The sequence below is a fragment of the Streptomyces sp. PTL18 genome, assembly GCF_059510295.1.
The window spans coordinates 1-56,802 of the sequence record NZ_JCAJZO010000012.1 but is presented as its reverse complement, the minus strand read 5'-3'; the positions used below and the strand labels follow the sequence as shown (position 1 = coordinate 56,802).

Here is a 56,802-nt window from a genome sequence, read left to right as displayed (position 1 = left end):
TTCACCCGCCAGGCGCTGTACGCATGGGGCTGGCTGCCCGCCGCCACCGCCGACCAGCGGGCCGCGGCCGAGGACGTGCTGCTCGTCGTCTCCGAACTGGTCACCAACGCCTGCCTGCACGCCGAGGGCCCCGAAGAGCTGTGGATCGCCTGCGACAACAAGGTGCTGCGCATCGAGGTCTCCGACCGGGGCTCCGGTCAGCCCGCCCCCCGCACCCCGCACCGCGCCGGACGCCCCGGCGGCCACGGCATGTTCATCGTGCAGCGGCTCTGCCTGGACTGGGGCGTCGTCAGGAGTCCCGGCGTCGCCGGCAAGACGGTGTGGGCGGAGCTCGGCACACCCGCGTGACACGGCTCTGAGCCGGCGGGCGGCCGACCTCCGGTTACCCGCGGTTCGAACCCTTCTTCGCACGGCATGCCCCGCGCGCCGAATCGCCATGGATCCGGCGTGCACCGTGTCTTCCTTCTCCACGGCCCCCGGCGTACCTTGACGGCCGATCTGATGTGCCGTCAGGAATGAGGGGACCGTGTCGTACCACAAGCGAAGCGCCGCGCTCGCGTCCGCCGCTGCCCTGGCCGGCTCGGCGGTCCTGATGACCGCTCCCGTGGCCCGGGCCGACGTCGTCGACGTCAACTACCAGTGCAGGACGCCGATCGGTGACAAGAGCGCCGTCTCGCCCATCGACATCGAGGGCGTCAAGAGCGGCAGCGGCTACCGGATCACCATGTCCTGGCAGAAGGGCGTCTCCTCCAGCCCCGTCGAGCTGGGCAAGGGCGCCATGAACCCGAGTGCCACGATCGTGCTGGGCGGCGCCGACAGCGGCACCCTGACGGTCACGGGCCCGGCCAACCAGGCGGCGATCCCCGCCGACACCCCCATCAAGATCAGTGACTTGAGCGGCACGTACACGCCCGGGAAGACCGGCAAGGTGACTTTCACCGCGGGCGTGCTCACCATCAAGGCGCTCGGTACGACGACCACGTGCACGCCCGCCAACCACCCGGGACCGGCCCTGACCCTCGGCGTCACGGCCGCCGGCGGCGGCACCTCCGGCTCCGCCCCGAGCGGCTCCGCCCCGAGCGGCTCCGGCGCGGACGGAACGACCTCCCGCGGACAGCTGCCGCAGACCGGACCCGAGGACTCCGTGATCGCCCTCGGCACCCTCGGCGGCACCGTCCTGCTGGTCGGCGCGGCCGGCGTGCTGTGGCTGACACGCCGGAGCCAGGCGGTACGCCACTGAGCCGACCCCCCGTACCAGCAGGAGCCGCCATGCCGTACGTCCGCCCCGTCCTCGCCGCCCTCTGCGCGAGCCGGCTGGTCGACGCGCCCGCCGTCGCCGACGCCGGCTGGTCCCCGGGCGGCGCGGGCGGGCGGCCGTACGTGTACGCGGAGTGCGAGCCCGCATCGGTCCTCCGGGACGCGGTGCCGGCGCGCGACCCGGCCGAACGTCCGCGTACCGCGGCCGGGTCGACGGGAGCGGTGAGGTGAAGGGGCGCGTCGCCGCACTTCTGGCGGCACTCGTGCTCGTTCTGGCGCCGCTGGCGGCGCCCGCCCGGGGCGCCGGCGAACCGGCCGTCGAGCTGTCCGCGTCCCAGGCGGGGGCGGGCGGCCCGGTCACCGTGACCGGCAGCGGCTGGCGGCCGAGGACACTGCTGATGATCCTGATCTGCGGGCAGGCCACGCCGTCCCGTGGGGTGATCGGCGGCACCAACTCCTGTGCCAACGCGGACGGACGGGCCGTCACGACCGACGCGCGAGGCCACTTCACAAGGAAGCTGCCGGTGGCCGAGCCGCCCGCGCCGTGCCCCTGCGTGGTGCACGTCGCCACCGTCACCGGGGCGGCCGCGGACGCCGACGCGGCCCTCCAGGTCGCCGGGCACCCCGTGCGGCCGCTGCCCGCCGGGTCCGCGGCCGGGCGTCTGACGGTGCTGACGGACACCCGTCTCGACGGTTCCAGCGGGCTGCTGACCTGGTTCGGGGCCCCGCCGCGGCGCACGCTCGTGTTCACGGTGGGCAACGTCGGCTCGTCCGAGGTGAGGGACCCCGTCTTCCGGGTCGGCACCGCGCACGGCGTGTTCGCGCCGCAGTGGGACGAGCAGCAGTGGCGCGGCACGGTCGCGCCCGGCAGAAGGGCGGAGATCAGGCTTCCGGTGGAGCTCACGGCGGGCGCCCACGGCGACTACACGGTCTCCCTGGAATACGGCGGCAAGGTCCTCGCGGAGCAGCCGTGGGGTGTCGGCCGGCCCTGGGGCGTGAGCGTCTTCTGGGGCCTGGTCTGCCTGGTCGTACCGGCGGCGGTGTACCGCGCCGGCATGGCGGTCGTGGACCGGGCGCGGCCGCGCGGCGCGGTCGTACGGCACCGGGGGCTGCGGCTGCCCGGCCCCGCCCCGCGTCTGCCGAGGGCGCCCGCTCCCACCAGGACCGGCACAGGCACCACTTCGGCCCTGCCGTGGTTCACCCCGGACAGCGATCCGGGGACCGCGGCCGGCGGCCGGCTCTCCGCACCGCACGAGGACAGTCCGGCGGCCCCGACGAAGGGAAACACGTGAGAACGCAACGGAGAGGGTCCAGGGCGGCGCGCGGAGAGCGCGCGGCGGGGAGCCGTGGCAGAAGGGCGGGCGCGGCAGGAGCGGCACTGATGCTGGGCGGCGCGGGCATCCTGCTCGGCGTGGCCGCGGCGCCGGCCCAGGCGGCCGGGGTGTCGTACGCCACCGAGTGCGTCCCGCCTCCGATCTCCGGGCTGCCCCCGGTCGAGGGCACCACCGAGGTGGAGATCACGGCACCGGCCGAGGCCAAGGTCGGCGACGTGGTCACGGTCACCTGGAAGTTCCTGCGGGCCGCCTCCAGGAACCCGGACGTGCTCGACCTGGACAAGGACACGGTCAAGCCGACCGGGACGCTGAAGGCGGGCGGCGCGCAGACCGCCGGCATCGCCATGGAGGGGCCGCGGTCGAACCCGCCGATCCCGAAGAACAGCGACATGAAGCTGTCCGATATGACGGGCACCCTGAAGCTGACGGCGGCGGGCGAGGTGACGCTCACACCGGACGCGTACACCGTCAACGTCAGCAAGCCGCTCTCCACGGACACCAGGTGCACTCCGAAGGAGACGGTGCGACCGGCCGCGACCATCGAGGTGACGGACGGCGGCGGGGGTTCGGGCGCCACCGGCGGGCTGCCCACGGTCACCCCCACCCTGCCGACGAGCGTGCCGACGCACCTCCCCACCGGCTCCTCCTCGTCGTCCCCCACGGCGAGCGCGACGCAGACCGGGGGCTCCGGCACCGGGGGCGGTGACGGCGGCGGGCAGACGGACTTCACGGGCCGGGAGGTCGAGGTGCCGTACGCCTGCAAGACACCGATCGGCGACAAGAGCGCCACGTCGCCCGTGGAGATCGACGCGAGGAAGGACGGCGGGAACTTCGGTCTGACCGTGCGGTTCAAGAAGTCGGTGATGAACAGCCCGGCCGACATCCCGAAGGGGTCGGTGAAGCCGTCGATGGAGGTCGTGGTGGCGGGCGCGGACAAGGGCACGGTCCACGTCGAGGGCCCGACGAACGCCCAGGACATCAAGTCGGGGGAGCCGATCGCGATCCCTGACCTGACGGGCACCTACAAGCCGGGCGCGAGCGGGCGGTCGACGCTGTCGCCGGGCGTGCTGACCATCAAGGCCCTGGGCACCACGACGACGTGCACACCGACGAAGACGGCGGTGTCGCTGACGCTGGACACCGCGCAGCAGCCAGGCGGGACGTCGGGCGGTACGACGGGCGGCACGACGGGCGGTGGATCTGCAGGCGGTGGTTCGGCAGGCGGCGGCCTGGCCCGGACGGGCACGGACGATCACGGCACCCTGAAGGCCCTCGGCCTGGTGGCAGGCACCGCGATCCTGCTGGGCGGCGCGGTCTTCACGTTCCTGCCCCGTCGCGTTCGCTGAGCCCGGGAACAGCGGAGGGCCGCCGCACCCGCACAGGTGCGGCGGCCCTCCCGGGCCGGGGCCCGGGACAGACGTCAGTGCACGTCGCCCATGAGCTCCTCGACCTTGCTGCGGTACATCCACACCGCGAGACCGGCGAGCACGGCGAGCGCGGCCTCCAGGGCGACGATGCCGGTCTTGTTCAGGTCGACGCCCGCGATGGACAGCAGACCGGTCGTGGCGTCACCGGCGGTGACGGCCAGGAACCAGACACCCATCATCTGGGAGGCGTACTTCGCCGGCGCCATCTTCGTGGTGACCGACAGACCCACCGGGGACAGCGTCAGCTCACCGATGGTCTGCACGAAGTAGATCGCCACCAGCCACATCGCGGCCGCCTTGTGACCGCCGTCGGCGATCGCCAGGGGGGCGAGGAAGAGGAAGAAGGACGCGCCGATCAGGACCAGGCCCATCGCGAACTTCACCGCGGTGCTCGGCTCCTTGCCGCGCCGGGCCAGCGCCAGCCACGCCCAGGCGAAGACCGGGGCCAGCGCCATGATCATGACCGGGTTGACCGACTGGTACCAGGAGACCGGGAAGTTCCAGCCGAGGATCGTGTTCCGCGCCGAGGAGTCTGCGAACAGCGAGACCGTCGAGCCACCCTGGTCGTAGATCATCCAGAACACGGCCGCGGCGACGAAGAACCAGATGTACGCCGTCATCTTCGACTGGTCGGTCCGGTCCAGCTCCTTGTCCCGCTTGATGCGGGCGATGACCAGAACCGGGATGACCAGGCCCGCCACGGTGATCGGGACCAGCAGCCAGTTCAGCGTGTAGGCGCCGGAGAAGCCGACGATCGCGTAGAAGACGACCGCGACACCCGCCCACAGGGCGGCCTTCGTCAGGGTGGCCTTCTTCTGCTCGGCCGTCAGCGGGGTCGGGACGACATCGGAGTGCGAGCTGAGGTGACGGCGGCCGAGCAGGAACTGGCCGAGGCCGAGCGCCATGCCGAGCGCGGCGAGCGCGAAGCCCAGGTGCCAGTTGACGCTCTCACCGACGGTGCCGATGGCCAGCGGCGCGGCGAAGGCACCCAGGTTGATGCCGATGTAGAAGACGGTGAAGCCACCGTCACGCCGTGGGTCGTCCGGGCCTTCGTAGAGGTGCCCGACCATCGTCGAGATGTTCGCCTTCAGCAGGCCGGAGCCGATCGCGACGAGGCCCAGACCGGCGAAGAAGGTGCCGGAGGTGGGCAGGGCCAGCGTGAGGTGGCCCAGCATGATGACGAAGCCCGCCACGGCGACCGTCCGGCGGGGACCGAGGACGCGGTCGGCGAACCAGCCGCCCGGCAGGGCGAGCAGGTATACGAGCGACACGTACACCGAGTAGATCGCGGTCGCGGCGGCCGTGCTCAGGTGCAGGCCGCCCGGTGCCACCAGGTACAGCGGGAGAAGGGCCTTCATGCCGTAGTAGGAGAACCGCTCCCACATCTCCGTCATGAAGAGGGTGGCCAGTCCGCGGGGGTGGCCGAAGAAGGTCTTCTCGGATCCGGGGGTGCCCGGGCGGACCGAGTCCTTCGTCAGGCTGGACGCCATAGTGGTTCCTTGCTGGTCGGGACGCGCTGCGCGAGTGTCGCGCGCCCGTGGGGGGACGGCCGGCACCGGCGGGATCGGGCGTCCGCCCCACGCCCGGGGGGTGTACGCCCCGGATCGCGGAGCGATGGACGGCGACCACCGGGATCCACGCCTCTACGCGCGTTGAGCGCTCGAGGCCCGGCCACAGGTCATTCCTTCAGGGCTGGAGGGAGGCCAGCCCGCACGCAAAAGAGACCTTCAGCGTCGAGCTACCGCCAAAGGTCCCTGCTGGTGCTACAGGCGTTCTCTTCACCATACGGCACGACACTGCCGGATATGGAAGGAGTTGAGATGCGGATCACAGGTGGTTACGGAACCATGGTCGCTCATTCGAAGGTCTTCCCCCAAACGGCCCCCAACAGGTGCAGGTTCGACCACGCAGCGTGACCGACGGTAGCGCCGGCGCACCATCCCGTGTACAGGTAAGAGCCAGGTCCGCCGATCACACCCGCGATCACACCTTTGCTCTTGTCCTGGGCGGACTACCATCACCCCATGACCCGTGTACTGCTCGCCGAGGACGACGCGTCCATCTCGGAGCCGCTGGCTCGTGCCCTGCGCCGGGAGGGTTACGAGGTCGAGGTGCGCGAGGACGGACCCACCGCGCTCGACGCCGGAATGCAGGGCGGCGTCGACCTGGTCGTGCTCGACCTCGGACTGCCCGGCATGGACGGCTTGGAGGTGGCCCGCCGGCTGCGTGCCGACGGCCACACCGTCCCCATCCTGATCCTGACCGCGCGAGCCGACGAGGTGGACACCGTCGTCGGCCTCGACGCGGGCGCCGACGACTACGTCACCAAGCCGTTCCGGCTCGCCGAACTGCTCGCCCGGGTCCGCGCCCTGCTGCGGCGCGGCGCCACCGAGCCCGCGCAGCCGCCCGCCACGCACGGCGTGCGCATCGACGTGGAGTCGCACCGGGCGTGGATGGGCGACGAGGAGCTGCAGCTCACCGCCAAGGAGTTCGACCTGCTCCGGGTCCTGGTCCGGGACGCGGGCCGGGTCGTCACGCGAGACCAGCTGATGCGCGAGGTCTGGGACACCACGTGGTGGTCGTCCACCAAGACCCTGGACATGCACATCTCCTGGCTCCGCAAGAAGCTGGGCGACGACGCGGCGAATCCGCGGTACATCGCGACGGTACGGGGAGTGGGCTTCCGGTTCGAGAAGAACTAGTGCCGCAACAGGCAACATTCGCCCCGTCGCGACGCCCGGCACGCACTCTCGCCGCACCGGCCGACTGTTGCGGCCCCAGCCGGGCGCTGCCGCCGGGGCTCCGCCGGGATCCGGTGTGCCCGGGTGGCCCAGGGCGTCACGCCGCCGTGGCCGGTGTGCGTCCCGGCCACGGGTCCGCCGCGGCTGGTCGCGCAGCTCCCGCGCCCCCTCAGGGCGCGGCCCCACCCCATGGCCCAGACCTGTCCGGGGCACACTGGTCGTCGTAAAGCCACCGCCCGGAGGGCCCCGTGCGTCGTCGTCTCATCCAGTCCACCCTCGCCGTCGTCCTCGTGGTGATCGCGGTCTTCGGCGTCTCCCTCGTGATCGTCGAGACACGGACGATCAGCAACAGCGCCCAGGAGCGCGTCGACTCCGAGGCACTGCGCCTCGCCAGCATCGTCGACAGCCGCATCCTCGGCGACGAGAAGGTCAACGCCGCGGTCTTCAAGGACCAGGTCACCGGCGACAGGTACGCGGTGATCGACATCCCCGGCCAGCCCTCCATCCGGGTCGGCACCCAGCCCAGCGGTGATGCCATCCACTCCACGACCAAGGGCGAGGAGGGCGAGACGGTCCGGGTCGAGGAGCCCCGCTCCGCCGTCACGCGGGAGGTCGGCCGTACGCTGCTGATCATCGCCCTGGTCGCGCTTCTCGCCATCATCGCGGCGGTGCTGCTCGCGGTGCGCCAGGCCAACCGTCTCGCGTCCCCGCTCACCGACCTCGCCGAGACCGCCGAGCGCCTCGGCTCCGGGGACCCGCGGCCGCGCCACAAGCGGTACGGCGTCCCGGAGCTGGACCGGGTCGCCGATGTCCTCGACGCCTCCGCCGAGCGGATCGGCCGCATGCTGACCGCCGAGCGGCGCCTGGCCGCCGACGCCTCCCACCAGCTGCGGACACCCCTCACCGCCCTGTCCATGCGGCTGGAGGAGATCACGCTCACGGACGACCCGGACACGGTGAAGGAGGAGGCGACGATCGCGCTGACGCAGGTCGAGCGGCTCACGGACGTCGTGGAGCGGCTGCTGACCAACGCCCGCGATCCCCGCACCGGCTCCGCCGTCTCCTTCGACCTGGACGAGGTCATCCAGCAGCAGCTCGCCGAATGGCGGCCCGCCTACCGCAGCGCGGGGCGCGCGATCGTCAGCTCCGGCAAACGGCATCTGCGGGCCGTGGGGACGCCGGGGGCGGTCGCCCAGGTGCTGGCGGCGCTGATCGAGAACTCGCTCATGCACGGGGGCGGCACGGTCGCCCTGCGCACCCGGGTCACCGGCAATCAGGCGGTCGTGGAGGTCACGGACGAGGGGCCGGGGGTGCCGCCGGAGCTGGGCTCCCGCATCTTCGAGCGCACCATCAGCGGCCGTAACTCCACGGGCATCGGGCTCGCGGTGGCGCGTGACCTCGCGGAGGCCGACGGGGGCCGGCTGGAGATGCTCCAGGCCAAGCCGCCGGTCTTCGGCCTGTTCCTGTCCCGCACCCCGTTGAAGCTGCCCGCCGCACCGGAGGAACCGGAACGCACCGTGAGGTGAACCGGAGCGCCGGGGGCCCGGTGAGGCGGCGGGTCAGGACTTCCAGGCCGCACCACGCCGGGCGATGGTCTTCATCCACCGCGCCGCATCGGGCGACGGCCTTGGGATTCGTCGCGCCACGCCAGGCGATGGCCCTGCTCACGCGCGGGGGGAGGGGCTGCTCAGGTACTGAGGGAAGAGCTGCTCACGCGCCCCGCGGGGTGTCGCCGCCGGTCAGCGGTTCGCGTGCTCGTCGTGGCGGCGCTGCTGCTCCGCCTCCTGGAGTATCGACTCGGCGCCCGCCACCGCCGACACGGCCGGCATCGCCCGGAACACCCAGGTGCGGTACGACCAGAAGCGGAACAGCGTCCCGAGGCCGATGCCGAGGAACTTGAACACGTTGCTCTGCAGAGGGCTGTCCCAGCCGAACCCGTACGTCGCCACGTACAGCACGCCGTTCTCGATCACCAGTCCCGCCGCGCTGAACACCAGGAACAGGGTCATCTCGCGGGTGCGCCCGCTCCTTTCCCGGTCCCGGTAGGTGAAGTAGCGGAAGCCGAGGTAGTTGAAGCCGATCGCGACGACGGTGGCGATGATGCTCGCCCGGACCACCTGGAGCCCCGTGACGTTCCGCACCAGGTTGAACACCAGGAGGTTGACCAGCAGTCCCGCCCCGCCGACCGCGCCGAACTTGACGATCTCCCGCAGCAGCCGGTCGAACTTCCGGCGCACCGCGGCCCGGGGCCTGTCCTGCAGACTTGTGGAACCACTGCCCATCGTGTCGCCAGCCCCCGTCGGGTTCGGTCGTACTCGGTTGCATCCGTCGTGTCGTTCGTGTCACCCGGTCGTACCGGCGCCTCCTCGGAGAGCGCCGAACGCTTCCGCCGACCCGGCCATGCTAACGAGCGCCGGTGAACGATGTCCGGGGACCATACATGAGGACGGAAAGAAAGCCGCCGGGACCCCGTTCCCGCAGACCGTCATGAGGTCTCTCCGCGTACCCCTCGAAAGTCCCTCGGAGACGGCCCTTCAAACGTGCTCCAGGGGGACGGAAACCGGCCTCCCCGGCCGGACCGATACCCTGGGGGCGTGACGTTCCCGGTAGTCGGCATGGTCGGCGGTGGCCAGCTCGCTCGTATGACCCACGAGGCGGGCATCCCGCTCGGCATCAGGTTCAAGCTCCTCAGTGACACCCCGCAGGACTCCGCGGCACAGGTCGTCAACGACGTGGTCGTCGGCGACTACCGCGACCTGGAGACGCTGCGTGCCTTCGCGCGGGGCTGCGACGTGATCACCTTCGATCACGAGCACGTGCCCACCGAGCACCTGCGGGCCCTGGAGGCGGACGGCGTCCCCGTGCGTCCCGGCCCGGACGCGCTCGTGCACGCCCAGGACAAGGGCGTCATGCGCGCCAAGCTCGACGCGATCGGCGTGCCCTGCCCGCGGCACCGGATCGTCAGCGACCCGGAGGACGTCGCGGCGTTCGCGGCCGAGCTCGAAAGGGGCGGGCACGAAGCGCCCTCCGGCAAGGGCGGCGGTGAGGGACGGACGGGCGGCTTTCCCGTGGTCCTGAAGACCGTCCGCGGCGGCTACGACGGCAAGGGCGTGTGGGTGGTGGACTCCGCCGAGGAGGCCCAGGACCCCTTCCGCGCAGGCGTCCCCGTCCTCGCCGAGGAGAAGGTCGACTTCGTCCGGGAGCTGGCCGCCAACGTCGTACGGTCGCCGCACGGGCAGGCCGTCGCCTACCCGGTCGTGGAGTCCCGGCAGGTGAACGGCGTCTGCGACACCGTGATCGCCCCCGCCCCCGGCCTGGACGAGGCCCTGGCCCTTCAGGCCGAGCAGCTCGCGCTCACCGTCGCCGAGGAACTCGGCGTCGTCGGCCACCTCGCCGTGGAGCTGTTCCAGACCCGCGACGGCCGCATCCTCGTCAACGAGCTGGCGATGCGCCCGCACAACTCGGGCCACTGGTCGATGGACGGCGCGATCACCTCGCAGTTCGCCAACCACGTCCGGGCCGTCCTCGACCTCCCGCTCGGCGACCCGCGCCCGCGCGCCAAGTGGACGGTCATGGTCAACGTCCTCGGCGGTGACTACCCGGACATGTACTCGGCGTACCTGCACTGCATGGCGCGCGACCCGCAGCTCAAGATCCATATGTATGGCAAGGACGTGAAGCCCGGCCGCAAGGTGGGTCACGTCAACACCTACGGCGACGACCTCGACGAGGTGCTGGAGCGCGCCCGTCACGCAGCCGGCTACCTGAGAGGCACGATCACCGAATGAGCCCTGTTGTTGGCATCGTCATGGGGTCGGACTCCGACTGGCCCGTCATGGAGGCCGCGGCGAAGGCCCTCGACGAGTTCGAGATCGCGTACGAGGTCGACGTCGTCTCCGCGCACCGCATGCCGCGCGAGATGGTCGCCTACGGTGAGCAGGCCGCGGACCGCGGACTGAAGGTGATCATCGCGGGCGCGGGCGGCGCCGCCCACCTGCCCGGCATGCTCGCCTCCGTCACCCCGCTGCCCGTCATCGGCGTCCCGGTCCCGCTGAAGTACCTCGACGGGATGGATTCGCTACTGTCGATCGTGCAGATGCCGGCCGGTGTGCCGGTCGCGACCGTCTCCGTGGGCGGTGCCCGCAACGCCGGTCTGCTCGCCGCCCGCGTTCTCGCCGCGCACGACGAGGAACTCCTGCAGAGGATGCGGGAGTTCCAGCAGGATCTCAACGACCAGGCCACCGAGAAGGGCAAGCGCCTGCGCTCCAAGGTCGAGGGAGCGGCGGCGGGTTTCGGCTTCAACTCGGGGAAGTGACCCGGTGAGTTCTCTTGAGACAGCCCGGGAACTCCTGCGCGAGTTCCCGGTCGTCGACGGCCACAACGACCTGCCCTGGGCGCTGCGCAAGCAGACCCGCTACGACCTCGACACGCTGGACATCGCCCGGCACCAGAACGCCCGCCTGCACACCGATCTGCCCCGGCTGCGCGAGGGCGGGGTCGGCGCCCAGTACTGGTCGGTGTACGTGCCCTGCGACCTGCCCGACCCGGTGCCCGCGACGCTGGAGCAGATCGACTGCGTACGGCAGCTGCTCGCCCGCTACCCGGCGGACCTGGCCCCCGCCCTGACCGCCGCCGACATGGAGACGGCGCGTGAGGACGGCCGGATCGCCTCGCTCATGGGGGCGGAGGGCGGGCACTCCATCGCGGGCTCCCTCGGCACGCTGCGGGGCCTGTACGCGCTCGGTGTCCGGTACATGACCCTCACCCACAACGACAACGTGGCGTGGGCGGACTCCGCGACCGACGAACCGGGCGTCGGCGGCCTGTCGGACTTCGGCCGTGAGGTGGTCCGGGAGATGAACCGCCTCGGCATGCTCGTCGACCTCTCGCACGTGGCGGCGACCACGATGCGCGACGCGCTGGACACCGCCGAGGCACCGGTGATCTTCTCCCACTCCTCGGCCCGCGCGGTGTGCGACCACCCGCGCAACATCCCCGACGACGTCCTCGAACGCCTGCCCGCCAACGGGGGCGTGGCGATGGTGACGTTCGTGCCGAAGTTCGTCCTCCAGGCGGCCGTCGACTGGACGGCCGCGGCGGACGACAACATGCGCGCGCACGGCCTGCACCCCCTCGACACCACCCCCGAGGCGATGAAGGTCCACCGCGCCTTCGAGGAGCGCACCCCCCGCCCGGTCGCCACGGTCGCGACGGTCGCCGACCACCTCGACCACATGCGCGAGCTGGCGGGCGTCGACCACCTCGGCATCGGCGGCGACTACGACGGCACCGCCTTCACCCCGGACGGCCTGAACGACGTCTCCGGCTATCCGAACCTGATCGCGGAGCTGCTCGACCGAGGCTGGTCGAGAGCCGATCTGGCCAAGCTGACCTGGCAGAACGCGGTACGGGTGCTGGGCGCGGCCGAGGACGTGGCGCGCGACCTGCAGACCAGGCGCGCACCGTCGAACGCGACCATCGAGGAACTCGACGGCTGACCGGCCGAGCGGGGCGGCCGACCGTCCGAACCGCCGCCGCGCCCGGCCGGCGGCTCAGGTGTGCTCGATCCGGCACAGGCAGAAGGGATGCCCCGCCGGGTCGGCGTACACCATGAAGTCCTTCTCCTGCCGGTCCTCCGTGTCGAGCGGCTTCGCGCCCAGCTCCAGCACCTTCTCGTGCGCCGCGTCCACCTCCTCCCAGGTGGAACCCGCGTCGAAGTCGAGGTGGAACTGCTGCGAGTTGCGGTCCGCGCGCGGCCACTCCGGCGGGGTGTGGTCCTCCGCCCGCTGGAAGGCGAGCCGCGGCCCGTCGGGGATGCGCAGGACGACCCAGTCCTCGTCCTCGGCCTGGGGCGTGCCGCCGCCCACGCGCGCGTAGAACTCGGCGAGCGCGCGCGGGTCCGGGCAGTCGATCACCACATTGCGGAAACGTGCCACAGCGGGCATGAGGGGCCTCCTCGTCAGCAGGCGCAGAGACAGAACGGGTGCCCGGCCGGGTCCGCGTACACGCGGAAGCTGCGCGAGCGGTCCTCCGCGTCGAGCGGCTTCGCGCCCAGCTCCAGCACCCCCTTCTCCGCCGCGTCCAAGTCCTCCACCACCAGATCCAGATGGAACTGCTGCGAGTGGTCGGGCGCGGGCCACTTCGGCGGTACGAATCCGGGCGCCGCCTGGAAGGCCAGCGCCTGCCCGCCGGGCATCCGCAGGTCCACCCAGTCGCCCTCGCCCTCGACGCTGCCGCCGAGCACCTCGGCGTAGAAGGCGGCGAGCGCGCCCGGGGCGGGGCAGTCCAGGACGACGGGGCCGAGCTTGGCAAGAGCCATGACTTCCTCCAGATCGCGGTTACCCATGGAGCGCAGTTACCGGTAGACCTCAGTAACCAGTAACGGTTACTGCATGCTCTCGTTGATGCGGTAACCGCGCAAGAGGTACACGCCGACCGGTCTCGGTTACCCCATCAGCGCGCGCTGGGGGTAACGTCGCGGGCATGAGTGAGCGATCGCCCGCGCCCGGCGGCCTGGAACTCGTCCAGGCCCTGGTGAACACGCTGGACATCGAGTCGGGCACCGACGCGCTGGACACCGCGGAGGGCCGGGCCCGATTCGCTCTCAGGGCGGACGAACTGCCGCGCGCCCGAGAACTGCGCGAGTCGCTGCGCGCGGCGCTGCTCGCCCACGCGGGCCACCCGCCGCACCGCGGGGTGACCCCGCTGACCCGGCTGCTGGCGCACGCCCCGCTGTACGTGGTCGTCGACGAGAGGGACGGCTCGGCCCGGCTGGCCCCCGCCGGCGAAGGCTCCCTGCACGCGCGCGTGGCGGCCGCCGTCGCCGAGGCGCTGACAGCAGGCACCTGGGGCCGCCTGAAGGCCTGCGAGGCCGTGGACTGCCACTGGGCGTACTACGACCGCAGTCCGGCCGGACGCGGCCGCTGGTGCTCGATGTCGGTGTGCGGGGCGCGCGCGAAGATGCGGCGGTACCGGGCGAAGGAGGCGTGGGCGAAGGAGGCGTGATCCACAGGGAGTTCCGGCGGCCGGACACCGGCCCGGTGGTGCAGAATGCAACAGGACGCCGGTCCGGCCGACTGAGCCTCGGCCGGACCGGCGTCACCCGTACGTCTACGCGGTGGGGCGGCCCATCGCCCGGTACGTCCACCCGGCCCGGCGCCAGACCTCCGGGTCGAGCGCGTTGCGGCCGTCGAGGAGGATGCGGGAGGCCACCGCCTCGCCCAGCTCCGCCGGGTCCAGCTCACGGAACTCACGCCACTCGGTCAGGTGCAGGACCACGTCCGCGCCCCGGACCGCCTCCAGGGCCGAGTCGGCGTAGCCGAGCGTCGGGAAGAGCCGCCGGGCGTTGCCCATGCCCTTGGGGTCGTGGACCGTGACCTGGCCGCCCTGCAGATGGATCTGCCCGGCGACGTTCAGCGCGGGCGAGTCACGGACGTCGTCGGAGTCCGGCTTGAAGGTCGCGCCGAGCACCGCGACCCGCTTGCCGAGGAACGAACCGCCGCCCAGCGCCTCCCGCGCCATCTCCACCATCTGACCGCGGCGGCGCATGTTGATGGAGTCGATCTCGCGCAGGAAGGTCAGTGCCTGGTCGGCACCCAGCTCACCGGCGCGCGCCATGAAGGCCCGGATGTCCTTCGGCAGACAGCCGCCGCCGAAACCGATCCCCGCGCGCAGGAACTTCCTGCCGATCCGGTCGTCGTACCCGATGGCCTCCGCCAGCCTGGCCACGTCGCCGCCCGCGGCCTCGCACACCTCCGCCATCGCGTTGATGAAGGAGATCTTGGTGGCGAGGAAGGAGTTCGCGGCGGTCTTCACCAGCTCGGCGGTCGGGAAGTCGGTCACCACGAACGGCGAGCCCTCCGCGAGGGGCGTCGCGTACACCTCGCGCAACAGCTTCTCGGCGCGCTCGCTGCGCACGCCGACCACGATCCGGTCCGGATGCAGCGTGTCCTGCACGGCGAAGCCCTCGCGCAGGAACTCCGGGTTCCAGGCCAGCTCCGCGTCCTCGCCGGCGGGCGCGTGCTCGGCGAGACGGCGCGCGAGACGGTCCGCCGAGCCCACGGGCACGGTCGACTTGCCGACGACGAGGGCGGGGCCCTTCAGGTGCGGCGCGAGGGAGGCGATCGCGGCGTCGACGTACGACATGTCGCAGGCGTACTCGCCGTGCTTCTGCGGGGTGTTCACACACAGGAAGTGGACGTCACCGAACTCGGCCAGCTCGGCCCAGTCCATCGTGAAGCGCAGCCGCCCACTGGAGCCCTCGATGCCCGCGACGTGCCTGCGCAGCAACTCCTCGAGCCCGGGCTCGTACATCGGGACCTCGCCCCGCTGCAGCATCTCGATCTTCTCGGGTACGACGTCCAGACCCAGCACCTCGAACCCCAGCTCGGCCATGGCCGCGGCGTGCGTCGCGCCGAGATAGCCGGTGCCGATCACGGTGATCTTGAGGCTCATGGATGCTCCAGAACGGGTAGGGCGGTGAATCGGTGCCCGAGCATAGCCGGGCCCCTGGCTGGGCAATTTCCCAGCTGTCGCCAAGCTCACGTACCCCTCCCGCGGGCGGGCCCCTAAAATTCGAGTTACTTAACGGTAATTAGCGTCAGCGCACTGCGTCTTCCTGGAGCGTGAGAGACCTTGGCCGGATCGGCTGACTTCGACCTGTACCGCCCGTCCGAGGAGCACGACATGCTCCGCGACGCCATCCGCTCGCTGGCCGAGGCGAAGATCGCGCCGTACGCCGCGGCGGTGGACGAGGAGGCCCGCTTCCCGCAGGAGGCGCTGGAGGCCCTCGTCGCCAACGACCTGCACGCCGTGCACGTGCCGGAGGAGTACGGCGGCGCGGGCGCCGACGCGCTCGCCACCGTCATCGTGATCGAGGAGGTGGCCCGCGTCTGCGTGTCCTCCTCCCTCATCCCGGCCGTGAACAAGCTCGGTTCCCTGCCGGTGATCCTCTCCGGCTCCGAGGAGCTGAAGAAGAAGTACCTGGCACCGCTGGCCAAGGGTGACGCGATGTTCTCGTACTGCCTCTCCGAGCCCGAGGCGGGCTCCGACGCGGCCGGGATGAAGACGCGCGCGGTCCGCGACGGCGACCACTGGGTCCTCAACGGCGTCAAGCGCTGGATCACCAACGCGGGCGTCTCCGAGTACTACACCGTCATGGCGGTGACCGACCCCGAGAAGCGCTCCAAGGGCATATCCGCCTTCGTCGTCGAGAAGTCCGACCCCGGCGTCTCCTTTGGCGCACCGGAGAAGAAGCTCGGCATCAAGGGCTCGCCCACCCGTGAGGTCTACTTCGACAACGTCCGGATCCCCGCCGACCGCATGATCGGCGAGGAGGGCACCGGCTTCGCCACGGCCATGAAGACCCTCGACCACACCCGCATCACCATCGCCGCGCAGGCTCTGGGTGTCGCGCAGGGCGCCTTCGACTACGCCAAGAACTACGTCAAGGAACGCAAGCAGTTCGGCAAGCCGATCGCCGACTTCCAGGGCATCCAGTTCATGCTCGCCGACATGGCGATGAAGATCGAGGCCGCCCGCCAGCTGACCTACGCCGCGGCCGCCAAGTCCGAGCGCGGCGACTCGGACCTCACCTTCCAGGGCGCCGCCGCCAAGTGCTTCGCCTCGGACGTGGCCATGGAGGTCACCACGGACGCCGTCCAGCTGCTCGGCGGCTACGGCTACACCCGTGACTACCCGGTCGAGCGCATGATGCGGGACGCCAAGATCACCCAGATTTACGAGGGCACGAACCAGGTCCAGCGGATCGTGATGGCAAGGAACCTTCCCTAGCAGGGTTTTTGCAGGTCAGAAGCCGTTTCGAAGGTCTGGAGGGACACCCTCGGCTTTCTGTCCGTTGCGGCCCGATCAGGGCCGTTCCTGGGCGTCATGCTGGGGGATTCCTGGGCAGATGCCGGGCTGAAAAAAAGCCACTGACCGGTACAAGCAACACAGCCCCCGGCGTCGCGCCGGGGGCTGTTGTCGTACACGTATCAGGCGACCTCTGATGCCTCCGTCGGGTCGTCGGCGCCGGGTGTCAGCATCGTTGCGATGGCGGCCCGACCGGGTGTACTCGGACAGACGCTCACCGAGCCAGGCTGCCGCTTCCTTCGCCTCATCCCACGTGCCCCGTACCAGTGAATGGGGCTTGACGAGCCAGTACGCCGTTTCCAGCGGCGGGAGATCCGACGTCGGGAACTCTGCGGCCACCTCGCGGTAACGAAGGATCAGTTCTGGCCTGCTTCCGGCCGGGGGCGGCTCAGGATGTGGAGGTCGCCGCAGGGCCTCATTGTCGAATCGCTCCTTCAGGCCGGTCGCATCACTGCACCTTCCTGCTCAACTAATCGCGGCCATGACTGACCGCCGCCGCCCGTAGCGGGCGGGAGTCCAGGCCCCGTACACCACTTCTCAGGACGCAACCACCGGAACGGGACCGATGCACCACTCAGCTCGTGGACGCGCTCCAATGGCTCCAGCCGTCGGGTCATCCCGATGCGCGCCGGCCGGAGGCGCGGAGACGAGTACGGGTCCGCACCCCTCACAGGGATGCGGGCCCGATGTGCTCAGCCGGCGTTCACCACCGCGGTCACCCCGTGGGCCGGGGCCAGGGCGGCAGCGGACGCCGTTCGCGGTTCCACCGCTCGGCTTCGATCCTGCCACGCCACTGGGCCTCGGTGGGCCGTCTGTTGGCCGAGGTCATCGTCAGGGTGTCGAAGACGTACTTGCACGCCTCGGACTCGCTCAGGCCGACCTCGTCGAAGACATGGCCGCTTCCCCGTTCCCCGGTCCAGGCGAGCCACCACGTCCCGTCCGGAAGCGGCGCGGCGACCGAGTGGCCCTCCCCCGAGGGCTTCTCGTCGAGGCCCCCGAAGTACCACCGGTCGCGCCGCAGACCGCTCAGCACGTCACGCAGCTCGCGGGCGGTCATCGCGGGTTGCCCGGACGCCTCCCGCTCGGCCCACACCTGCCGCCAGTGACTTCGCGCACGGCCCAGTTCCGGCCGCTTCCGGGCCGCCTCTTCCTCGGCCTGTGTCCACCGCCGGTCGACCTCCGCCTTCCAGGCGGCCTTCTCCGCGGCGAACGGCGCACCCTCCGGGCGGGTCATCTCCCGGTGGAACCCCTCGCACGCCTCCTCCTCGGAGCCGAACGTGCGCAGGGTCCCGGAGGATCCGTGGGTGACCTCCCCGCCGCCGACGACCTCCCAGCAGCCGAGGACCTCCACCAGCCGCACGGCCTCGTCGTAGTCGGGGGACGGGCGGGGGCTCTCCCCCTCCAGCCGGTACGCGCAGTCGTCGACGCCGGCGGCGCGCAGCGCTGGACGCAGTTCAGAGAGGTTCATTCGTCGAGATCCTCGATGTAGTGGTTGTCCAACAGCCACTGGACGTTCATGGTCGCTTCCCCGTCCTTCCTCCAGTTTCCCGGAAGCTTGAACTGGGTCCCCATGCCCGGCTGCCCGAAGGCGGGCGAGACCTTGCTGGCCGTGATGCCACCGCTGGCCAGCTTGCCCCTCTTCACGTACTGGGCGGCTGTCTCCGGGGTCCAGTCCTTGATCTACTTGTAGCGGTGGTACCCCTGGTGGAGGTTCTGCGGGGGCAGGGACCGTTCGGCGTACGGGGTGCCCGTCGGGGCGAGCCACTGGCCCTTCGCGTCCCCGAACCGGTCCCATACCTCCCCGGCCTTCGGCCACACCGTCTCCTCGGTGCCGGGGACGGCGCCACTGGGGTCGTCCAGTGCCGCGCTCCAGTTCCAGGAGTCGTTGTCCTTGTCCCAGTACTTGGCGACGAACTCGGCCGGAGCGAGGTCGCCGTAGGGCTGGTAGCCGTGCAGCAGCGCCATCACGTCCGGCGACAGGCCACCGACGGAAGGCAGCAGCTTGCCCTCGGCGGCGAGCTGCTTGACGAGGCCGCCGTAGGAGTTCTGCGCCTCCACGATGGTGTTGAGGACGGCAGCGGTCTGCGCGGACAGGTCGACGGCCTTGACCGCCTTGTAGGCGTCTGCGACACCGGTTCCCGTGCGCAGCGCCAGGTCCAGCGCCTGGGGGGCGTGGAAGGCGTCGACGACCTTGGCCGGCGGGACGAGGACGGACGCGGCGAGGGGGCAGTGCGGGCGTCGTCGGTGGCACCGGTGGCCTGCCGCGCGTCCGCGTCCGCGGACTTGGCCGCGGCCTGGGCCGCCGCCGCGTCGCTGCCGGAGGTGTGGGACGCGGCCCAGGCGTCGGCGGCCTTCGCCTTGGAGGTGGCACCTGGGCGCGCTGCCCGGCGGCCCACGCCTGCTGCCGGTCGCCGGCGGCGGTGGCGTCGGCCGTCTTGGCGTCCTGCGCCTTCGCGGCCGCGGTGGCGGGGCCGGCCTTGTCCGTCGCCTGGACCGCGGCCGAGGTGGCCAGCGCGACCTGTGCGGCCTGCTGGGCGGCCAGGAGCCCGCGTCCTCGCGGCGCGCCCTCCTCGTCAGCGGTCTTGTACGCGGCCTGCTCCGCGGCCTGGACCCGGGCGGCGTCCGCCTGCGCGGCCTTGAGCTGCGTCCCGAGGTCGGTCAGCCGGTCCTTGGCGGCCGACCGGGCGGCGGCCAGGTGCGGGCCGACGGCGTCGAGGTCCTTCTTGCCGGGGTACGAGAGCGAGTCGGTGCCCGCTCCGGTCCCGGCGTTGTCCTCGTCGGCGTCCCAGTTCTGCGTCTTGGTGCCGTTGCAGGACCACATCTGGGCGGCCTGCCTCAGGTGGGTGGTGTGCACGTCCACGCAGAGGCCGGTGCCGACGTTGTGCAGCACGGTGCCGCCCTTGGCCAGGTACCGGCGCTGGTTGCCGGAGCCGTTGCAGCTCCAGAGCTGCACCCTGGTGCCGGCCTTCGGCGTGCCGTGCGTGCCGTCCACGTCCAGGCACAGGCTGCCGGCCCTGTTCTTCAGCGCCCCGGTGTCCTGCCCCGGCAGGGAGTCTCCACCTGCGCGGGCACCTCGGCCCCCGGCATCGCGCCGGGGGCCGTTCGCACGGGGCCGTGGGGGCGTGGGGAGTGGGAGGCGTACAGGTGGCCGGCGGGGACCGGACGGCTTCCGCGGGGAAGGAATGAGATGCCGGCGGAAAAGGGACGGCGCATCGGACCGACGGCCGTTCCCGGAGCGCCGGGCATCGGCCGGCTGAAGGGCGTGCCCCATGCCTGAGCTGCCAGACGTCGAGGCGTTCCGGAAGGTGCTCGAATCCTGCGCGAAGGGCAGGGTCGTTCGACGCGTCGACGTGCGCGACGCGGGCGTCCTGCGCGGGGTGAGCGTACGGCGGCTGCGCGCCGCGCTGGAGGGCCGTCGGTTCACCGAGCCGAAGCGGCACGGGAAGTGGCTGCTCGCCCGCACCGGGGACGGCCCGACCCTCCTGCTGCACTTCGGCATGACGGGCCGGCTGGTCTGCTCTCGTCCCGACGACGTGGTCGAGGCCCACGACCGCGTCCTGTTCACGGTGGGCGACGACCGGCAGCTCCGCTACCGCGACCAGCGCAAGCTTCAGGGGCTCTGGCTGGCCTGCGACGACCGCGACATCGCCCGGCTGCTCGGCCGCCTGGGGCCCGACGCCCTGACGGTGGACGGCGGGGAGTTCGAGGCCGCTCTCTCTTCCCGCCGCGGTCGTATCAAGAGCGTCCTCATGGACCAGTCCGTCCTGGCCGGACTGGGCAATCTGCTCGCCGACGAGATCCTTTGGTGCGCCGGGGTTCGTCCCACCCGCCGGGCAAGCGATCTCACCCCGGCCGAACTCCGCAGCCTGTACATCCACATGCGCCGCACCCTGCGCTCGGCGGTCACGGCCGGCTGCGTGCCCCCGCGGGACTCCTGGCTCACCGGCCACCGCGACGACCCCGTCCCGTCCTGCCCGCGCTGCGGCGACATCCTGCGCCGGTCCCGTGTCGCGGGTCGCGGCACGGTGTGGTGCCCGCGGTGCCAGCCGGACGGGTCGCCCCCGTGACGGCCCGGTGCCGGGAGGCTAGTTGCCGGAGACCGTCACCGCCTGGTCGTTCTTCAGCTCGTCGACCAGCGTCTTGACCTTGGCCTTGTCCCACAGCAGGTTGCCGCCGGTCGAACCGGAGATCGGCATGTTCATGGACTTGCCGTTGCCGCCGTTGACGCCCTTCATCGCCCAGAACATGGAGGCCAGGTCCCACAGGGACATGTCCTTGTCCACGGTCAGCGCGTCGAGGCCGGCGCCCATCGTCGGGTAGAGCTTGAAGGGGTTCAGGACCGTCGACGGGGTCGCGACCTGGTGGGCGAGCGCCGCCAGGAACTTCTGCTGGTTCTTGGTGCGCTGCAGGTCGCTCTGGGCGAAGGCGTGCCGGGTGCGGACGAAGGCGAGGGCCTGATCGCCGTTCAGCGTCTGCGTGCCGGCCTTGAAGTCGGCGCCCGAGTACTTGTCCTTGAAACCCTTGTCGATCGTGAGCGTGACGCCGCCGACCGCGTCCACGATGTTCGCGAAGCCGGCGAAGCCGATCTCCGCGTAGTGGTCGATGTGCAGACCGGTGTTGTACTCGACGGTGCGGACCAACAGCTCCGGGCCGTCCTCCGCGTACGCCGCGTTCAGCTTCGTGTGGCGGCCCCTGCCCTGGTAGATCTTGCCGGACGTGGAGCCCTTATATGTGGGTATCTCCACGTCCGAGTCGCGCGGCAGCGAGATCAGCGTGTCGCCGTTGTCGCCGACGTGCAGGATCATCATGGTGTCCGTGCGCTTGCCCTCGGCGGACCCGGTGTGCAGCTTCTGCTTGTCCGCGTCCGACAGACCCGCGCGGCTGTCGGAGCCGACGATCAGGTAGTTGGTGCCCTGGCCCGCCGCCGGCCGGTCGATGACCTTGGACAGGTCGACGTCGCGGTGGAGCTTGGAGTCGGCCCAGAAGTAGGTGGCGACCGAGGTCACCGCCAAGGCGGTGACCAGCGTGATCGCGGTCCACTTGATCCGGCGGCGCCAATTGGGGCGCGGCCGGTAGTGGTGGAGATCCGGGTCCGGATCGTTGTCGTTCGGTATGAAGCCGCCGCCGCGTCTGCCGCCGCCGTAGACCTGGCCGGTGTTGTAGGCACTGTCGTAGCCGTTGCCGTAGCCGCCGTACCCCTGGTCGTCGTACGTCTGCTGGTGCGGCACCCCGCCGTGCGGCGGCGCGGCCTGGGGGCCGCCCGGCGCGCCCGGCGTGCGCCGGACCTGCCGCATCACGCGCGCGCCCTCGGGCTGAGCGCTGGTGCTGCCGCGTCCGTAGCGGTCGCCGCGGCTGTCGTCGGACCATCCCTCGGGCCAATCGTTCATGCGCCCCAGTGTGCAGGGTCGGGCCGTGGGCCGTACAAGAGCCGAGGAAAAACAGGGTCAGGGCTGTTGCGAAGCCGACACAAAGTCTCCGGACCGTAGCGCGGCATAAGGTGGAGGCCATGACAGACCAGGCCCCCGCTCCGGAATCAGAAATTCCGGGCGTGACAGAGGCTGCACTTCCGGGGAAGCCCACCTCCGCGTCCCGGACCACGCTCAGCCACATCATGACCCACAACGACACCAACCTGCTGGGCACGGTGCACGGCGGCGTGATCATGAAACTCGTCGACGACGCGGCGGGCGCGGTGGCCGGCCGGCACAGTGGCGGACCCGCGGTGACGGCGTCGATGGACGAGATGGCGTTCCTGGAGCCCGTCCGGGTCGGCGACCTGGTCCATGTCAAGGCGCAGGTCAACTGGACGGGCCGCACGTCCATGGAGGTCGGCGTACGGGTCCTGGCCGAACGTTGGAACGAGTCCGCCCCGCCCACCCAGGTCGGCTCCGCCTATCTGGTCTTCGCCGCGGTCGACGCGGACGGCAAGCCCCGCCCGGTCCCGCCGGTGATCCCGGAGACGGACCGGGACAGGCGCCGGTACCAGGAAGCGCAGATCCGCCGCACCCACCGCCTGGCCCGCCGCCGAGCGATCAGGGAGTTGCGGGAGAAGAGGGCGGCGGAGGGATACGAGGACTGACAGTGAGGATGTGACGTAGTGCGGCCCCGGGGCGCCATGAACGTATGGCCTCGGCGCCCCCGGGACCCCACACGTGCGCTCCTACCCCGGGCACACCTCCTGGTCCCCGGTGGCCACTGCCGGCCGCGGCGTTGGCGGAGCCGTCGGTTCTGGCGTCCGCACCCGCACCGGTCGCACGTCCTTGAAGTCCGCCCCGACGATCACCCGCAGCGACGCCCCCTGCCCCGGCACCGCCCGCAGCTCGCTCCCCGGCAAGGCCGCCTGAAGGACCTTCGCCGCGCGGTCCCGGCGCGGGTCGTAGAGCACGACCGTGCGCCGCGCTCCGTGCTCCGCCGCGTTCACCGGGTGCCGCGTCGTGCGGAACCCGGTGGCCGCCAGCCCGTCGTCCGCGCGCCTGCCGAGTCCCTCCGTCCGCGTTCCGTTCTCCACCTGCACCTGGATCTGCTGCGGATCCATCTCCACCTCCGCCGCTCCGGGCCCCTGAGCGGCAGCCTTCGGCTTCGCCTGCTCCTTCGACGACCCCTTGGGCCGCGGCTCCCCGGGGGCGAGCGGCCGGTCCTGCCGCAGCGAGTCGAACAACGCCTTCGCCTTCGCGTCGTCCCACTTCACCGTCGACCCCAGCCCCTTGACCTCGTACTCCATGCGCCCGATCGGTACGGTCGTGAACTCCGACGACCGGGGCGAGAAGTTCCGCATCGCGCGTCCCAGGTCCAGCAGCTCTTCCGGCCGGAACCCCTGATCCGCGCGCACCGACCCGAGCGCCGCCCGCGCCACGTCCCGGAGCTTCACCGGGTTCAGCAGCACACCCGACGACGTCGCCCGGTCGATCAGCGCCGCCAGGAACCTCTGCTGGCGCTGCATCCGCCCCAGGTCGGACGCCCCGTCCACATGCCGGGACCGCACGTACTGCAACGCCTGGCCGCCCCCGAGCACATGCGTGCCCGCGGCCAGGTCGAGCCCGGTGTACGTGTCCTTCAGCGGCTGCGCCGTGCACACCCGTACCCCGCCGAGGACGTCCACCGTCTTCATGAAACTGACGAAGTCGACCTCCAGGTAGTGGTCGATCTTCAGATGGGTCATGTCCTCGACCGTCCGCACGGTCAGGTTCGGCCCGCCCTCCGCGTACGCCGCGTTCAGCCGGATCGGATGGGCGGCGAGGCGCTGTCCTGTCTTGTCGTCGGTGTGCTCCGGCACCTCCGCGTAGGAGTCGCGGGGCAGACTGACCACGGTCGCCCGCTCCCGGTCCGCCGAGATGTGCACGATCATGATCGTGTCGGTGCAGTGGCAGGGCTCACCGCCCAGGTGGTACGCCCGCCGCTCCCTCTCCGTGATCCTGTCGCGCCCGTCGGTGCCGACCAGCAGCACGTTCATGCCGTTCCCCGCCGCGGGGCGGTTCTTCATGTCCCGGAAGGGGTCGATGCGGGAGACCCCGTCGTCGAGGCCGGTGATCACCGCGTGCCCGATGCCCGCCGAGACCAGAACCCCCACGGACAGCGTGGTGACCATCCGCACGGACCAGCCGCGCTTCCGCGGCCGGACGGGCGGCCGCCCGGCGGGGGAGCGGCGGACCGGCTCGCGGCGCGCGGGCGAGCGGGTGGGCGTGGGCACGGGAGAGACCTCCGCGGAGGTGGGCATGGGTCCGCGAGCACCGTAGGCCCCTGGGATCTTCGGCTCCTGGCGGCGCCCGGGCGGCGCGCACCGGTGTCCCCCGTTCGCGGTAACGTGAGGGTCCTATGAACGCCAAGCCCGACGTGCAGTTGCCCGCCGTGTCCGTGATCATGCCGGTACTCAACGAGGAGCGGCATCTGCGCGGAGCCGTCCGAGCGATCCTCGCCCAGGAGTACGCAGGCGAGTTGGAGGTCGTGATCGCGCTCGGCCCGTCCACGGACCGCACGGACGAGATCGCGGCCGAGCTGGTCCGCGAGACCGCATCCGATCAACGCGTGCGTGTGCACACGGTCCCGAATCCGACCGGCCGCACGCCTGCCGCACTGAACGCCGCGATCAAGGCCTCCCGGCACCCGATCGTGGTGCGTGTCGACGGCCACGGCATGCTCTCGCCGAACTACGTCGCGACCGCCGTGCGCCTGCTGGAGGAGACCGGCGCGCAGAACGTCGGCGGCATCATGCACGCCGAGGGCGAGAACGACTGGGAGCGTGCGGTCGCCGCCGCCATGACCGCGAAGATCGGGGTCGGGAACGCCGCGTTCCACACCGGCGGGGAAGCCGGTCCCGCGGAGACGGTCTACCTCGGCGTCTTCCGCCGGGAGGCCCTCGAGCAGCAGGGCGGCTACAACGAGGAGTTCATCCGGGCCCAGGACTGGGAGCTGAACTTCCGCATCCGCGAGGCAGGCGGCCTGATCTGGTTCTCACCGGAGCTGAAGGTGTCGTACCGGCCCAGGCCGTCGGTGCGCGCGCTCGCCAGGCAGTACAAGGACTACGGCCGTTGGCGCCATGTCGTGGCCCGCTACCACGAGGGTTCCATCAACCTGCGCTACCTCGCCCCGCCGACCGCCTTGTGCGCGATCGCGGCGGGCATCGTGGTGGGCGCCGCGCTCACCCCGTGGGGCTTCGTGATCCCCGGCGGCTATCTCGCGGCGATCGTCCTGGGGTCCGTCCCGGCGGGCAGGGGCCTGACGCTCAAGGCCCGGCTGCAGATCCCCGTGGCGCTCGCCACCATGCACATGTCGTGGGGCTGGGGCTTTCTGACGAGCCCGAAGTCCCTGGCGAGGAAGGTCATCGCCTCGCGGCGGCCGGCGGTGGTCGGCTGAGGCCTGTCTCTCGGACCGGGTCGACTGTGAGCAACAGTGCTCCTTCGGCCCAGCCGAGCGGGCGCCGGCACGCACATCTGCGGCGTTGCCGTCACTCGCCGCCTCCCCCACGCTCGAACACGCTCGCGGGAGGCGGGGGCCCTTCGCGTCGACGTCCTCCTGCGCCCTGCAGCTGCACCGCGGTGCCGCACGCCGATGGTCGCCGGTGGTCTACGACAGGGGCACGACGTCGTTCGCCCGGGGAGCCGTCGGCACGGTGCCCGGACGGTTCATCACCCGGGCCGCCGCCTACTGTTCCACCCTCGCCCGCGGGGGCGGTCGCGCGGAGGCCCTGCCGCCTGAGCGGCAGGGCCCCTCCCGTCGTGCGTCACCCGGCCTGCCGGCCGCCTACCAGCGGTAGGGCCTGTAGACGTCCATGCACTGGCCGGTGTCCGAGCCGTTGATCGCGTCGGAGTTGCCGGGGATGTCCCCGGCCTTCGGCACGGACTTCTTCGGGTAGCTCGTGCCCGTACGCCAGTCGGCACCCACGATGACCGTGACGCCCGACACGTCGGTCGACTTCTTCACCGCACTCATGGGAATGCCCAGCGCCTTGGCGACGCTCCGGGCATCGCCCTCCATGTCCGCGCTCGGGTACCGCACGACCGTCTGGTCCTCGGACAGTGCCCCGGACCTGTCGGCGACCGCCCTGGCGAAGCCCTTCCCCGCGAGCACCTGGCTGATCTCGCGCGCCCGACCGGGCACCGGGGCCTGCGTGGACGTCCTGGTGGCGTTCTGCACCACCACGCCCAACCGGTCGGCCGCGACCGTGGCCGAGGGAGCCTCGGCCGCCTGGCTCGCGCCCGTCGTCTTCTGCGGCGCCGGCGTCGTGCCCTTGTCGTCGAAGGGCACGTCGTCGCGGATCATCTCCCAGATCTTGTCCGCGTTGGCACCGTCGGGGACCACGTGGTCGTCGTTCTGCGGGTCGGCGACGTTGGGCATCGTGGTCATCGTGATGCGGTTCGTCGGAACCGTCTTGAGCTGCATGGCCAGGTCGTACAGCTTCCTGACCGAGCCGATCTCCTCGGAGACCTGCAGGGACTTCGTGGCCGCCTCGGCCAGGTTCATCAGCCGGCCCGTGTCGGTGAAGACGTTCTGGCTCTTCAGCGTGCGGATCATCGAGTTCAGGTACATGTGCTGAGCCCTGGCCCGCAGCAGGTCACTTCCCCAGGCGTGCCGGGTGCGCAGCCACTGCAGGGCCTGCTTGCCCGTGACCTTGTGGGTGCCGGCCGTCATCTTCAGGCCGGAGCCGCCGGGCACCCCGGGCAGCGGACGGTCCCAGACGTTCTGCTTCACACAGACGTCGACGCCGCCGATGGCGTCCGCCATCTTCACCACGCCCGCGAAGTCGATCATCATCCAGTGATCGATGTAGACCTTGGTGAGGTTCTGCCAGGTGGCAAGGGTGCAGCCGGGGCCGCCACGGGCCAGCGACTCATTGATGATGGCGTTGGTCGGCGGGTACTCGTGGCCGGTCGCCGGATCCTTGCACGCGGGGATGTCGACCCGGGTGTCGCGCGGGATGCTCACCACGGCGGCGCTCTGGCGGTCGGCGGACAGGTGGATGAGCATCTCGACGTCGGCCAGCGGCGGGTTGCCACGGTTGTCCCTGCTGCCGCCCAGCGCCACGTCCTCGTCGGAGTTACGGCTGTCGGAGCCGATCAGCAGGATGTTCACCGGCGTCTGGCCGGCCGCGTTCGGCTGCGTCTTCTGCGCCTTGGAGTCGCCGCTGCTGCGCTCGCCCTTACGGATGTTGCCGTTGAGGTGCTGGTAGTAGAGGTATCCGGCGCCGGCCGTACCGAGTATCACGACCGACAGAACCGTCGCCGACCAGCGCAGCGCTCGTCTTCCACGACCTCTGCCGTTGCTGCTCCGTCTGTTGGCGCCCGCTCCTCCTGCGCCGTTCCGGCCGTGGCCGCCCGGCGCGCCCTGCGTCTGCGGTGTAAGGGACACCGCCTCCCCGACCGCCGGCTTCTCCCCGCGCAGACCACTTTGTGTCACTTCCCCGTCCTCCCCACCCTTTGCGCCATCGAACAGGCCTGTCATGCGTCCTGTTAGACGCGTGACAGGCTCGTAAGGTGGCGCCGTGTGCTCAACTCGCGCACTGAACCTTGTCCGCCGTGGACTTGTTGTCGACGTCCGGCGCCTTGGTCGGAGTGGTGAGCGGCGTGCCCGCGCCCTGGAAGTCCTGGCCGAGGGTCAGCACGATCGCGGGCAGCCCCTGGTCGTTCTTCTCGCTCTTGCCCGGCTTGAGCGCCGAAGCGGGCAACCCCATGATGTCCGCCAGCTTGCGCGCCTGATCGGCCTGGTCGGGAGCGTACTCGAGCGTCGTCTTGGCGAGTGTCCTGCCCGCGTTGCCGAGCTGGCTCGACTTGGTCACACCCTCGTTGTTCTGCAGCCAACTGAGAGTCGCCTGTGCGCTGCCGGCGGGGGCGCCGCCGTTGTAGATGTCGACGCGGACGTCGGAGGCGGCGGAGCGGGAGCCCTTGAGGGGGTTGTTCGCGGGGGCCTTCGCCGCCTGCTGCTTCTTCTTCACCGTGGTGAAGGACACATCGTTCTTGATCGCGTCGAAGACCTTGGGAGCCAGGTTCGGGTCGACGATGACCGTCTTGTGCACCGGGCCGTCCGCCGGATTGTCGAGCACCGGCACGGTCAGGAAGGTGATGTTCTTCGTCGGCACCTTCTTCAGTTCCAGGGCCACGTCCTTGAGCGTGCTCACGTTGTGCAGACCCGTGTCCACGGTCAGCGCCTTGGTGGCGGCCTCGGCGAGGTCGAGCAGCTTCGACGGGTTGGTCAGCGTGTCACTCGAGGACATCTTGCGCATCAGCGAGGCCATGAACTGCTGCTGCACCTTGATCCGGTCCAGGTCGCCCTTGTTGCCCCAGGAGTGCCGCGTGCGCACGAACGCGAGGGCCTGCTCGCCCTCGATCTTTGCCGGACCGGCGGGCAGCTTGAGGTGCGACTTCGGGTCGTTGACCGCGTGCTTGAGACAGACATCGACGCCGCCCACCGCCGTCGTCAGCGTCTTCACCGCGTTGAAGTCGAGCATCATGAAGTGGTCGGGCTCTATGCCTCCGGTGACCTCCCTCACCGTGCGCATGGTGCAGCCCGGGTCGCGGCCGTCCTGCCCGAGGCTGGTGTTGAAGCGGACGTCCCGCGTCCCGGGGATCACCTTGGTGGTGCCGTCGGGCTGCTTCGTCGGGCAGTCCGGCACATTGACGATCAGGTCGCGCGGGATGCTCAGCGCCGTGGCGTTCGTCCGGTCCTTGGAGACGTGCAGCAGGATGTTGGTGTCGGCGTGGCCGACGCTGCCCGCGTCGCCGTATCCCTCGTTGCCCTTGCCGGTGCGCTTGTCGGTGCCGATGATCAGGATGTTGAACGCCTCGTCCTTGCTGAAGCCGTTCTTCGCCGCGTCACCCACGTCCGTCGTCGCGACGTTGCCCTCCAGATGCTGGAGGTAGAAGTAACCGGCCGCCGTGACCGCGACGAGCACGAACGCCATGCTGCCGCCGGTCCACAAGAGTATCTTCTTCGCTTTGCCCTTCTTGGGCCTGGTACGGCCCCGGCGGCGCCCGGGAGGCTCCGGGGGCGCGCCCCGGCGGCGGCGCTGACCGGGAAGGACGTCCGGGGCCGGCTCCCCGCGGCCGGGTGCCGTGCGGGTGCCCCCCTGCGCGCTGCCGGTGGGGGTCCCACGGCGCGGTCTCGGCACGGACGACTGCGCTCCGGGAGCGGCCAGTCGCAGTTCGTATTCACCGGTGTTGGGGTTGAGTACCCACTGGTCTGCGGGGTCGATGTTGTCCGCCCGCCCACGGCCTTGCGCGTCCACGGTTGTCCGAATCCTCCGTCGGGGCCACGCGGCGCCTTCCCCCTAAGGCGCTCGAGTTTCTTTGCCAGTGCGTGAGCCCGGGACGGACCTCGGGGCGTGGCACCGGATCGCTCACACTATCCGCCCACTTCAGCGTCGAGCGACGGCGGTGACAAATTCCACTTCCCTACAACCGGGCAATCCGCCCTATTTCCCGGACACTCTTAGCTCACCCGTTCCCCGTCATGGGGTGCGCTTTACCCGCAGGCGTCCTGCGCGGCCGTGTTCCCGGTGAAAGTGGGCGTGGGGCCAGGGGGCGTCTTCCCGCGCGACCCGGGTCCGGAACCGGGCGCCGTCTTGCTCGCCTTTGCGGTCGAATTACCCGGAACTTCCTTGGTGACCTCGACCGGCTGGTCCGCGCGCAGGCGCCCGAAGAGTTTGTCCGCCGCCGGTTGCACGAGTTCGTCACGATTGAGGTCACCCGGGTACGGGGTGCGGGGGACGGTCAGGAACCGCACATGGTCGGCGGAGAGGTTCCCCAGGCCGCGTACGAGTGAGTAGAGTCCGCGCAGACTCGCCAGACCCGGGTCCGTGGTGAGGGCCGAGGTGGCCGCGTCCAGCACGGGGTACAGCTTCACCGGGTTGAACAGGACGCCGTTGCTGCGCACCTTGGTCACCAGCGCGCCGAGGAAACGCTGCTGGCGCTCCATCCGCTCGGTGTCGCTGCCGTCGCCCAGGCTCTTGCGGGCCCGTACGTAGCCGAGGGCCTGCTCGCCGTCGAGCGTCACCCTGCCCGCGGGCAGTCTGAGCTTCGCGGCCGTGTCGTCGATCGGCTGCCGCAGGCACACCTGGACGCCGTCGAGCGCGTCGATCATCTTCTTGAAGCCGTTGAAGTCGACGACCATGTGGTGGTCGATCCGGATGTTCGTCAGCTTCTCGACGGTGCGGATCGTGCAGGCCGAACCCCCGGTTGCGAAGGCGTGGTTGAGCATCGTGAACTGCGCGTGGCTGCGGCTGCCGTCCGGCCGGCCGCAGCTCGGCACGTCCACCATCAGGTCACGGGGGAGGGAGACCGCGGTGGCGTTGCGCCGGTCGGCCGCGAGGTGCAGCAGGATCGTGGTGTCGGACCGCTCGGTCCCCGAATCCCGCCCGTACCTGCCGTTGCCGGCGCCCGCACGCGAGTCGGACCCGATGAGCAGAATGTTCTGCGCGCCGGGCACGAGCGCCGCGGGTCGCTCCTTCGCGTAACGGGCGAGCTCGGCGGCGGCCGCCTCGTCCGCGGTGATGTTCGAGTCCAGCTTCTCGTACGCGATCCATCCCGCCCCGGCGGCACCGAGCACCAGCACGGCCAGCCCGAGGGCACAGAGCCGCACCCAGCGCCGACGCCGATGACGTGCTCTCACTGCCGGGTCCACCGCCTTGGGTCGTACGAGCGGGAGCTGCTCCTACGACCATGGCCTCGGGCGGGGCTGCGGGCGTCCGGTACTGGTCCGGATGGAGGCCGACCGCGCCCCTATGGGGTGCGGGGCTGCCCCACCGGGCGGTTCAGCTCAAGGCCGTCGCCGACACCTTCTCGCTCTCGATCCGCTTGGCCAGCCCTTCCTCCCCCAACCGCTCCAGGTGCCGGCACAGCACGACCGAGCCCCCCGTGGCCAAGGGGGCGTACAGTCCGGCGCTCAACCCGGCCCAGGTGTCGTACGGCAGCCCCGACAGCAGCCGCGCCCCGGGGCCGTTCAGTCCGAGCGGCGCCGCGTCCGCGCGGGCCCGTTCCACCACTTCGGCCGCCGTGTACTCGGCCCCGGCGACGATCAGTGCCGGCTCGTCCGGGTCCACGGGTGCGTACGGCTGGAAGCGGTCGCCCTGGCTCGGCACCTCGACCGCGTAGTCGACGAAGCCGTCCGGGGTCTGCGGGAAGCGGCCGCCGAGGGGGCGCAGGGCGAGGGCCACGCGCTCCCCGGAACAGGCGCGGGCGGCGTCCAGTGTGTCGGGCCCGCTGACCACGAGGTCGGCGGCGCCCGGATCGCCGTCGACGTCCGGGAGGACGCCCACGGACGAGCAGGCGAGCAGCCACACGGCCGTCTGCCAGTGCGCGGGCAGCAGCAGCGCGACCCGGTCGCCGGGCTCTGCGGCGAGGTCGCCCTGGAGCAGGTTGGCGGTCTTGGCCACCCAATTGGCGAAGGTGGCCACGGAGAGTTCGACGCGTTCGCCCGTGGCGTCGTCGTAGAAGGTCACCAGGGGGCGCGCGGGGTCCGCGGCGAGCGCGGATCGCAGCAGGTCGGCAGGGGTGCGATCGGTGGCGTTCACGCGGGCAAGCGTACGCGGGGGCGGACGGGCGGGCGTCGGCGGCGGCGCTTCGGGCGCCACCGGTTCGGCCGAGCGCAGTCGACGGGGCGTCAGTTTCCGGATGGACATGTATGTCTGACTATGTCCAAGATCGTGTGCATGCGTGGATATCTTGCTTCCTCGATCGGTGTCAGCTGTGCGGCGGTACTGAGCCTTCCGTTCGCGGTCCCGGCCGCCGTGGCCGGAACGGGCGCGCGGGGTCCGTCGGCTTCGGTGGCCGTCCCCGGCAGTACCCAGTCCCTCCCTCTCGTGCCCTTCACCCGCTCCGCCGGGGCGGTGGTCGAAGCGGGCCTGACCCCGCAGACGGTGCGCTCCTTCTCACTGGTCGGCGTCGTCTGGGACGACCCGGGCGTCGACCTCCACGGCCATGTCGAGGTCCGTACCCGCGCGAGCGGGACGCACCGGTGGTCCGAGTGGCGGGAACTCGAGACGCACCACAGTGGCCACGGCCCCGACCCGGACACCGAGGAGGGCCGGTCCGGCAGGGTGCACGGGGCGACCGCGCCCCTGTGGGTCGGTGACTCGGACGGAGTCGAGGTGAGGGTGAGCGCCGAACAGGACGACACCGGGACGCCGAGGTCGCCCGGGCTCCCCGACGGACTCCGCGTCGAACTGGTGGACCCGGGCGCGGATTCGAGGGCGGGCGCCCCCGGCCCCGCCGCACACGCCGCCTCGCCGAAACCGTCCGGCAGGGGCGCACCCGGCACGGCGGCCGGCGCGGGCTCCGCCGCCTCGGGCCGTGGCGCCGGCCGTACGTCCTTGGACGGCACCGGGACCCCGGCCCCCTCGCCGGGGGCACAGGGAACGGCGAAGGAGCCGCCGAACGCGGCGAAGGGGACCGCCGCCCCGGCGCAGGGGGCGGCGAACCCCACGAAGGGGAACCCCGCGAAGGGGAACCCGAAGCCGGGACGGGCGACCCCGAACCCGGGGCGGGCGACTCCAAATCCGGGGCAAGGGGCAGCGAACCCGGCAAAAGGGACCCCGAGCCCCGCGGTCACCGCCAGCCCGGCGAAGGAAGTCCCGGGCAAGGAGCCGGGACAGCTCCCGGAGCAGACGGAGACCCACACCGCCCCGCGCCCGAAAATCGTCACCCGCAGCGGCTGGGGCGCCGACGAGACGCTGCGCGAGGCGGGCTTCGTCTACACCGACAAGGTGAAGGTGGCGTTCGTGCACCACACGGCCTCGGGCAACAACTACACCTGCGAGCAGGCACCTTCCGTCATCCGCAGTATCTACCGTTACCACGTGGTGAGTAACGGCTGGCGGGACATCGGGTACAACTTCCTCATCGACAAGTGCGGAACCATCTACGAGGGGCGCGCCGGAGGCATCGACAAGCCCGTGCTGGGCGCCCACACCATGGGGTTCAACAGCGACAGCATGGGCGTCGCCGTCATCGGCACCTACTCCGGCAACACCAAACCGACGGCCGACATCCTGGACGCCCTGGGCGCGCTGACCGCGTGGAAACTCGGCCTGTACGGCATGGATCCGCGCGGCGCGACATACCTGGAGTCCGGGGGTGGCAATCTGTACCCCAAGGGTGAGAAGGCGCGACTGAATGTGGTCTCCGGACATCGCGACGGGTACGCCACGGACTGCCCCGGACAGCAGCTGTACGGCAAACTCGGCACGATCCGCTCCACCGCGGCCCGCCTGCAGGGCCGCTGAGGGCGGAGGACCGTCACATGACGTCGTACCGGCCATCCGTGCGTCGTCGTACGGTGAGTGGTATCACACCGCGGCGGCCCGCAGGACACCGTAGGAGTTCATCCGCGCGGAGGTGCGCGGGGCCAACCCCACGGCCGTCGAAGGACGTTCCCCTGTCATCGAAGGCGCGGGAGAGGGACCTCTCTCACGGTCCTCATAACGCCCTTTGCGGTCCTCACAACGCGGTCTGCATAAACTGGTCGGCCGATTCACAGATTGGCCGGTCCCGGCAGGAAGCAGAGACGACAGGTGACAGAAGCGATCCTCCTGGTCGGCGGCAGAGGCACCCGGCTGCGCCCGCTCACGGTGCACACCCCCAAGCCGATGGTTCCGGCGGCAGGGGTCCCGTTCCTCACACACCAGCTGGCGCGGGCGAAGGCGGCGGGCGTGGAGCACATCGTGCTCGCCACCTCCTACCTGGCCGAGGTCTTCGAGCCCTACTTCGGTGACGGCTCGTCCCTCGGCCTCAGCCTCGAGTACGTCACGGAGGAGGAGCCCCTCGGCACGGGCGGCGCCATCCGCAACGTGGTGAGCCGCCTCCATTCAGGTCCCGAGGACCCGGTGCTGGTCTTCAACGGGGACATCCTCACGGGCCTCGACATCCGCGGCCTGGTCGACACCCATCGGTCGACGGGCGCGGACGTGTCGCTGCACCTGACGAAGGTGACGGACCCGAGGGCCTACGGCCTGGTCCCCACGGACGAGACGGGCCGGGTCACGGCGTTCCTCGAGAAGCCGCAGACTCCGGAGGAGATCGTCACCGACCAGATCAACGCCGGCGCGTACGTCTTCCGCCGCTCGGTGATCGACACGATCCCCATGGGCCGCCCCGTGTCGGTGGAACGCGAGACGTTCCCGGACCTGCTGGCGGCGGGAGCTCACCTGCAGGGCATGGTGGACTCCACGTACTGGCTGGACCTGGGCACCCCGGCGGCCTTCGTGCGCGGCTCGGCGGACCTGGTCCTCGGGCGTGCCCCGTCCCCTGCGGTGCCCGGCCGCTGCGGCGACCGCCTGATCCTGCCGACGGCCACGGTCGCCTCGGACGCGAAGCTGACGGCCGGCACGGTGGTGGGCGAGGGCGCGATCGTCGGAGAGGGCGCCCGGATCTCCGGCAGCACGGTGCTCTCCGGTGCCGTCGTGGAGCCCGGGGCCGTCATCACGGACTCCCTGATCGGCGCCCGCTCCCGCATCGGTGAGCGCTCCATCCTGACGGGCGCGGTCATCGGCGACGGCGCGGTGGTCGGCGCGGACAACGAACTCCGAGAAGGAGTACGGGTCTGGTGCGACGCGCGGATCCCGGCGGGCGCGGTGCGCTTCTCCTCGGACCAGCAGTAGCGCTGCTCGACGGCGCCGGGTGCCCCGATGTCGGCGGGCACCCGGCGCCGCGCTACAGCCGCCCGATGTCGCCCCGCCGCATCCGCGGAGCGCGCCGGGGCGGTGCGGACCCGCTCAACAGGATCAGCCGTGCCGCGCGGTGCCGCTGGCCCGCGTACGGCTGAAGCAGCGACAGCATCAGGGAGTCGTCCGCGTTCCGGTCCCCGGCCAGCGCGTGGCCCACGATCCCGGGCAGATGCAGGTCTCCCACGGTCACCGAATCCGCTGCCCCGTGACTGCGCTGAACGGTCTCCGCCGAGGTCCACGGCCCGATCCCGGGCACCACCTCGAGCCGCGCCTGGGCCTCGGCGGGCTCCATCCCCACCGCCTGCTCCAGCCGGGCGGCGACCCGCACGGCCCGCAGGATCGTCGACGCCCGCTTGTTGTCGACCCCGGCCCGGTGCCACTCCCAGGACGGAATGAGCGCCCAGGTCCGGGGCGCCGGCATCACCTGCATCCACCCCGGCGCGGGCCCCGGCGCCGGTTCCCCGAACTTCCGTACGAGCAGCCGCCACGCCCGGTAGGCCTCGTCCGTTGTGACCTTCTGCTCCAGGATCGACGGAATCAGCGACTCCAGTACCAGTCCGGTCCGGGTGAGCCGCAGTCCCGGCCGGCGGTGCCGGGCCAGTGCGACCAGCCGGTGCCGTGGCTCGAAGGCGTCGGGATCGTCCAACGCGCCGAGCAGCTCGGGCAGTTGCTCGAGCAGCCACTCGGCCCCGGGCCCCCAGGCCTCCGCCTCGGCGACCCCGCCGCAGAGAGCGACCCGCAGCGTGCCCGGACCGAGCGGCGTACGACTGGCCCGCCACACCGAGCCGTCGGGCGTGGTGCGGAAGGTGGGATCGGCGGGCCCGCGCCGCAGCGGCCCGAGCACCAGCCCCAGGTCCAGCGGCCCGGGCGGGGTCCAGGTGCGCCGCCGTCCGGGTGCCGTGGCCGGCCGCGGAATGCCCGCAGGCACGACGACATGCCCGCCGCGCGCGGTCGTGGGGGTGGGGCGGGGAGCGAATCGTCCGGCCACGGATGGGATCCTGGTGTGGGTTCGGCGGGCAGACTGGGCAAGACTGGGCGTCCTATGAGGGTAGACGGCGCGGGTGGGCCGCGGGCGGCCGTCGTGCGCGTCCTCCCGGCGGCGGCCGGGCGCGCGCCCGCTCACCGCACCTCGATGAACACCCCCGCGTCCCGATCCGGCCGCGGCTTCGGTTCCTCGGCCGGATGCCCCACTGCCACGGCGCCCATCGGCTCCCAGTTCTCCGGCAGTTCCAGCACCTCGCGGACGACGTCCCGGCAGAACATCGTCGAGGACACCCACGCCGACCCCAGCCGCTCCCCGGCCAGCGCGACGAGCAGGTTCTGCACGCCCGCGCCCGTCGCGACCACGAACATCTCCCGCTCGGCCGCGTCCCGCCGCGCGTCGCCGTAGGTGTGGGAGCCGTCCATGACCATGCACGGCACGACGAGGTACGGCGCGTTGCGCAGTACGTCCCCGCGCCGGACGCGCTTGGCGACGGACTCCTCGCTCTTCCCGTCCCGGCGCAGGTCCGCGATCCACGCGTCCCGCATCGCGTCGAGCAGCCGCGTCCGCGACTCCTCGGACTCCAGCAGCACGAACCGCCACGGCGTGGTGTGGTGCGGCGCCGGAGCCGTCACGGCGGCGGCCACCGCACGGCGTACGGCACCGGGGTCGACGGGCTCACCGGTGAACGTGCGCACCGTACGGCGCTGGGTCACCGCCTCCCGTACCGCCTCTGAAGTGCCCAGCCGGAACATGTCGTCGCGCGCGCCGCGCACCATCGCCCGCGCTCCGTCGCCGTCCTCCCCGGTCACCACGTGCGGCAGCCCGCGGACCACCGCCACGGGCAGCCCGGCGGCCTTGCCCTTGACCAGATCCCCCGCGGCCGCCAGCTCGTCGGCGGTGGCGACGACGGTCGCGCTGAGCGGGTTGCCGTGCGCGTCCGTGCCGCCGCGAAGGTCGTCCAGGACCCGTACACCCGCCGCCCCGATGGCGACGTCGGTGAGTCCGGTGCGCCACGGCCGCCCGAAGGTGTCCGTGACGATCACGCCGACCTCCACGCCGAGCGTGTCCCGCACCCCTTCGCGGATGGCGCGCGCGGACGCGTCGGGGTTCTCGGGCAGCAACAGCACGGTGCCCTTCGGGGTGTTGGATGCGTCGACGCCGGCGGCGGCCATCACCAGGCCCTGCCGGTTCTCCACGATCCTGAGCGGTCCGCGCCGGGCCACGACCCGCACGGTCTCGGCGTCGACGGCGGCCTCCCGGTCGTCCGCCCGGACGACACGTCCCTCTGCCTTCGAGACGATCTTGGAGGTCACGAGCAGGACGTCGCCGTCGACGAGCCCCGGCTCGGCCGCGGCGATCACCTTGGCGAGGTCGTCGCCCTCACGGATCTCCGGCAACCCCGCAAGCGCCCAGACCCGGTAGGCGGGCACGGCGGCGGGCCTGCCGCCGCCGGCCCCGGAATCCATGGAAAGCCCGTCGATCAAGCGCCCCGCACCTCCTCCGCCAGCGCCAGGGCCTCGCGGGCCATCCGCGCCGTCGCCTCCAGGTCCGTCATCATCAGCGGTACCGCGCGGCAGCGGATGCCCGCGGCCTCCACGCGCTCCACGGCGTCCGCGTCCGCCGAGTCGACGAGCCAGCCGTCCAGCAGTCCCGAGCCGTAGTGCTCGGCGACCGCCGCGGCCGTGGACTCCACACCGACCGCCGCGAGCACCTTGTCGGCCATCCCGCGCACCGGCGCGTCACCGATGATGGGGGACAGGCCCACCACCGGGACCCCGGCGTCCGCGATGGCCTCCCGGATGCCGGGGACCGCGAGGATCGTGCCGATGGAGACGACGGGGTTGGACGGCGGGAAGAGGATCACGTCCGCCTCGGCGATCGCCTCCAGGACGCCCGGTGCGGGCTTCGCCTGCTCGGCGCCGACCGGCACGACCGCCTCGGCCGGGACGGAGGCGCGCAGCCGCACCCAGTACTCCTGGAAGTGGATCGCCCTGCGTTCGCCGGAGCCCGCGGCCGAGTCGCCGTCGGGCAGCGTGACGGCGACGTGCGTCTCGACGCGGTCGTCCGACATGGGGATCAGCCGGACCCCCGGCTTCCAGCGGTCGCACAGGGCCTGGGTCACCGCGCTCAGCGGGTAACCCGCGCCCAGCATCTGGGTCCGCACGATGTGTGTGGCGAAGTCGCGGTCGCCGAGCCCGAACCACTCCGGTCCGACGCCGTACGCCGCGAGCTCCTCCTTGAGGTGGAAGGTCTCGTCGGCCCGGCCCCAGCCCTGTTCCTCGTTGATGCCGCCGCCGAGGGTGTACATCACCGTGTCGAGGTCCGGGCAGACCTTCAGCCCGAAGAGGTGGATGTCGTCGCCGGTGTTGCCGATGACGGTGATCTCCGCGTCCGGGACGGCCCGCTTCAGACCACGCAGGAACCGGGCACCGCCGATGCCCCCTGCCAGAACCACAATGCGCATGGATGCAGTCTTGCAGGCGCCTACGACAACGCGTGCCCGGGCGGTGACACCCGCTACGGCGCCTGGCGGGGGACCGTGCCCGACCCGCCGCCGGGTCCGGGACGGACGCAGCCCCTCAGCCCGGGACCGTGTCCCTCACTCGGTCGTGACCGCCCCCATGCCGTGATGCCGTGACCGTCCCCCGCGGTCAGACCGTGAGCGTGTCCACCGTGCCGCGCTCCGCCGCCGCGCACGCCTTGGTGTGCATCGGCATCTGCGTCAGTCCGGGGAAGTAGACGTGCAGGCTCACCGCCGGTTCCAGCGTGTCGTTCACCACTTCGTGTACGTAGCCGGGCGCGAACACGCGCTGCGCTCCCGCGGGCAACGCGCGGGTGCCGCGCTCCGTGCGCTCCGTGAGTGCGCCGTGCAGGACGGTCAGCACGCCGGACGAGCGCCCGTGGTCGTGCAGTCCGCTGCCCTGCCCGGGCACCCACGACAGCAGCCACACCTCGTAGCCGGGGCCGGTCTGCAGCCGGTGGTACCAGCGGGAGGTCGCGTCGTAGCGGACCAGGTGCTCCCACCGGGAGCGGTCGGCGGCGACGGAGCGGGCCAGTCCGGCGAACTCGGCCACGGTGACCGGGTGCTCGCGCGGCGGCTGGAGCAGGTGCGGTACTTCCAGGATGTCGCCGGCGATCTGCAGGTCGCTGTCACTGTTCATGGGTGCGCTGGTTCCTCGGCGGGAGAGGGCGGGGTGGGGTGTCGCGTGTCGTCCGCCCGGGTCACGGGCGCGGCGCGAGCCCTGGTGCGGGCGGAGGGAGCGACAGCCGGGCCGTGTGGACCCGGGAGCGGCCGGAGCGAGAAGGCTCAACAGCCGGAACAGCAACAGCTACAGCGAGCGCGGGCAGCACCGTGGGACCCGGCGGTGCGGGTCTGGGTGAGTGCCGAGTTCGCGAGCATGCCCACTAGGACATCGGTTCACACCTTTCCCTGTCAACTCGGCGTCCGCCATGTGGGAGCTGTTTCACCTCATCCGGTTCATCCGGCAGAGGAAAGGTTTGTTCAGCGGACCCGGGGGGACACATGGCGCACCGCCGGGCGCGTGGACGTCGTTGCGATCTCGTGATCTGAATGTGATCCGGTTCGCTTCGATGTGCGTGTCGGAACGAGATCGAACTCCCGGGCGTCCTTCTCGACGAGAGGGTGCAGGGCCACCTGGACCCTCTCGGGCTGTCAGGGTTTATGCCGATTTGAACACTTTCCGCATAGCCTTGGTTCCGCAGAGTGAATAAGGGGCCCAATAGCAGATCTCGGCTTGACTGGCCCGGATCGGCACACTTGTAATTTCACTCGTGTCGTTCAGCCGGATTCGGTAACGGCTACATCACGGGGACGCGAAAGACAGACGAGGGGCGCACATGACCGAGCTGGTGCAGCAACTGCTGGTCGACGACGCGGACGAGGAACTCGGCTGGCAGGAGCGCGCGCTGTGCGCCCAGACCGACCCCGAGTCCTTCTTTCCGGAGAAGGGCGGCTCGACCCGCGAGGCCAAGAAGGTCTGCCTCGCCTGCGAGGTCCGCTCCGAGTGCCTCGAGTACGCGCTGGCCAACGATGAACGGTTCGGCATCTGGGGCGGCCTGTCCGAGCGCGAGCGCCGCCGTCTCAAGAAGGCGGCTGTCTGAGGAAGGCAGCTGTCCGAGGAGGGCAGCCGTCCGAGGAAGGCTGCCGTCCGGCATCGCTGTGGCCACTGCGGCGAGCGACAAAAAGCCGCACATCCTTTCGTAACGAACGGCCCGTCGCAGGTGGGTTGTCCACAGGCGGCGGGCCGTGATCTTGTCAAGCCGTTAGTGTGGGCCTCCGTCCGAGACGTCCCGCTGCCCCTCCAGGGGCGCAGACGTCCACCACAGTCCAACGAACCGGGGCCCGTACCTCGATGTCCGTGCACAGCCATACGGCGGTCCAACACGACCCGTCTCCACCAGAGTTCCCGCGTCACGTGGTCACCGCGGTGCTCGTCGCCCACGACGGCGCCCGCTGGCTCCCCGACGCGCTCGCCGGGCTGCTCGGTCAGGACCGCCCCGTGCAGAACGCCGTGGCGGCCGACACCGGCAGCGCGGACCACTCCGCCCAGCTGCTCACCGACGCACTCGGCCCCGACCGCGTCCTGCACCTCGCCCGGCGCACCGGTTTCGGCCAGGCCGTCGAGGAGGCGAGCCGCTCCGCGCCCGCACCGACCCCGGACGACCTGCCCTACCTCAAGCGCCCCAGCGGCTGGGACCCCGTGACCCGCACCTGGCGGGACGAGGCCTACGACATGCCCGAGCTGCCGTACGGCGAGCCGGTGCAGTGGCTGTGGCTCCTGCACGACGACTGCGCCCCCGAACCGGGCGCCCTGGCCGAGCTGTTGCGCGTCGTGGAGCACGAGGCCGAGCTGGGCCGCGAGGTCGCCGTCGTCGGGCCCAAGCTCCGCGGCTGGTACGACCGCCGGCAACTGCTCGAGGTCGGCGTCACCATCGCCAACTCCGGCCGCCGCTGGACCGGCCTGGAACGCCGTGAACAGGACCAGGGCCAGCACGACCACGTCCACCCGGTGCTGTCCGTGTCCACCGCCGGCATGCTCATCCGGCGCGATGTCTTCGAGCAGCTCGGAGGGTTCGACCGGAACCTGCCGCTGATGCGGGACGACGTCGACCTGTGCTGGCGCGCCCAGGCCGCGGGCCACCGCGTCCTCGTGGCCCCCGACGCGGTCGTACGGCACGCCGAGGCGGCCTCCCGCGAGCGCCGCACCGTCGACTGCGTGGGCCGCACCGCGGCGTCCCCGCACAAGGTCGACAAGGCGGGCGCCGTCTACACCCTCCTCGTCAACGCCCGCGGCGGACAGCTGCCCTGGATCCTGGTCCGCCTGGTGCTCGGCACCCTGCTGCGCACGGTCGCCTACCTCGTCGGCAAGGTGCCCGGCCAAGCCGTCGACGAGATCCGCGGTCTGCTGGGGACGCTGCTGCGGCCCGAGCGGATCATCGCCGGACGGCGCGGGCGCGGTCGCCCGCAGGTCGACAAGGGGGAACTGCGCGCGCTGTTCCCGCCCCCGGGAGCCACCGTCCGGGCCACCGTCGAACAGGTCGCGAGCAACCTGGTGGGCCGCTCCGACCCCGAGGTCTCCTCGGCCGGCCGGCACGGCGGAGGTCTGGAGTCCGGACCCGGAGGTGACGACGCCGACTTCCTGGAGGTCGAACAGTTCGCACGCCTCAAGCGCATCGCCCGCAAGCCCGGGCCGGTGCTCTTCGGCGTCCTCCTGCTCGTCGCGCTCGTCGCCTGCCGCGCGCTGCTCGGCGGTGGCGCGCTCGCGGGCGGCGCGCTGCTGCCCGCACCCGCCGGCTCCTCCCAGCTGTGGTCGCGCTATCTCGACGCCTGGCACCCGGTGGGCGCCGGCGGCACGCACTCGGCGCCGCCGTATCTGGCGCTCGTCGCCCTGCTCGCCTCGACACTGCTCGGCTCCACCGGTCTCGCGGTCACGATGCTGCTCGTCTGCTCGGTGCCGCTCGCCGGGTTCGCCGCCTACTTCGCCTCGCGTCCCCTCGTCGAGTCCCGGCTGCTGCGCGCGTGGGCGTCCGTCGCCTACGCCTTCCTGCCCGCCGCCACCGGTGCCCTCGCCGGCGGCCGTATCGGCACCGCGGTCCTCGCGGTGCTGCTGCCGCTCATCGCGCGCGCGGGCATCGCGGCCGTCGGCCTCGCCCACGCTTCCGGCGCGCGTGGCAGCTGGCGTGCCACCTGGGCCTACGCGCTCCTGCTGACGATCACCACCGCGTTCACGCCGATCGTGTGGCCGATCGCCCTGGTCCTGGGTGTCGCGCTGCTCGTCGTGCGCCGCACCGACCTGGTCGCCCGCGGTCTGCGCTTCCTCGCCCAGGTCGGCACCCCGCTGCTGCTGCTCGCTCCCTGGTCGCTGTCGCTGCTGCCGTTCGGCTTCTTCAAGGAGGCCGGTCTGGCGTACGGCGCGAGCGCGGCCTCCGCCTCCGACCTGCTCGGCGCCAGCCCGGGCGGGCCGGGCACGGTCAGCGGGCTGTTGCTCATCGGGGTCGTCCTCGCCGCGCTGGCCGCCCTGATGCGCGGCGAGCGCCAGACCGCCGTCCGGACGGCGTGGGCGGCCGCCCTGGTGGCGCTCGTCTTCGCGGTCCTGTCCAACCGCTCCGCCTGGGCCGGACCCGCCACTCTCGTCTACGGTCTCGCACTGCTGGCCGCCGCCGCGGTCGGTGCGGACGGCGCCCGCGCGCGGGTGGCCGAGCAGAGCTTCGGCTGGCGCCAGCCGGTCGCCGCGCTCATCGCCTTCGCGTCCGCGGCCGGGCCCCTGCTCATCGCCGCCGGGTGGATGATCCGCGGCGCGGACGGGCCGCTGGAGCGGCGCGACCCCGTGCAGGTGCCCGCGTTCGTCGCCGAGGAGAGCGGCACCAGCGACCAGGCCCGCACCCTGGTACTCGACGGCGAGTCCACCGCGCGCGTGGGCTACACCCTGGTCCGTGGCTCCGGGGCCCGCCTCGGCGACGGTGAACTCGCCGCCGAGGACGGCGAGAACAAGCAGCTGGACAAGGTCGTCGCCAACCTCGTCGCCGGTTCCGGCGCCGACCAGGCCGACGAACTCGGCGGCTTCGCCGTGCGCTATGTCCTCGTCCGCAAGGGCGCGCCCCGCGACATCAGCCGCGTCCTGGACGCCACCCCCGGCCTGACCCGGCTCAGCCAGCAGGACGGCAGCGCACTGTGGCGGGTCGACCACGAGGTCTCCCGCGCCGCGATCGTCGGGGGCACGGGCACGCCGCAGCCGGTCGCCGCCGGGCCCGTCGAGATCCACACCACGATCCCCTCGGGCGGCGAGGGCCGCACCCTGCGGATCGCCGACACCGCCGGCCCGGAGTGGACCGCCACCCTGGACGGCAAGCCGCTCACCGCCACCACCGTGGACGGCTGGGCGCAGGGCTTCCGACTGCCCGCCTCGGGCGGCAGGTTGGACGTCACCTACGACACTCCGCTCGGCCACACCGCCTGGCTGTGGACGCAGGGCGCGCTCGCCGTCGTCCTGGTGGTGCTCGCCCTGCCCGGCCGCCGCCGTGACATCGACGACGACCTCCCGGAGGAGCGGGTGGTGCCCGCGCAGGACGTCACCGGCGAGGGCCGCCGCGCCCGCCGGCTGCGGGCGCAGTCCGAGGCGGAGGAGCCCGCCGAGGACACCGACACCCCGCCCGCCCCCGCCGAGGAGCCGGCCGCCGTCCCGCACCAGCCGGCGTACGGGGAGTGGGACACGACGACCTACGCGGACACCGAGTACGGCTCCTACGGCGGCGAGCACTACCAGGGGATCCCCCAGCAGTACGCGCCCGGCGCCTACGAGCAACAGCCGTACCAGGCCGACCCCTATCAGGGCGCCCAGTACGACCCGTACGCATACGGCAACACCGCGCCGTACGACCCTACGTACACCCAGGGCTACGCCACACCGTACGACCCGGCGCACGGCACCGACAGCGAGCGCCCCGACGGGAGCCAGCAGTGAACCGCACGACCCTGTCCCTGATCGCCGGCGCGACCGCGCTCGTCGCCGTCACCGGATTCGCGGCACTCGCCGCGCCGGCCGCCTCCGGCAGCGACGCCCCGAAGACAGCAACCCGGCTGCCCGTGGAGCAGACCCGGCTGCTGTGCCCCCAGCCGAGCGCCTCCGACATCGCGGACATCTCGTACACGTCCTTCACTCCGGTCGTGCAGGGCACCAGCGGCGGCAAGGCCCAACTGACCGCGGCGGCCGAGCAGTCGGCGGACAGCACCGACACCGGCAAGGGCGGCAGGGCGGGCAAGAGCAAGAAGCAGTCCGGCGCGCCGGCACTGACGCCGAAGCAGCCCGGCACCCCGGCCACCGGGGACGGCTCGGGCGCCGACACGCCGGCGCTGATCGGCACCGCCACGGGCAGGTTCGCGCCCGGCTGGACGGTCCAGGAGACCACCGCGGTCGCCGCTGGCAGCGGGCGCGGTCTGCTCGGCGTCAACTGCACCGCCCCCGACACCGAGTTCTGGTTCCCCGGTGTCAGCACCGCCGCCTCGCGCACCGACTACGTGCACCTGACCAACCCGGACGACTCCGCCGCGGTCGTCGACATCGAGCTGTACGGCAAGGACGGCAATCTCAAGTCGACCGTCGGCGAGGGCATCACCGTCCAGCCCCACGCCGACGAGCCGGTCCTGCTGTCCACGCTCACCCAGGCCCGGGAGAGCGACCTCACGGTCCACGTCAGTGTCCGCAGCGGCCGGGTCGGCGCCGCCGTGCAGGCCCTGGACGACAAGCTGGGCGGCGACTGGCTGCCCGCCTCCACGGACCCGGCGGGCTCCCTGGTGCTGCCCGGCATCCCCAAGGACGCCACCGACGTGCGTCTGGTCGCCTTCGCGCCCGGCGACTCGGACGCCGACCTCAAGGTGCGCCTCGCCTCGCCCTCCGGGGAGATCACCCCGGCCGGGAACGAGACGGTGCACGTGAAGGCCGGCATGACCACCGCCGTGGACCTCGGCGACGTCACGCGCGGCGAGGCCGGCTCCCTGGTGCTGACGCCCACCGGCACACCGGTTCCGGTGGTGGCCGCGCTGCGCGTGGTACGCGGCAAGGGCGGCGGGCAGGAGTCGGCGTTCATCCCGGCCACCGCGCCGGTCGGCACGCGCGCGTCGGTCGCCGACAACAGCGCCAAGGACACCACGCTCGCGCTGGCCGCACCGGGCGCCACGGCCACCGTCAAGGTCACCGCCTCCGCGGGCAGTGAGGGCGGCACGGCGGTGACGAAGCAGTACACCATCAAGGGCGGCACGAGCCAGGACGTGGACGCGCCCGTGCCGAGCGGCCTGAAGGGGACCTACGCGCTCACCGTGGAGACGCTCTCCGGCGGCCCCGTCTACGCCTCCCGCACCCTCCGGAGGACCATCGAGGGGCTGTCGGCGTTCACCGTGCAGACCCTGCCGGACGACCGGGGCACGGTGGCGGTGCCGGAGGCGCGGCAGGACCTGTCGGTACTGCTGAAGAAGTGACGGAAGGTCGGTGAGCGTGCGGGGTTCAGTCCTCGCCGTAGCGCGGATCCACCGTCTCGGGAGTCAGCCCCAACAGCTCCGCGACCTGCTCCACGACCACCTCGTGGACCAGGGCGGCACGCTCGTCTCGGCCCTTGGTGCGGATCTCGACCGGACGCCGGTAGACCACCACGCGTGCACGGCGGCCGTCGCGGGCCGGAATCGTGCCTCCCAGGGGCACGGCCTCGTCGCTCCAGCCCGCGCCGGGGCCGTCCAGGCGCGGCACGTCCATGACCAGGAAGTCGATCTCGGCGAGCTGCGGCCAGCGCCGCTCCAGGCGCTCCACGGAGTCCTGCACCAGATCCGCGAACACCTCGGCGCGGCTCGCGGAGAGCGGCACCTGAGGCGGTGCGACGGGGCCGCGCATGCCTCGGCCGTGGCGGTCACGGCGGCGCGGCCCGGGTGCGGTGGCGCGGGGCGGTACGGGGGTGTCCATCACTGAAGGAAGCGTAGTCGCCGCCGGGGCGTGACGTCCGGCCCCACACCGACCTCGGCCACTTGGGCCGCGCCGTCCGGCCGGCTCGCCGCGCCCGGTCCGGCCCGGGGGACGCGGACTCCGGCTTGCGGGGACGCCGGTCGGGACCGGGTGCGGAGGTCGCACGGCATGTCGTGGGATGACCATTCCAGCCAAGCTTGGGCTCGATTCCATATCTCTCCGAGACCGTCGGGGTCATGAAGTTTGACGAGGTTTGTACCAAGTGGTGACCGGTTCCGGAGCCGTCCGGTATCTCACAACGCACTGTCCACGCAGGTCAGCGGGGAGGCTCCGAAAGGGGGTGTGGGCTGTTTCACAGCACGACACGGTGGAGTGACCTGGGGGAGAGTCGTCGCGGCCCGCTCAAGAGTGCGGTACCGTCCAACGTCGTGAGCCCTGTACGTCGCTGTTCGCGCACCGCCTGCGGCCGACCCGCCGTCGCGACGCTGACGTACGTCTACGCCGACTCGACCGCGGTCCTCGGCCCGCTCGCCACCTACGCCGAACCCCACTGCTACGACCTGTGCGCCGAGCACTCCGAGCGGCTGACCGCGCCGCGCGGCTGGGAGGTCGTCCGGTTGCTGGACGGCTCGGCCCCCACGCGCCCGAGCGGCGACGACCTCGAAGCGCTGGCCAACGCGGTTCGCGAGGCGGCCCGCCCGCAGCAGCGCACGGCGGAGGCGGGCGGCAGCGGCGGCCGTACGGCCGACCCGATGGAGGTCGCGCGCCGCGGCCATCTGCGGGTCCTGCGCTCGCCCGACAACTGAGCGCCCCCACCTCGGCTCCGTCCCCTGCTTGCCATCCGCATTCATGTCAGATCCATGACAGGCACGGGCGCCGCGGACCCGTGTGCCGGCGGAACCCGGTATGAACTCCGTTCGAAGTGCTCGCCGGACCGGGGGGAGGCCCGGCCGGGCGCCGATCCCAGCAGGTAGTTTGGGGGGCATCGTTGAGAACTCAGGAGGGTGGCCGTGGCTGCTGATCTGTCGCAGATCGTGAAGGCGTACGACGTGCGCGGGGTGGTCCCGGACCAGTGGGACGAGAGGCTGGCCGAGCTGTTCGGCGCGGCCTTCGCCCAGGTGACCGGTGCGGACGCGATCGTGATCGGCCATGACATGCGGCCTTCGTCGCCGGGTCTCGCGGACGCCTTCGCGCGCGGAGCCGCCGGACGCGGTGTCGACGTCACCGAGATCGGCCTGTGCTCGACGGACCAGCTGTACTACGCGTCGGGCGCGCTGAACCTGCCGGGCGCCATGTTCACCGCCTCGCACAACCCGGCGAAGTACAACGGCATCAAGATGTGCCGCGCGGGCGCCGCACCCGTCGGCCAGGACACGGGCCTCGCCGAGATCCGCGCCCTGGTCGAGGAGTGGCTGGACGGGGAAGCGCCGCAGCCCGTCCGGACGCCGGGAACGATCACCCGGCGCGACACGCTGGAGGACTACGCGGCATACCTGCGCACCCTCGCCGACCTGACCTCCATCCGCCGCCTGAAGGTCGTCGTCGACGCGGGCAACGGCATGGGCGGCCACACCGTGCCGACCGTCCTCGCCGGACTGCCCGTCGACCTGGTCCCGATGTACTTCGAGCTGGACGGCACGTTCCCGAACCACGAGGCCAACCCGCTCGACCCCAAGAACATCGTCGACCTGCAGGGGCGCGTGCGCGAAGAGGGCGCCGACATCGGCATCGCCTTCGACGGCGACGCCGACCGCTGCTTCGTCGTCGACGAGCACGGCGACCCGGTCACCCCGTCCGCGATCACCGCACTGGTCGCAGCCCGCGAACTGGCCAAGCACGGCGGCAAGGGCACGGTCATCCACAACCTGATCACCTCCTGGTCCGTGCCCGAGGTCGTCCGGGAGAACGGCGGCACGCCGGCCCGCACCCGCGTGGGTCACTCCTTCATCAAGGCCGAGATGGCCCGCACCGGCGCGATCTTCGGCGGGGAGCACTCCGCGCACTACTACTTCAAGGACTTCTGGAACGCCGACACGGGCATGCTCGCCGCACTCCACGTCCTCGCGGCCCTCGGCGGCCAGGACGGCCCGCTCTCCCAGCTCGTGGCCGAATTCGACCGCTATGTGGGCTCCGGCGAGATCAACTCCACGGTCGACGACCAGAAGGGCCGCCTCGCCGCCATCAAGGCCGCCTACGAGGGCCGAGAGGGCATCGAACTGGACGAGCTGGACGGTCTGACCGTCTCCTCCGCCGACTGGTGGTTCAACGTCCGCCCCTCCAACACCGAACCGCTCCTGCGCCTGAACGCCGAGGCGAGGGACGAGGCGACCATGGCGAAGGTCCGGGACGAGGCGCTGGAGATCATCCGGGCCTGACCGCCCACCACCCACCACACGCCGCGGGGGGCGGAGCGGGCGCACACGGCAGCGCCCGCTCCGCCCAACCTCCGCACGCCGCCGCCCACAGCGGTAGTCTGACCAGGCCAAGCGCACCAGCTCGAAGGGACCCCGTCATGCCGCTCGAAGCCGGCCTCCTGGAGATCCTCGCCTGCCCGGCGTGCCACGCCCCGCTCAAGGAGGAGGAGAGCGAACTGGTCTGCACCGGCCAGGACTGCGGCCTCGCCTACCCCGTCCGGGACGGCATCCCGGTCCTGCTCGTCGACGAGGCCCGCCGCCCCGCCTGACGCACCCGGCGATCGGAGGCTGCCCCCATGCTGGACGAATCGCTGCTCGACGACCCCGAGGCGCTGGCGCGCGCCGACCGCCGCGCACTGCTCAGGGGCGCCGCCGAGGCAGGCGCCCGGGTCCGCACGGCCGTGCGGTTCGCCGCCGAGGCCGGGGTCAACGACCTGAAACCCGACGGCCGCCCCCGCGCCGTCCTCATCGCGGGCCCCGGCACCGCCTCCGTGGGCGTCGCCGAACTGCTCGACACCCTCGCCGGCGCGGCCTGCCCGGTGGTGCGCATCCACCCCACCGGCGTCGCCCCCGCCGCCGGCGCGCTGCGCTGGGAGCTGCCCGGCTGGGCCGGCCCCGTCGATCTGCTGCTGATCGCCACCCCCGACGGCGCCGAGCCCGGCCTCGGCATCCTCGTCGAGCAGGCCTACCGTCGCGGCTGCACCGTCGTCGCCGTCGCTCCTGCCCGCTCCCCGGTCACGGAGGCGGTGACCGCCGCCCACGGTCTGTTCGTGCCGATGGCGACCGCCCCCTACGAGCAGGAGGAACCCCTCGCCGCCTCCGCGCCCGGCGTCCTGTGGGCCCTCCTCACCCCGCTGCTCGCCCTCCTGGACCGCACCGGCCTGCTTTCCGCGCCCCGCGACGTCCTGGACAAGGTCGCCGACCGCCTCGACCAGGTCGCCGAACGCTGCGGCCCGGCCATCGCCACCTACGGGAATCCGGCCAAGAACCTCGCCGCCGAACTCGCCGAGGCGCTCCCGGTCATCTGGACGGAGGGTGTCTCCGCCGCACCCGCCGGCCGGCGCTTCGCCGCCGCGCTCGCCGAGCTGGCCGGCCGTCCCGCGCTCACCGCCCAGCTGCCCGAGGCACTCGCCGCGCACGGCGTGCTGCTGTCCGGCCCGCTCGCCGCGGGCGCCGACCCCGACGACTTCTTCCGCGACCGCGTCGAGGAGGCGCAAGCCCTGCACGCGCGCGTGGTGCTTCTGCGCGACCGCCCCATCGGCGGCCTGAGCGCCGCCCCCGCCGCCCGTGACCTGGCCCTCAGCCACGACACGGCGATCAGCGAACTCGAACCCGAGGACGGCGGCGAACTCGAGACCCTCGCCGAACTGATCGCCATCACGGATTTCGCCGCCGTTTACGTGGCGCTCGCCTTCGGGGCCTGACCTTGCCTCACACCAGCTGACCAGCGCGACCGGCCGACCCGTCCAGAGGGGCGCGGCAGACAGCGTACGTACGGAGACAAAGAAAGCACATGGATCGCCTCGACAACAGCATCCGCCCCTACGCCTGGGGTTCGACCACCGCCATTCCCCGGCTCCTCGGCGTGGAGCCGACCGGTGAGCCGCAGGCGGAGATGTGGATGGGCGCCCATCCCGGCGCACCCTCGCGCACCCCGCGCGGCCCCCTCAACGAGGTGATCGACAAGGCTCCGGAGCGCGAGCTGGGAGAGGGGACGGTCGCCCGGTTCGGCCCTCGGCTGCCGTTCCTGTTGAAGATCCTCGCCGCCGGCGCCCCGCTCTCCCTCCAGGTCCACCCCGACCTGGAGCAGGCCGAGAAGGGCTACGCCGACGAGGAGCGCCGCGGCATCCCCGTCGACGCACCGCACCGGAACTACAAGGACGCCAACCACAAGCCCGAACTGATCTGCGCCCTCACCGAGTTCGACGGCCTGTGCGGCTTCCGCACCCCCGACGCCGCCGCCGACCTGCTCGCGGGCCTGGGCGTCGACTCCCTCAAGCCGTACGTCGACCTGCTGCACGCCCACCCCGAAGGCGCGGCCCTGCGCGAGGTCCTCACCGCCGTGCTGACCGCCGACCCCGAGGAGATGACCCGTACGGTCACCGAGGCGGCGGCCGCCTGCACCCGCCTCGGCGACGCCTACGCCCCGTACGCCGACATCGCCCACCACTACCCCGGCGACCCCGGCGTGATCGCCGCCATGCTGCTCAACCGCGTCCGGCTCCAGCCCGGCGAGGCCCTCTACCTCGGCGCAGGCGTCCCGCACGCCTACCTGAACGGCCTCGGCGTCGAGATCATGGCCAACTCCGACAACGTCCTGCGCTGCGGCCTGACCCCCAAGCACGTCGACGTCCCCGAACTGCTGCGCGTCGTCCGCTTCGAGGCGACCGACCCCGGGGTCCTGCGCCCGGAGGCCTCCGCAGAGGGCGAGGAGGTCTACGACACCCCCATCGACGAGTTCCGCCTGTCCCGGTACGTGCTGACCGAGGCCGCCGCGCCACGTGACCTGACGTGCGCGACCCCGCAGATCCTGCTGTGCACGGGAGGTTCGGCCCGCGCCGGCGACCAGGTGCTCGCGCCCGGCGAGTCGGTGTTCGTACCGGCGGAGGACAAGGCCGAGGTGTCCGGGGCCGGCACGGTCTTCCGGGCCACGGTCGCGGCCTGACGCCGCTGCCCGGCCCCCGGGCCGGGCACCGTCGCGGTCCCGGCCCGGCGTACCCCTGTCGGCGCCTGCTGCAACAATGGCCCACCGGCAAAGGACGGGCAAAGCCCCGGACGGCGTCCCCCGGCACGTGCGGACGTCCCGGGCGCGACGGCTACGAAGGGACAACGCGAACACATGAGCGCGTCAGGCGGCACCAAGGCGATCGTGGCGGCACTCGGCGCCAACCTCGCGATCGCGGCATCGAAGTTCGTCGCGTTCGCCTTCAGCGGCTCGTCCTCGATGCTCGCCGAGGGCGTCCACTCGGTCGCCGACTCCGGCAACCAGTTCCTGCTGCTGATCGGCGGCAGGCGCGCCCAGCGCGAGGCGACCCCGCAGCATCCGTTCGGCTACGGCCGTGAGCGGTTCGTCTACGCCTTCCTCGTCTCGATCGTCCTGTTCTCCATCGGCGGCATGTTCGCCATCTACGAGGGCTACGAGAAGGTCCGGCACCCGCACGCCCTGGAGCACTGGTACTGGCCGGTGGGCGTCCTCCTCTTCGCGATCATCGCCGAGGGCTTCTCCTTCCGCACGGCGATAAAGGAATCCAACGAACTGCGCGGCAAGCTCTCCTGGGCGCAGTTCATCCGCCGGGCCAAGGCCCCCGAGCTGCCGGTGGTCCTCCTCGAGGACTTCGGCGCGCTCATCGGTCTGGCCCTGGCTCTCGGCGGTGTCGGCCTCGCCCTGCTCACCGGCAACGGCATCTGGGACGGCATCGGCACCGTCTGTATCGGCGTCCTCCTCGTCCTGATCGCCCTGGTCCTCGCCGCCGAGACCAAGTCCCTGCTCCTCGGCGAGGCCGCAGGTGCCGACGTGGTCCAGCAGATCGAGGCGGCGACCGTCGACGGTGAGACGGTCACCGGCCTCATCCACATGCGCACGCTCCACCTGGGCCCCGAGGAACTGCTGATCGCCGCCAAGATCGCCGTGCAGCACGACGACACCGCCGCCCAGGTGGCCTCCGCGATCAACGCCGCCGAGGCCCGCATCCGCGCCGCCGTCCCCATCGCCCGCGTCATCTACCTCGAGCCGGACATCTACAGCGAGGCGGAGGCCGCGAAGGGCCCGGACCCCGAGGCGACGCCCGGCGGCCCGGTGCCGAGCGCCGGGCACTGATCACACGGCCGAGCCGTGGCGGACCACGCGAAGGGCTCGGTCGCACCGCCCGGCCACCGGTGTGCCGGCCGAATGCAACCGGACGTCTTCGGAGGCGGACTGGGGACGGCTGGGTCCTCCGGTGTAGCTTGGAACGGAGCCAGACGTCGCTGCTGATGGCGGTCGGGCGGTCCACGACGGGCCGACCGAGGGAGAGAGGGCCTCCGACGGACTGCGCTGCGCGCACGTGGGCATGCCTGTGTCCTCCTGGGGCACCCTGTGCCCGCCGCCGCGCAGATCAGCCGTACCCACCTCGCCCCAACCCCGAGGAGCAGCTCGCAATGACGACTGTCGAGAACCGACAGGACTTCAAGGTCGCCGACCTCTCGCTGGCCGAGTTCGGTCGCAAGGAGATCACCCTCGCCGAGCACGAGATGCCCGGCCTGATGGCGATCCGCAAGGAGTACGCCGAGGCGCAGCCCCTGGCCGGTGCTCGTATCACCGGCTCCCTGCACATGACCGTCCAGACCGCCGTGCTCATCGAGACGCTGGTCGCTCTGGGGGCACAGGTCCGCTGGGCGTCCTGCAACATCTTCTCCACCCAGGACCACGCGGCGGCCGCCATCGCGGTGGGCCCGGACGGCACGCCCGACGACCCGCGGGGCGTCCCGGTCTTCGCCTGGAAGGGCGAGACCCTGGAAGAGTACTGGTGGTGCACGGAGCAGGCGCTGACCTGGCCGGACAGCCCCACCGGCGGCCCGAACATGATCCTGGACGACGGTGGTGACGCCACCCTCCTCGTCCACAAGGGCGTCGAGTACGAGAAGGACGGCAAGGTTCCCTCGCCGGACACGGCCGAGTCCGACGAGCACCGCGTCATCCTTCAGCTGCTGACCCGCACCCTGGGCGAGAACCCGCAGAAGTGGACCCAGCTGTCCTCCGAGATCCGCGGGGTGACCGAGGAGACCACGACCGGCGTCCACCGCCTGTACGAGATGCAGCGTGAGGGCACCCTGCTGTTCCCTGCGATCAACGTCAACGACGCCGTGACCAAGTCGAAGTTCGACAACAAGTACGGCTGCCGCCACTCGCTGATCGACGGCATCAACCGGGCCACCGACACCCTCATCGGCGGCAAGACCGCGGTCGTCTGCGGCTACGGCGACGTGGGCAAGGGCTGCGCGGAGTCGCTGCGCGGTCAGGGCGCCCGGGTGATCGTGACCGAGATCGACCCGATCTGCGCGCTGCAGGCGGCGATGGACGGTTACCAGGTCACGACCCTGGAAGAGGTCGTCGACAAGGCCGACATCTTCGTCACCACGACCGGCAACAAGGACATCATCATGGCCGCTGACATGGCCAAGATGAAGCACCAGGCGATCGTCGGCAACATCGGCCACTTCGACAACGAGATCGACATGGCCGGTCTCGCCAAGGTCCCGGGCATCGTCAAGGACGAGGTCAAGCCGCAGGTCCACACCTGGACCTTCCCCGACGGCAAGAAGATCATCATCCTCTCCGAGGGCCGCCTGCTGAACCTGGGCAACGCCACCGGTCACCCGTCGTTCGTGATGTCCAACTCCTTCGCGGACCAGACCCTGGCCCAGATCGAGCTGTTCACCAAGCCCGACCAGTACCCCACCGATGTGTACGTGCTGCCCAAGCACCTCGACGAGAAGGTCGCCCGCCTCCACCTGGACGCGCTCGGTGTGAAGCTCACCAAGCTCCGCCCCGAGCAGGCCGCGTACATCGGCGTCGACGTCGAAGGCCCGTTCAAGCCGGACCACTACCGCTACTGACCGAGCCCCGGTCCGAAGGCAGGCCCCCGCACCCCCGTGCCGGGGGCCTGCCTCCTTTCCGGGCCACCTGGCCCGCCCGGACCACCCGGCCCTTCCGGACCACTGGGCGGACCGGCCCCGTCAAGCCCCAGGACCCTCATGCCCCGCGGCCGATATTCGCTTCACGACCCCCACGACCAGACCCTTCTCGCCGAAGAACACTTCCAGTGTGCGCCGGGCCCCACCGGCTGGCGCTATGTCTCCCAACTGACCACCCCCTCCGGCGACCGCGCCGGCTCCGTCGACCTCGCCCTCGACGAGCTTGGCCGCCCCATCCGCCTGGAACTCCACGCCGCGGGCTGGCAGGTGCGAGGTGCCGCACTCGACGGCGTCACCTGGGTCCGCACCGATCCCACCGGCACCCACGCCACGGAAGGCAATGTCCGCGCCCACGCCTTCACCGGCACATCCCCGGCCTTTCTTATCGCCACCGCCCGTCTGCTGCGCCTCACCCCCTCTTCCTCCGCGACGCGCGTACGCCTGGTCGCCCTCACGGATCCGGTCCTGGCCCCTCGCACCGTGGACCAGTCCTGGTCGCTGGTCGCAAGAGAAACACACACCACTGACAACGCCCCCCTGATCGTGGACGAATACCAGGTCACAGCCCTGGACACAGGTGAGCGGCACACCGTCCACATCGCGGGCGACGTGGTGCTGGCGGCACCGGGCATCGAGCTCGAGGACCTGGAGTCACCCCCGTCCGCGTTTCCGTGACGGCGGCACCCGGTGACCGCGGCTACGCGGGAGGGGCGAAGCCGGTGGAGGGCCGAGTCGGCGGTTCGGGGTGTGCGGGCTGCGCGGGTTGCACGGGCTGTGCCGGTGCCGACTGCCGGGCCTGTGGGGCCGGGGCCGGCGGCGGGGCGTACGGATGCCGAGCCGGGGCTCCGACCTGCGGACCGTCCTCCGCGGCCTCGGCAGCTCCCCGGCCGCCGGAGGCCCGCCGGGCCTCCCGTGCCTGCCGTTCCTGCACCACCGCTGCCAGGTAGGCCGCCGGCGGCACCCCGGGCGGTGTCGGCACGCTGGTACGAGCCGCGAGATCCGCGGCGAGACGCTCCGCCATCGTCCAGCCCACCTGCGGGTCCAGCTGATGCATCCGGGTCAGGTACTGCCGGATCGCCAGCCACAACCCGTCCGGTACCGCCGAGAGGTCGAGCGAGGAGAACCGCCCGGCCAGCCACGGCGGCGGCGGGGGCACGAAGGACGCACGGCCGGCGGGCACCCGCTCCCGCACGACGAGTGTGCCCGCGAACACGTCACCGAGCCGCCGCCCCCGTGCCGACACGAGCGAGGCGATGCAGGCCACGACCCCGAAAGTCATGAGGATCTCGACCACACCGACCGCACCCCGCACCAGAGCGTGCCGGAACCGGATCGGCCCCCCGTCGTCCCGCACCACTCGCAACCCGCACGCCAGCTTGCCCAGGGAACGCCCATGGCTCAGCGTCTCGACCGCGATGGGCCCGCCCACCAGCACGAGAACGAAGGTGGCGATCGACACCGCGACCTGCGCCGCCTCGTCCAGCCCGGACGTGGACGCCACCAGAGCGATCATCACCAGGACGTAGACGAACACGGCCACCACCAGGTCGAGCAGCACGGCCAGCGCCCGGCTCGGCAGCCTCGCGGGGCGCAACTCCAGCGCCACCGCCTCACCCGTCACTAGCTCAGTCACGCCGGCCGTCCTTCCCCTGGCTCTCCTCGGAGTACGACAGTCTGCCAAGCTGATGGCACATCGCGCCGCAGTACGAGGAGCAGCCCGTCCATGGACCTCGACGTGTTCGTGTCGACCCACCGCGCCGAGTGGGACCGCCTCGAGACCCTGCTGCGCCGCCGGCGCCGCCTCACCGGAGCCGAGGCCGACGAACTCGTCGCCCTCTACCAGCGCACCGCCACCCATCTCTCCCTGATCCAGTCAAGCGCACCCGACCCCCAGCTCACCGGTCGGCTCAGTCAACTGGTGGCGCGCGCCCGCAGCGCCGTGACGGGCACGCGCCGTGCCTCGTGGCGCGACGTCACGCGCTTCCTCACGCACGGTTTCCCCGCCGCCGTCTACCGTTCGCGCCGCTGGTGGATACCCACAGCGCTGCTGTCCACGGTGGTGGCGGTTCTCCTGGGGTGGTGGATCGGCACGCACCCGGAGGTCCAGGCCTCCATCGCTGCCCCCGGCGAACTGCGCGACCTGACACGCCCCGGCGGCGAGTACGAGACGTACTACTCGAGCCATCCCGCCGCCGCCTTCGCCGCCCAGGTGTGGACGAACAACGCCCGAGCCGCCGCGATGTGCCTGGTTCTGGGCATCTTCCTGGGGCTGCCGGTGCTGTGGATCCTCTTCGAGAACATGCTGAACGTGGGGGTCGGCATCGGCCTGATGTCCTCGGCCGGCCGCCTCGACACCTTCCTCGGTCTGATCCTCCCGCACGGCCTGCTGGAACTGACGGCCGTCTTCGTGGCCGCCGGAACAGGTCTGCGACTCGGCTGGACCCTCATCGACCCCGGCCCCCGTACTCGTCGGACCGCGCTCGCCGAGGAGGGCAGGGCCGCCCTGGGCATGGCCATCGGACTCGCACTGGTCCTGTTCGTCTCAGGCGCCATCGAGGGGTTCGTGACCCCTTCGGGTCTTCCCACCTGGGCCCGGATCGGGATCGGAATCGCCGTTGAGGTGGCCTTCCTCGCGTACGTCTACGTGCTGGGCGGACGCGCGGCACGCGCCGGGGACACGGGCGACCTCAGCACGGACGAGCGCAGCGCCACCGTTCCGACGGCGGCGTGACGGGAACAGTCCCTCCGGATGTGCGTCCTCCGGTGTCGGCCTGCTAATCTCCTCTTCGCCCCACGGGACCTGTTGACACGGGTGGCGTGGGGAGGTAGATTCAGACAGTTGCCTGGAGGTGGAGGAGTCCACCGACAACAGGAACAGTGAGCATCTGCCGGCTCTCGGAGCGGATCAGTTTCCGATGAGCCTCCCCGATCGAGTCGGAATTGGTCGGCGGTCAGTCCGCCCCAAAACCTCTGATAAAGTCGGAA

Annotated in this window: 48 protein-coding genes and 3 pseudogenes (1 of these 51 only partly in view); 30 read left to right on the top strand and 21 right to left on the bottom strand. The window is 71.7% G+C overall.

Going from position 1 to position 56,802, the window contains the following annotated elements:
* From AC5WS8_RS22730 to AC5WS8_RS22710, 5 genes are all read left to right on the top strand, one after another.
* Positions 1–348 carry the 3' portion of an ATP-binding protein gene (locus AC5WS8_RS22730; RefSeq protein WP_496105285.1) on the top strand. It extends 195 nt beyond the left edge of the window, so the window shows 348 of its 543 coding nt (coding positions 196–543); its start codon lies off the left edge, out of view; the stop codon is at positions 346–348.
* Positions 349–526: 178 nt separating this feature from the next.
* Entirely contained in the window at positions 527–1,240 is a 714-nt protein-coding gene (locus AC5WS8_RS22725; RefSeq protein WP_496105284.1) for an LPXTG cell wall anchor domain-containing protein, read from the top strand.
* A 29-nt stretch (positions 1,241–1,269) separates the two neighbouring features.
* A complete protein-coding gene (locus AC5WS8_RS22720) occupies positions 1,270–1,488 on the top strand; it encodes a hypothetical protein (protein WP_496105283.1) in 219 nt (72 codons plus the stop codon).
* On the top strand, positions 1,485–2,549 hold the full coding sequence (locus tag AC5WS8_RS22715; RefSeq protein ID WP_496105282.1) for a hypothetical protein: 1,065 nt from the start codon (positions 1,485–1,487) through the stop codon (positions 2,547–2,549). The genes AC5WS8_RS22720 and AC5WS8_RS22715 overlap by 4 nt, the downstream gene beginning before the upstream one ends.
* 89 nt (positions 2,550–2,638) lie before the next feature.
* A complete protein-coding gene (locus AC5WS8_RS22710; protein ID WP_496105281.1) occupies positions 2,639–3,937 on the top strand; it encodes a hypothetical protein in 1,299 nt (432 codons plus the stop codon).
* 74 nt (positions 3,938–4,011) lie between these two features.
* Here AC5WS8_RS22710 and AC5WS8_RS22705 read toward each other — a convergent pair whose 3' ends face one another.
* Positions 4,012–5,508 carry an oligopeptide:H+ symporter gene (locus tag AC5WS8_RS22705; protein WP_496105280.1) on the bottom strand — a complete coding sequence of 499 codons (1,497 nt, stop codon included), beginning with the start codon at positions 5,506–5,508 and terminating at the stop codon, positions 4,012–4,014.
* 534 nt (positions 5,509–6,042) lie between these two features.
* Between AC5WS8_RS22705 and AC5WS8_RS22700 the strand changes: the two genes are divergently transcribed.
* Together AC5WS8_RS22700 and AC5WS8_RS22695 are read left to right on the top strand one after the other, a co-directional pair.
* The gene (locus AC5WS8_RS22700; protein ID WP_263230290.1) at positions 6,043–6,720 is read left to right on the top strand and encodes a response regulator transcription factor; all 678 of its coding nucleotides are present in this window, start codon (positions 6,043–6,045) and stop codon (positions 6,718–6,720) included.
* A 287-nt stretch (positions 6,721–7,007) separates the two neighbouring features.
* Complete coding sequence (locus tag AC5WS8_RS22695; RefSeq protein ID WP_496105279.1) at positions 7,008–8,285, top strand: sensor histidine kinase; 1,278 nt, start codon at positions 7,008–7,010, stop codon at positions 8,283–8,285.
* A 213-nt stretch (positions 8,286–8,498) separates the two neighbouring features.
* Here the strand turns inward: AC5WS8_RS22695 and AC5WS8_RS22690 are convergent, their stop codons facing one another.
* Positions 8,499–9,041 carry a GtrA family protein gene (locus AC5WS8_RS22690; protein ID WP_496105278.1) on the bottom strand — a complete coding sequence of 181 codons (543 nt, stop codon included), beginning with the start codon at positions 9,039–9,041 and terminating at the stop codon, positions 8,499–8,501.
* Positions 9,042–9,353: 312 nt separating this feature from the next.
* On the opposite strand from AC5WS8_RS22690, the gene AC5WS8_RS22685 reads away from it, so the two are divergent.
* The 3 genes from AC5WS8_RS22685 to AC5WS8_RS22675 are packed head-to-tail and all read left to right on the top strand — an operon-like array spanning position 9,354 to position 12,257.
* Entirely contained in the window at positions 9,354–10,547 is a 1,194-nt protein-coding gene (locus AC5WS8_RS22685) for a 5-(carboxyamino)imidazole ribonucleotide synthase (protein WP_496105277.1), read from the top strand.
* A complete protein-coding gene (gene purE, locus AC5WS8_RS22680) occupies positions 10,544–11,074 on the top strand; it encodes a 5-(carboxyamino)imidazole ribonucleotide mutase (protein WP_496105276.1) in 531 nt (176 codons plus the stop codon). The genes AC5WS8_RS22685 and purE overlap by 4 nt, the downstream gene beginning before the upstream one ends.
* Positions 11,075–11,078: 4 nt before the next feature.
* Complete coding sequence (locus AC5WS8_RS22675; RefSeq protein ID WP_496105275.1) at positions 11,079–12,257, top strand: dipeptidase; 1,179 nt, start codon at positions 11,079–11,081, stop codon at positions 12,255–12,257.
* Positions 12,258–12,311: 54 nt separating this feature from the next.
* On the opposite strand, the gene AC5WS8_RS22670 is transcribed toward AC5WS8_RS22675, so the two are convergent.
* The gene (locus AC5WS8_RS22670) at positions 12,312–12,704 is read right to left on the bottom strand and encodes a VOC family protein (protein ID WP_496105274.1); all 393 of its coding nucleotides are present in this window, start codon (positions 12,702–12,704) and stop codon (positions 12,312–12,314) included.
* Positions 12,705–12,718: 14 nt separating this feature from the next.
* Positions 12,719–13,078: a VOC family protein gene (locus tag AC5WS8_RS22665; RefSeq protein ID WP_496105273.1), complete on the bottom strand. Its 360-nt coding sequence runs from the start codon at positions 13,076–13,078 to the stop codon at positions 12,719–12,721.
* A 164-nt stretch (positions 13,079–13,242) separates the two neighbouring features.
* Here AC5WS8_RS22665 and AC5WS8_RS22660 point away from each other — a divergent pair, with 164 nt between their 5' ends.
* The gene (locus tag AC5WS8_RS22660; protein ID WP_496105272.1) at positions 13,243–13,764 is read left to right on the top strand and encodes a CGNR zinc finger domain-containing protein; all 522 of its coding nucleotides are present in this window, start codon (positions 13,243–13,245) and stop codon (positions 13,762–13,764) included.
* 105 nt (positions 13,765–13,869) lie between these two features.
* On the opposite strand, the gene AC5WS8_RS22655 is transcribed toward AC5WS8_RS22660, so the two are convergent.
* Positions 13,870–15,213 (bottom strand): UDP-glucose dehydrogenase family protein, encoded by a 1,344-nt coding sequence (locus tag AC5WS8_RS22655; protein WP_496105271.1) that lies wholly within the window; start codon positions 15,211–15,213, stop codon positions 13,870–13,872.
* A 180-nt stretch (positions 15,214–15,393) separates the two neighbouring features.
* On the opposite strand from AC5WS8_RS22655, the gene AC5WS8_RS22650 reads away from it, so the two are divergent.
* Positions 15,394–16,551, top strand: a complete 1,158-nt coding sequence (locus AC5WS8_RS22650; protein ID WP_389002901.1) for an acyl-CoA dehydrogenase — start codon at positions 15,394–15,396, stop codon at positions 16,549–16,551.
* Between the two features lie 275 nt (positions 16,552–16,826).
* Here AC5WS8_RS22650 and AC5WS8_RS22645 read toward each other — a convergent pair.
* The 4 genes and pseudogenes from AC5WS8_RS22645 to AC5WS8_RS22630 form a co-directional block, all read right to left on the bottom strand.
* Positions 16,827–17,067, bottom strand: a pseudogene (locus AC5WS8_RS22645) (hypothetical protein); the annotation flags it as partial.
* A gap of 277 nt (positions 17,068–17,344) precedes the next feature.
* Positions 17,345–18,097, bottom strand: a complete 753-nt coding sequence (locus tag AC5WS8_RS22640) for a hypothetical protein (protein ID WP_496105402.1) — start codon at positions 18,095–18,097, stop codon at positions 17,345–17,347.
* Positions 18,094–18,594, bottom strand: a pseudogene (locus AC5WS8_RS22635) (TNT domain-containing protein). The gene AC5WS8_RS22640 and the pseudogene AC5WS8_RS22635 overlap by 4 nt, the downstream one beginning before the upstream one ends.
* A gap of 811 nt (positions 18,595–19,405) precedes the next feature.
* Positions 19,406–19,900: pseudogene (locus AC5WS8_RS22630) on the bottom strand (RICIN domain-containing protein); the annotation flags it as partial.
* Between AC5WS8_RS22630 and AC5WS8_RS22625 the strand changes: the two are divergent.
* Entirely contained in the window at positions 19,899–20,696 is a 798-nt protein-coding gene (locus tag AC5WS8_RS22625; RefSeq protein ID WP_496105270.1) for an Fpg/Nei family DNA glycosylase, read from the top strand. The pseudogene AC5WS8_RS22630 and the gene AC5WS8_RS22625 overlap by 2 nt on opposite strands.
* An 18-nt stretch (positions 20,697–20,714) precedes the next feature.
* Here AC5WS8_RS22625 and AC5WS8_RS22620 read toward each other — a convergent pair whose 3' ends face one another.
* Positions 20,715–22,016 carry an LCP family protein gene (locus tag AC5WS8_RS22620; protein ID WP_496105269.1) on the bottom strand — a complete coding sequence of 434 codons (1,302 nt, stop codon included), beginning with the start codon at positions 22,014–22,016 and terminating at the stop codon, positions 20,715–20,717.
* Positions 22,017–22,135: 119 nt separating this feature from the next.
* On the opposite strand from AC5WS8_RS22620, the gene AC5WS8_RS22615 reads away from it, so the two are divergent.
* Complete coding sequence (locus AC5WS8_RS22615) at positions 22,136–22,708, top strand: acyl-CoA thioesterase (RefSeq protein WP_496105268.1); 573 nt, start codon at positions 22,136–22,138, stop codon at positions 22,706–22,708.
* An 81-nt stretch (positions 22,709–22,789) separates the two neighbouring features.
* Here AC5WS8_RS22615 and AC5WS8_RS22610 read toward each other — a convergent pair whose 3' ends face one another.
* Positions 22,790–24,316, bottom strand: a complete 1,527-nt coding sequence (locus AC5WS8_RS22610; RefSeq protein WP_496105398.1) for an LCP family protein — start codon at positions 24,314–24,316, stop codon at positions 22,790–22,792.
* Positions 24,317–24,441: 125 nt separating this feature from the next.
* Between AC5WS8_RS22610 and AC5WS8_RS22605 the strand changes: the two genes are divergently transcribed.
* Together AC5WS8_RS22605 and AC5WS8_RS22600 are read left to right on the top strand one after the other, a co-directional pair.
* Positions 24,442–25,479 carry a glycosyltransferase family 2 protein gene (locus AC5WS8_RS22605; RefSeq protein WP_496105267.1) on the top strand — a complete coding sequence of 346 codons (1,038 nt, stop codon included), beginning with the start codon at positions 24,442–24,444 and terminating at the stop codon, positions 25,477–25,479.
* A gap of 205 nt (positions 25,480–25,684) precedes the next feature.
* Positions 25,685–25,879 carry a hypothetical protein gene (locus AC5WS8_RS22600; RefSeq protein WP_496105266.1) on the top strand — a complete coding sequence of 65 codons (195 nt, stop codon included), beginning with the start codon at positions 25,685–25,687 and terminating at the stop codon, positions 25,877–25,879.
* On the opposite strand, the gene AC5WS8_RS22595 is transcribed toward AC5WS8_RS22600, so the two are convergent.
* From AC5WS8_RS22595 to AC5WS8_RS22580, 4 genes are all read right to left on the bottom strand, one after another.
* Positions 25,867–27,519, bottom strand: coding sequence for an LCP family protein (locus AC5WS8_RS22595; RefSeq protein ID WP_496105265.1), 1,653 nt, complete (start codon positions 27,517–27,519; stop codon positions 25,867–25,869). The genes AC5WS8_RS22600 and AC5WS8_RS22595 overlap by 13 nt on opposite strands.
* A 91-nt stretch (positions 27,520–27,610) precedes the next feature.
* Positions 27,611–29,344 (bottom strand): LCP family protein, encoded by a 1,734-nt coding sequence (locus tag AC5WS8_RS22590; protein ID WP_496105264.1) that lies wholly within the window; start codon positions 29,342–29,344, stop codon positions 27,611–27,613.
* 236 nt (positions 29,345–29,580) lie between these two features.
* Positions 29,581–30,726 (bottom strand): LCP family protein, encoded by a 1,146-nt coding sequence (locus AC5WS8_RS22585; protein WP_496105263.1) that lies wholly within the window; start codon positions 30,724–30,726, stop codon positions 29,581–29,583.
* A 142-nt stretch (positions 30,727–30,868) separates the two neighbouring features.
* A complete protein-coding gene (locus tag AC5WS8_RS22580) occupies positions 30,869–31,627 on the bottom strand; it encodes a TIGR03089 family protein (RefSeq protein WP_496105262.1) in 759 nt (252 codons plus the stop codon).
* Positions 31,628–31,747: 120 nt separating this feature from the next.
* Between AC5WS8_RS22580 and AC5WS8_RS22575 the strand changes: the two genes are divergently transcribed.
* Together AC5WS8_RS22575 and manB are read left to right on the top strand one after the other, a co-directional pair.
* The gene (locus tag AC5WS8_RS22575) at positions 31,748–33,337 is read left to right on the top strand and encodes a peptidoglycan recognition protein family protein (protein WP_496105261.1); all 1,590 of its coding nucleotides are present in this window, start codon (positions 31,748–31,750) and stop codon (positions 33,335–33,337) included.
* 288 nt (positions 33,338–33,625) lie between these two features.
* A complete protein-coding gene (gene manB, locus AC5WS8_RS22570; protein WP_496105260.1) occupies positions 33,626–34,711 on the top strand; it encodes a mannose-1-phosphate guanylyltransferase in 1,086 nt (361 codons plus the stop codon).
* Positions 34,712–34,763: 52 nt separating this feature from the next.
* Here the strand turns inward: manB and AC5WS8_RS22565 are convergent, their stop codons facing one another.
* The 4 genes from AC5WS8_RS22565 to AC5WS8_RS22550 form a co-directional block, all read right to left on the bottom strand.
* The gene (locus AC5WS8_RS22565) at positions 34,764–35,765 is read right to left on the bottom strand and encodes a DNA-3-methyladenine glycosylase family protein (protein ID WP_496105259.1); all 1,002 of its coding nucleotides are present in this window, start codon (positions 35,763–35,765) and stop codon (positions 34,764–34,766) included.
* A 131-nt stretch (positions 35,766–35,896) separates the two neighbouring features.
* Positions 35,897–37,228, bottom strand: a complete 1,332-nt coding sequence (locus tag AC5WS8_RS22560) for a coenzyme F420-0:L-glutamate ligase (RefSeq protein ID WP_496105397.1) — start codon at positions 37,226–37,228, stop codon at positions 35,897–35,899.
* 14 nt (positions 37,229–37,242) lie between these two features.
* The gene (gene cofD, locus AC5WS8_RS22555) at positions 37,243–38,226 is read right to left on the bottom strand and encodes a 2-phospho-L-lactate transferase (RefSeq protein ID WP_496105258.1); all 984 of its coding nucleotides are present in this window, start codon (positions 38,224–38,226) and stop codon (positions 37,243–37,245) included.
* Positions 38,227–38,413: 187 nt separating this feature from the next.
* Complete coding sequence (locus AC5WS8_RS22550) at positions 38,414–38,923, bottom strand: cysteine dioxygenase (RefSeq protein WP_496105257.1); 510 nt, start codon at positions 38,921–38,923, stop codon at positions 38,414–38,416.
* Between the two features lie 697 nt (positions 38,924–39,620).
* Between AC5WS8_RS22550 and AC5WS8_RS22545 the strand changes: the two genes are divergently transcribed.
* The 3 genes from AC5WS8_RS22545 to AC5WS8_RS22535 all read left to right on the top strand — a co-directional run bounded on the left by AC5WS8_RS22545 (position 39,621) and on the right by AC5WS8_RS22535 (position 45,255).
* A complete protein-coding gene (locus AC5WS8_RS22545) occupies positions 39,621–39,884 on the top strand; it encodes a WhiB family transcriptional regulator (RefSeq protein ID WP_003975777.1) in 264 nt (87 codons plus the stop codon).
* Between the two features lie 251 nt (positions 39,885–40,135).
* Positions 40,136–43,744, top strand: coding sequence for a glycosyltransferase family 2 protein (locus AC5WS8_RS22540; protein WP_496105256.1), 3,609 nt, complete (start codon positions 40,136–40,138; stop codon positions 43,742–43,744).
* On the top strand, positions 43,741–45,255 hold the full coding sequence (locus AC5WS8_RS22535; RefSeq protein ID WP_496105255.1) for a DUF5719 family protein: 1,515 nt from the start codon (positions 43,741–43,743) through the stop codon (positions 45,253–45,255). The genes AC5WS8_RS22540 and AC5WS8_RS22535 overlap by 4 nt, the downstream gene beginning before the upstream one ends.
* A gap of 25 nt (positions 45,256–45,280) precedes the next feature.
* Here the strand turns inward: AC5WS8_RS22535 and AC5WS8_RS22530 are convergent, their stop codons facing one another.
* Positions 45,281–45,730, bottom strand: coding sequence for a metallopeptidase family protein (locus AC5WS8_RS22530; RefSeq protein ID WP_496105254.1), 450 nt, complete (start codon positions 45,728–45,730; stop codon positions 45,281–45,283).
* 428 nt (positions 45,731–46,158) lie between these two features.
* Between AC5WS8_RS22530 and AC5WS8_RS22525 the strand changes: the two genes are divergently transcribed.
* From AC5WS8_RS22525 to AC5WS8_RS22490, 8 genes are all read left to right on the top strand, one after another.
* Positions 46,159–46,536, top strand: coding sequence for a DUF3499 domain-containing protein (locus tag AC5WS8_RS22525; protein WP_496105253.1), 378 nt, complete (start codon positions 46,159–46,161; stop codon positions 46,534–46,536).
* Between the two features lie 204 nt (positions 46,537–46,740).
* On the top strand, positions 46,741–48,105 hold the full coding sequence (locus AC5WS8_RS22520; protein ID WP_496105252.1) for a phosphomannomutase/phosphoglucomutase: 1,365 nt from the start codon (positions 46,741–46,743) through the stop codon (positions 48,103–48,105).
* A gap of 137 nt (positions 48,106–48,242) precedes the next feature.
* On the top strand, positions 48,243–48,413 hold the full coding sequence (locus tag AC5WS8_RS22515) for a Trm112 family protein (RefSeq protein WP_079102319.1): 171 nt from the start codon (positions 48,243–48,245) through the stop codon (positions 48,411–48,413).
* Between the two features lie 27 nt (positions 48,414–48,440).
* Positions 48,441–49,568 carry an SIS domain-containing protein gene (locus tag AC5WS8_RS22510; RefSeq protein ID WP_496105251.1) on the top strand — a complete coding sequence of 376 codons (1,128 nt, stop codon included), beginning with the start codon at positions 48,441–48,443 and terminating at the stop codon, positions 49,566–49,568.
* Between the two features lie 89 nt (positions 49,569–49,657).
* The gene (gene manA / locus AC5WS8_RS22505; RefSeq protein WP_496105250.1) at positions 49,658–50,809 is read left to right on the top strand and encodes a mannose-6-phosphate isomerase, class I; all 1,152 of its coding nucleotides are present in this window, start codon (positions 49,658–49,660) and stop codon (positions 50,807–50,809) included.
* A gap of 174 nt (positions 50,810–50,983) precedes the next feature.
* On the top strand, positions 50,984–51,961 hold the full coding sequence (locus AC5WS8_RS22500) for a cation diffusion facilitator family transporter (RefSeq protein ID WP_496105249.1): 978 nt from the start codon (positions 50,984–50,986) through the stop codon (positions 51,959–51,961).
* Between the two features lie 320 nt (positions 51,962–52,281).
* Positions 52,282–53,739 carry an adenosylhomocysteinase gene (ahcY, locus tag AC5WS8_RS22495; protein ID WP_496105248.1) on the top strand — a complete coding sequence of 486 codons (1,458 nt, stop codon included), beginning with the start codon at positions 52,282–52,284 and terminating at the stop codon, positions 53,737–53,739.
* A 138-nt stretch (positions 53,740–53,877) separates the two neighbouring features.
* Entirely contained in the window at positions 53,878–54,492 is a 615-nt protein-coding gene (locus AC5WS8_RS22490) for a hypothetical protein (RefSeq protein WP_496105247.1), read from the top strand.
* Between the two features lie 22 nt (positions 54,493–54,514).
* Here AC5WS8_RS22490 and AC5WS8_RS22485 read toward each other — a convergent pair whose 3' ends face one another.
* On the bottom strand, positions 54,515–55,450 hold the full coding sequence (locus AC5WS8_RS22485) for an RDD family protein (protein WP_496105246.1): 936 nt from the start codon (positions 55,448–55,450) through the stop codon (positions 54,515–54,517).
* A 90-nt stretch (positions 55,451–55,540) separates the two neighbouring features.
* Between AC5WS8_RS22485 and AC5WS8_RS22480 the strand changes: the two genes are divergently transcribed.
* On the top strand, positions 55,541–56,548 hold the full coding sequence (locus AC5WS8_RS22480; protein WP_496105245.1) for a stage II sporulation protein M: 1,008 nt from the start codon (positions 55,541–55,543) through the stop codon (positions 56,546–56,548).
* The last annotated feature ends 254 nt before the right edge of the window (positions 56,549–56,802 follow it).

Bases quoted from the DNA above. Each gene is read 5' to 3' on its own strand.
- AC5WS8_RS22540 (WP_496105256.1), top strand. From the start codon at position 40,136: ATGTCCGTGCACAGCCATACGGCGGTCCAACACGACCCGTCTCCACCA.
- AC5WS8_RS22510 (WP_496105251.1), top strand. From the start codon at position 48,441: ATGCTGGACGAATCGCTGCTCGACGACCCCGAGGCGCTGGCGCGCGCC.
- AC5WS8_RS22560 (WP_496105397.1), bottom strand. From the start codon at position 37,228: ATGGATTCCGGGGCCGGCGGCGGCAGGCCCGCCGCCGTGCCCGCCTAC.
- AC5WS8_RS22710 (WP_496105281.1), top strand. From the start codon at position 2,639: ATGCTGGGCGGCGCGGGCATCCTGCTCGGCGTGGCCGCGGCGCCGGCC.
- AC5WS8_RS22545 (WP_003975777.1), top strand. From the start codon at position 39,621: ATGACCGAGCTGGTGCAGCAACTGCTGGTCGACGACGCGGACGAGGAA.
- AC5WS8_RS22615 (WP_496105268.1), top strand. From the start codon at position 22,136: ATGACAGACCAGGCCCCCGCTCCGGAATCAGAAATTCCGGGCGTGACA.
- AC5WS8_RS22670 (WP_496105274.1), bottom strand. From the start codon at position 12,704: ATGCCCGCTGTGGCACGTTTCCGCAATGTGGTGATCGACTGCCCGGAC.
- AC5WS8_RS22530 (WP_496105254.1), bottom strand. From the start codon at position 45,730: ATGGACACCCCCGTACCGCCCCGCGCCACCGCACCCGGGCCGCGCCGC.
- purE (WP_496105276.1), top strand. From the start codon at position 10,544: ATGAGCCCTGTTGTTGGCATCGTCATGGGGTCGGACTCCGACTGGCCC.
- AC5WS8_RS22655 (WP_496105271.1), bottom strand. From the start codon at position 15,213: ATGAGCCTCAAGATCACCGTGATCGGCACCGGCTATCTCGGCGCGACG.
- AC5WS8_RS22625 (WP_496105270.1), top strand. From the start codon at position 19,899: ATGCCTGAGCTGCCAGACGTCGAGGCGTTCCGGAAGGTGCTCGAATCC.
- ahcY (WP_496105248.1), top strand. From the start codon at position 52,282: ATGACGACTGTCGAGAACCGACAGGACTTCAAGGTCGCCGACCTCTCG.
- AC5WS8_RS22690 (WP_496105278.1), bottom strand. From the start codon at position 9,041: ATGGGCAGTGGTTCCACAAGTCTGCAGGACAGGCCCCGGGCCGCGGTG.
- AC5WS8_RS22640 (WP_496105402.1), bottom strand. From the start codon at position 18,097: ATGAACCTCTCTGAACTGCGTCCAGCGCTGCGCGCCGCCGGCGTCGAC.
- AC5WS8_RS22660 (WP_496105272.1), top strand. From the start codon at position 13,243: ATGAGTGAGCGATCGCCCGCGCCCGGCGGCCTGGAACTCGTCCAGGCC.
- AC5WS8_RS22480 (WP_496105245.1), top strand. From the start codon at position 55,541: ATGGACCTCGACGTGTTCGTGTCGACCCACCGCGCCGAGTGGGACCGC.
- AC5WS8_RS22605 (WP_496105267.1), top strand. From the start codon at position 24,442: ATGAACGCCAAGCCCGACGTGCAGTTGCCCGCCGTGTCCGTGATCATG.
- AC5WS8_RS22705 (WP_496105280.1), bottom strand. From the start codon at position 5,508: ATGGCGTCCAGCCTGACGAAGGACTCGGTCCGCCCGGGCACCCCCGGA.
- AC5WS8_RS22700 (WP_263230290.1), top strand. From the start codon at position 6,043: ATGACCCGTGTACTGCTCGCCGAGGACGACGCGTCCATCTCGGAGCCG.
- AC5WS8_RS22500 (WP_496105249.1), top strand. From the start codon at position 50,984: ATGAGCGCGTCAGGCGGCACCAAGGCGATCGTGGCGGCACTCGGCGCC.
- AC5WS8_RS22665 (WP_496105273.1), bottom strand. From the start codon at position 13,078: ATGGCTCTTGCCAAGCTCGGCCCCGTCGTCCTGGACTGCCCCGCCCCG.
- AC5WS8_RS22490 (WP_496105247.1), top strand. From the start codon at position 53,878: ATGCCCCGCGGCCGATATTCGCTTCACGACCCCCACGACCAGACCCTT.
- manA (WP_496105250.1), top strand. From the start codon at position 49,658: ATGGATCGCCTCGACAACAGCATCCGCCCCTACGCCTGGGGTTCGACC.
- AC5WS8_RS22620 (WP_496105269.1), bottom strand. From the start codon at position 22,016: ATGAACGATTGGCCCGAGGGATGGTCCGACGACAGCCGCGGCGACCGC.
- AC5WS8_RS22575 (WP_496105261.1), top strand. From the start codon at position 31,748: ATGTCCAAGATCGTGTGCATGCGTGGATATCTTGCTTCCTCGATCGGT.
- AC5WS8_RS22720 (WP_496105283.1), top strand. From the start codon at position 1,270: ATGCCGTACGTCCGCCCCGTCCTCGCCGCCCTCTGCGCGAGCCGGCTG.
- cofD (WP_496105258.1), bottom strand. From the start codon at position 38,226: ATGCGCATTGTGGTTCTGGCAGGGGGCATCGGCGGTGCCCGGTTCCTG.
- AC5WS8_RS22550 (WP_496105257.1), bottom strand. From the start codon at position 38,923: ATGAACAGTGACAGCGACCTGCAGATCGCCGGCGACATCCTGGAAGTA.
- AC5WS8_RS22515 (WP_079102319.1), top strand. From the start codon at position 48,243: ATGCCGCTCGAAGCCGGCCTCCTGGAGATCCTCGCCTGCCCGGCGTGC.